The 57,671-nt window shown below is 45.3% G+C and carries 33 protein-coding genes and 1 pseudogene (1 of these 34 running past the window's edge); 20 read left to right on the plus strand and 14 right to left on the minus strand.

Going from position 1 to position 57,671, the window contains the following annotated elements; all coding sequences use genetic code 11:
* A partial coding sequence (locus AC1DV1_RS17610) for a transposase (protein WP_477361537.1) occupies window positions 1-236 on the plus strand: 236 nt, incomplete at its 5' end.
* Between the two features lie 103 nt (window positions 237-339).
* Here AC1DV1_RS17610 and AC1DV1_RS17615 read toward each other — a convergent pair.
* From AC1DV1_RS17615 to AC1DV1_RS17660, 10 genes are all read right to left on the minus strand, one after another.
* On the minus strand, window positions 340-522 hold the full coding sequence (locus AC1DV1_RS17615; RefSeq protein ID WP_477361539.1) for a hypothetical protein: 183 nt from the start codon (window positions 520-522) through the stop codon (window positions 340-342).
* A gap of 66 nt (window positions 523-588) precedes the next feature.
* On the minus strand, window positions 589-1,986 hold the full coding sequence (locus tag AC1DV1_RS17620; RefSeq protein ID WP_477361541.1) for a serine hydrolase: 1,398 nt from the start codon (window positions 1,984-1,986) through the stop codon (window positions 589-591).
* 92 nt (window positions 1,987-2,078) lie between these two features.
* Complete coding sequence (locus AC1DV1_RS17625; protein ID WP_477361543.1) at window positions 2,079-3,290, minus strand: hypothetical protein; 1,212 nt, start codon at window positions 3,288-3,290, stop codon at window positions 2,079-2,081.
* Window positions 3,291-3,344: 54 nt separating this feature from the next.
* A complete protein-coding gene (locus AC1DV1_RS17630) occupies window positions 3,345-5,216 on the minus strand; it encodes a M3 family metallopeptidase (protein WP_477361545.1) in 1,872 nt (623 codons plus the stop codon).
* A 65-nt stretch (window positions 5,217-5,281) separates the two neighbouring features.
* Window positions 5,282-6,064 (minus strand): helix-turn-helix domain-containing protein, encoded by a 783-nt coding sequence (locus AC1DV1_RS17635; RefSeq protein ID WP_477361547.1) that lies wholly within the window; start codon window positions 6,062-6,064, stop codon window positions 5,282-5,284.
* Between the two features lie 3 nt (window positions 6,065-6,067).
* Window positions 6,068-6,538, minus strand: coding sequence for a DUF2000 family protein (locus tag AC1DV1_RS17640; protein WP_477361549.1), 471 nt, complete (start codon window positions 6,536-6,538; stop codon window positions 6,068-6,070).
* Window positions 6,539-7,052: 514 nt separating this feature from the next.
* Window positions 7,053-7,718 carry a hypothetical protein gene (locus AC1DV1_RS17645; protein ID WP_477361551.1) on the minus strand — a complete coding sequence of 222 codons (666 nt, stop codon included), beginning with the start codon at window positions 7,716-7,718 and terminating at the stop codon, window positions 7,053-7,055.
* A gap of 91 nt (window positions 7,719-7,809) precedes the next feature.
* Window positions 7,810-7,947 carry a hypothetical protein gene (locus tag AC1DV1_RS17650; protein WP_477361553.1) on the minus strand — a complete coding sequence of 46 codons (138 nt, stop codon included), beginning with the start codon at window positions 7,945-7,947 and terminating at the stop codon, window positions 7,810-7,812.
* Window positions 7,935-8,333, minus strand: a complete 399-nt coding sequence (locus tag AC1DV1_RS17655) for a hypothetical protein (RefSeq protein WP_477361556.1) — start codon at window positions 8,331-8,333, stop codon at window positions 7,935-7,937. The genes AC1DV1_RS17650 and AC1DV1_RS17655 overlap by 13 nt, the downstream gene beginning before the upstream one ends.
* Before the next feature lie 309 nt (window positions 8,334-8,642).
* A complete protein-coding gene (locus AC1DV1_RS17660) occupies window positions 8,643-12,272 on the minus strand; it encodes an ABC transporter permease (protein WP_477361558.1) in 3,630 nt (1,209 codons plus the stop codon).
* Between the two features lie 292 nt (window positions 12,273-12,564).
* On the opposite strand from AC1DV1_RS17660, the gene AC1DV1_RS17665 reads away from it, so the two are divergent.
* The 5 genes from AC1DV1_RS17665 to AC1DV1_RS17685 all read left to right on the plus strand — a co-directional run bounded on the left by AC1DV1_RS17665 (window position 12,565) and on the right by AC1DV1_RS17685 (window position 21,275).
* Window positions 12,565-13,182, plus strand: coding sequence for an RNA polymerase sigma factor (locus AC1DV1_RS17665; protein WP_477361560.1), 618 nt, complete (start codon window positions 12,565-12,567; stop codon window positions 13,180-13,182).
* Between the two features lie 64 nt (window positions 13,183-13,246).
* Window positions 13,247-14,428 (plus strand): FecR family protein, encoded by a 1,182-nt coding sequence (locus AC1DV1_RS17670; RefSeq protein WP_477361562.1) that lies wholly within the window; start codon window positions 13,247-13,249, stop codon window positions 14,426-14,428.
* 198 nt (window positions 14,429-14,626) lie between these two features.
* Window positions 14,627-18,091 carry a TonB-dependent receptor gene (locus AC1DV1_RS17675; RefSeq protein WP_477361564.1) on the plus strand — a complete coding sequence of 1,155 codons (3,465 nt, stop codon included), beginning with the start codon at window positions 14,627-14,629 and terminating at the stop codon, window positions 18,089-18,091.
* A 10-nt stretch (window positions 18,092-18,101) separates the two neighbouring features.
* A complete protein-coding gene (locus tag AC1DV1_RS17680; RefSeq protein WP_477361566.1) occupies window positions 18,102-19,847 on the plus strand; it encodes a RagB/SusD family nutrient uptake outer membrane protein in 1,746 nt (581 codons plus the stop codon).
* Between the two features lie 78 nt (window positions 19,848-19,925).
* Window positions 19,926-21,275 (plus strand): DUF3863 domain-containing protein, encoded by a 1,350-nt coding sequence (locus AC1DV1_RS17685; protein WP_477361568.1) that lies wholly within the window; start codon window positions 19,926-19,928, stop codon window positions 21,273-21,275.
* 242 nt (window positions 21,276-21,517) lie between these two features.
* Here AC1DV1_RS17685 and AC1DV1_RS17690 read toward each other — a convergent pair whose 3' ends face one another.
* Window positions 21,518-21,781 carry a hypothetical protein gene (locus AC1DV1_RS17690; RefSeq protein ID WP_477361570.1) on the minus strand — a complete coding sequence of 88 codons (264 nt, stop codon included), beginning with the start codon at window positions 21,779-21,781 and terminating at the stop codon, window positions 21,518-21,520.
* A 367-nt stretch (window positions 21,782-22,148) separates the two neighbouring features.
* Here AC1DV1_RS17690 and AC1DV1_RS17695 point away from each other — a divergent pair, with 367 nt between their 5' ends.
* The 12 genes and pseudogenes from AC1DV1_RS17695 to AC1DV1_RS17750 all read left to right on the plus strand — a co-directional run bounded on the left by AC1DV1_RS17695 (window position 22,149) and on the right by AC1DV1_RS17750 (window position 50,343).
* The gene (locus AC1DV1_RS17695; protein ID WP_477361572.1) at window positions 22,149-22,511 is read left to right on the plus strand and encodes a hypothetical protein; all 363 of its coding nucleotides are present in this window, start codon (window positions 22,149-22,151) and stop codon (window positions 22,509-22,511) included.
* Window positions 22,512-22,546: 35 nt separating this feature from the next.
* Window positions 22,547-26,473 carry a hypothetical protein gene (locus tag AC1DV1_RS17700; RefSeq protein WP_477361573.1) on the plus strand — a complete coding sequence of 1,309 codons (3,927 nt, stop codon included), beginning with the start codon at window positions 22,547-22,549 and terminating at the stop codon, window positions 26,471-26,473.
* Window positions 26,473-30,198 (plus strand): DUF6443 domain-containing protein, encoded by a 3,726-nt coding sequence (locus tag AC1DV1_RS17705; protein WP_477361575.1) that lies wholly within the window; start codon window positions 26,473-26,475, stop codon window positions 30,196-30,198. The genes AC1DV1_RS17700 and AC1DV1_RS17705 overlap by 1 nt, the downstream gene beginning before the upstream one ends.
* 12 nt (window positions 30,199-30,210) lie before the next feature.
* Complete coding sequence (locus AC1DV1_RS17710) at window positions 30,211-30,939, plus strand: hypothetical protein (protein ID WP_477361577.1); 729 nt, start codon at window positions 30,211-30,213, stop codon at window positions 30,937-30,939.
* A 354-nt stretch (window positions 30,940-31,293) separates the two neighbouring features.
* Window positions 31,294-31,437, plus strand: a pseudogene (locus AC1DV1_RS17715) (NUMOD4 domain-containing protein); the annotation flags it as partial.
* A gap of 210 nt (window positions 31,438-31,647) precedes the next feature.
* Window positions 31,648-32,859 carry an NUMOD1 domain-containing DNA-binding protein gene (locus tag AC1DV1_RS17720; protein ID WP_477361667.1) on the plus strand — a complete coding sequence of 404 codons (1,212 nt, stop codon included), beginning with the start codon at window positions 31,648-31,650 and terminating at the stop codon, window positions 32,857-32,859.
* 418 nt (window positions 32,860-33,277) lie between these two features.
* The gene (locus AC1DV1_RS17725; protein WP_477361579.1) at window positions 33,278-33,784 is read left to right on the plus strand and encodes a tyrosine-type recombinase/integrase; all 507 of its coding nucleotides are present in this window, start codon (window positions 33,278-33,280) and stop codon (window positions 33,782-33,784) included.
* Window positions 33,785-34,101: 317 nt separating this feature from the next.
* Window positions 34,102-38,262 carry a hypothetical protein gene (locus AC1DV1_RS17730; RefSeq protein ID WP_477361581.1) on the plus strand — a complete coding sequence of 1,387 codons (4,161 nt, stop codon included), beginning with the start codon at window positions 34,102-34,104 and terminating at the stop codon, window positions 38,260-38,262.
* Between the two features lie 753 nt (window positions 38,263-39,015).
* Window positions 39,016-42,630, plus strand: a complete 3,615-nt coding sequence (locus tag AC1DV1_RS17735; protein ID WP_477361583.1) for a DUF6443 domain-containing protein — start codon at window positions 39,016-39,018, stop codon at window positions 42,628-42,630.
* Window positions 42,599-43,309: a hypothetical protein gene (locus AC1DV1_RS17740; RefSeq protein ID WP_477361585.1), complete on the plus strand. Its 711-nt coding sequence runs from the start codon at window positions 42,599-42,601 to the stop codon at window positions 43,307-43,309. Before AC1DV1_RS17735 ends, AC1DV1_RS17740 begins: the two co-directional genes overlap by 32 nt.
* A gap of 858 nt (window positions 43,310-44,167) precedes the next feature.
* Complete coding sequence (locus AC1DV1_RS17745) at window positions 44,168-49,498, plus strand: DUF7379 domain-containing protein (RefSeq protein WP_477361587.1); 5,331 nt, start codon at window positions 44,168-44,170, stop codon at window positions 49,496-49,498.
* Window positions 49,499-49,509: 11 nt separating this feature from the next.
* A complete protein-coding gene (locus tag AC1DV1_RS17750; protein WP_477361589.1) occupies window positions 49,510-50,343 on the plus strand; it encodes a DUF4062 domain-containing protein in 834 nt (277 codons plus the stop codon).
* A gap of 172 nt (window positions 50,344-50,515) precedes the next feature.
* Here AC1DV1_RS17750 and AC1DV1_RS17755 read toward each other — a convergent pair whose 3' ends face one another.
* The 3 genes from AC1DV1_RS17755 to AC1DV1_RS17765 form a co-directional block, all read right to left on the minus strand.
* Window positions 50,516-52,060: an argonaute/piwi family protein gene (locus AC1DV1_RS17755; protein ID WP_477361591.1), complete on the minus strand. Its 1,545-nt coding sequence runs from the start codon at window positions 52,058-52,060 to the stop codon at window positions 50,516-50,518.
* On the minus strand, window positions 52,057-53,361 hold the full coding sequence (locus AC1DV1_RS17760) for a toll/interleukin-1 receptor domain-containing protein (protein WP_477361593.1): 1,305 nt from the start codon (window positions 53,359-53,361) through the stop codon (window positions 52,057-52,059). Before AC1DV1_RS17760 ends, AC1DV1_RS17755 begins: the two co-directional genes overlap by 4 nt.
* A 172-nt stretch (window positions 53,362-53,533) precedes the next feature.
* Window positions 53,534-56,941 carry a leucine-rich repeat domain-containing protein gene (locus tag AC1DV1_RS17765; protein ID WP_477361595.1) on the minus strand — a complete coding sequence of 1,136 codons (3,408 nt, stop codon included), beginning with the start codon at window positions 56,939-56,941 and terminating at the stop codon, window positions 53,534-53,536.
* A gap of 279 nt (window positions 56,942-57,220) precedes the next feature.
* On the opposite strand from AC1DV1_RS17765, the gene AC1DV1_RS17770 reads away from it, so the two are divergent.
* The gene (locus AC1DV1_RS17770; protein WP_477361597.1) at window positions 57,221-57,553 is read left to right on the plus strand and encodes a hypothetical protein; all 333 of its coding nucleotides are present in this window, start codon (window positions 57,221-57,223) and stop codon (window positions 57,551-57,553) included.
* Window positions 57,554-57,565: 12 nt separating this feature from the next.
* On the plus strand, window positions 57,566-57,671 hold the 5' end (the start) of the coding sequence (locus AC1DV1_RS17775) for a hypothetical protein (RefSeq protein ID WP_477361599.1). Its footprint extends 197 nt past the window's final position; 106 of the gene's 303 nt are visible here — the first part of the coding sequence; it begins with the start codon at window positions 57,566-57,568; its stop codon lies beyond the right edge, outside the window.

A 57,671-nucleotide genomic window follows, 5' to 3' on the forward strand; every position in this document is an offset into this window, starting at 1 on the left:
GCGCACATTGGGGGATAGAAAATCAGTTGCACTGGCAACTGGATGTTGGTTTTGGCGAAGACTACAATACCACACGCAACAGGCAGGCCGCTCAAAACCTGGCAGTCGTCAGAAAAATAGCCTTAAATATTCTGAAAGCTGATAAAACCAGCAAGGCCAGCCTGAAGGCCAAACGAAAAATGGCTGGTTGGAACCATAAATTTCTGTTAACGCTTATCGCTAATAAAAATTTCTAATGCGTCAGCCCTGCCTTTTCAGGCAAATTAGTGGCTTAGAATAACTTTGCCGCTATATTGCGCCGGCGGATCTCCTCTTCCGTTTTCAGGATAAAATGTGTTTTTACGTTTTTTCGGCGATCACCAACTTGCCTTTTTGGGCGACAGCAAAACTGCCACTGGTTTGATTTATTCGGGCCAGCACGTTAAAAAAACTATCCAGCTTGGCCGTATTTATCGTTTGCGCGCAAACGAAGCCGCCTTTGAATAAAACCACGGAAAATAGCAGCAATTGTTTTAGGTTCATGGTACAATATCAAAGAAAATCCCAGCTCGGCATTTTTTGCCCGTCGTCGGAGACCAAGTTCCAAACTCAATGCTTGCCGATCTGCTGTAGCATCCCGGCAGCGTTCTTATTATTCGGATCTAAGGTCAGCGCCTGTTGATAATTGGTTTTTGCCTTGGCTTTATCCCCTTTTTTGAGATAGGCTTCACCGATTAACTCGTAACCATAGGCGATATCTGCCGGTTTAGCTTTCAGCGCGACCGCCGTTTGAAACACTTCAATGGCATCGTCAAATTTATTGCGGCGGAGCAGGTATTTGCCCGTGCTGATCAGGTCGCCTATCTCAAAACTAAAGTCGTAGCTATCCTGGTGGTTCGCTTTTAAGTCGCGGTAATAAGCCAGTCCCTGGCCGACATCCGCCAGCGTTTTTTCCCGGATTTCCAGGTAGAAGGATTTTTTAGGCACCGTTACCGGTTTACCGGACAGTGCAGCAAACAGGGCGTTCTTGATGCCGTCTACTTTCATCTGCTGGTTATTGGTCATCATGACAACCGTCAAGCCGTTCTTCAGATCACTGTAAAGCAAGGCTTCATAATTACTGTTCGAGCCCTGGTGGCGGTGCCAGCTGAGCGTATCGCCCGAAAAGCCGACGGTGCCAACGCTGCTTTCCCCATTCGGAAAATTCACTGCCAGTTCGGCGAAAGAAGCTTTATCCAGGATCTTGTACCCGTGCAAACATTCCGACCATTTATACAGATCTTTTACGGTCAGCCTTACCCAGCCGCTCATCCCCTGAAAATAGGGAGAGTTGTGAAAATCCTGGTCAAATGCTTTGGCCATGACAGGGCTGCTGACCGGCAGGTCAATTGCCGCGTCTTTCATCCCGCAGGGTTTGAAAATATTTTTGCTCAGGAAGTCTGCGTAAGAATGACCGCTCACTTTTTCAATGATCCGCATTTGCAGGTAAACATTGTAGTGGTTATAAATGTACGCGGTGCCGGGTTCAAAACTCAGTGCCTTCACTTGTTTTAGATTAGACAAGATCAGGCTATCCCCTTCAAAAGGTGTCGCGGCAAATGTCGGGATGCCGCTGGTATAGGTGATCAGGTGGCGGACTTTAATCTTCGCGGCCCATTCAGGCAGTTCCGGCAGGAACTTGCTGATCGGGTCATCCAGGCTGAGCTGCCCGCGCTGTTTTAATAACAAGATCGCCGCACCGTTAAACTCTTTACTGACCGAGCCGATATCGAATTTATAAGCGGATGTTAACGGCTTGGTTTTGCTTCCATCTGCATATCCAAGTGACTGTTCGTAAATGACCTTGCCTTTCTGCGCGACAAGTACGTTCCCGTTAAATATACCATGGGCAAATGCCAGCTGCATAATGGAGTCGAGGCGCTTTTGCTGTACAGTCGTCTGGGCAAAAAGGCTGCAAGTGATCAGCATTAAACAATTGAGTAAAAAAAAGCTCTTTTTAGGATTCATATAGTAGAAAAGTAAGGATCGATGATACATTTAATCGTAAAGACACGCGTCTTCGGGAATGGTTACCCTAATTTTTAAATAAACACTACCACCTAACGTGTTTTGTTTGCATACACCATGGCCTCGTCTATGCCTTTTGCATAGTTTTTTACTGAGTAATTAATATTTTCATCCGGCATCAGCGGCCCGTCTTGCCCTTTCCAGTTTTCCCAATAATGGGTGGAATAACCGATCACAATTTTAGTATGTGGCAGCCTGAAGCCCCTGACCTCCCCATAATGGTTAACCGTACCGCTGGTCGCTTCCCCCAATAAGATCGCATTGGTGTTCCGTTTAAATTCGACCGCGTTCATCAAAGCCGAAGAAAAAGTCTGCTTGCCGATCAGGACAAACAGCTTTCCTTTACTATTGAGATAACTGTTTTTGATACTGTCGATAAACGGCGTCAGGACACCCGAATTACCACCGCTGTTATCGCGCAGGTCGATCACCAGGCGTTTTGGTTTTTCCTGACCGATCAATGCAAAGAGCGCATCGTTAAAAGCCGCGAACGGATGCGCATCCTCTTCCCGGCAGTTGTTTAAATTAAAATATAATGTGCCCGTCCGGGCATCATAGCTATCCCAGTAATTCCCCTTTCCCTGTTGCGAAAGCAGCTTTTTATTCGCTGTCACCAGCCGCAGGCCTCCTGCATCTGCACCGGCAACAGATTTAATAACGCGCCTGATCGTTTTACCATTTGGCGCAGTCAGATCAAATGCGGTTTCATCCGTGCTGCCGGTTAACTGCAAGCCTTTCAACAGGACCGGGTTATTGACCAGGTGCAGGAAGCGCGCATCAAAAAAAGAAGGGTTCCCGCTTTGGATGATCGTTTTAAAACGGCTGATGACCTCCCCAATCGGGTGCCCGTTGATCCCGTCCAGCCTATACAGTAGTATATCCGCATTAGCCGAATCCCCAGCGGTAACGAAGATCCCTTCGGAGAACTTGTCAAAACGAATAGGGGCCACTTTGGTGAAAACGGGTTCGATATGGGTGTGCTCGTCGCCAATGGCGACCGGCAGTTTAAAAAGCTCAACGGTAAAGGTTTCCATATCAGGATTTGTCAGCCGCGATGCCATGGCAGCGATGGTCTGCTCAAAGTCCGCTTTGCTGATCTTCGCAAAGAGGTTGATATGCCTTTTGGGCAGGGTGTCTTTTAAGTATTGCAGGTCCGCCAGGTAATCGGCTTTCGATAATTGCTGGCTAAAAACAACACCGCTCTGAAACAGGATAAAGCAGAGGCTAATTATTTTTTTCATCATATATAGCGAAAACACGATAAGGATGTATCAAATGTTGCAGCATTTAATAAGTCCTTAATCTTTTTCCTGATTAAGTTTTTGGTATAACATGGCCAGTTCTTTGGTGCGTCGTTCCATCAGCTCCAGCGCGCTCCTGAGGAGGGCCTGGTTATCCAGCCCAAAACCCATAAACTTCCGGATCAGTTCGTCTGCGGGCGCATCAAAACCGTTCCGCAGTAAGGCCGCATAACGCCGCCCGAAGTCAGCGGGATCACGGTGCGCATGCTCATAAAGGCGGCAGGTCAGCAACATCGCATACAGGTAATTGACATTGTACAAAGGATCGTCAAATACCAGGCGTTTATTGATCCACTCGCTTTTACGTTCAGGTTCTGACGGGAAAAACTGGTCATAGTGCCCCATGATACCCGCATACAAACTGTCCACATCCCTGCGGTCATGTATGCGCCCGGCAGCCACGCCGTCATAAAGGCCCTGCTCGAAACTGCCCTCTTCAGCAGCGGTAAATATTTCCAGGGAAAGCTTATCCAGGAAAGCTTTGGTATAAAATGCTTTGGCTTGGGCAGTGGTGGCCTGTTGCTGCAATTCATCCAGTAACAATAACTCGTTGAGCATGGCATAGGCTTCAAAAAGGAAACCCGGCCCGGCAGCGTAGGAAGGAATGATACCGGCCTCACTCATCAGTTGCATGTGAATGGCGTGGCCACCCTCATGGGAAAGCCTTAAAACTTCGCCAAGGCTCCCGCCATAACTTTTCATATATAAAGAGACCGGGACACCGGGGTAGCCTACTGACGTATTTTCATTGACCCTGTCCGGACCGGCAGCGATATCCAGCGCCCCGTTTGCCGGGTCCAGCAGCCAGCCAAATAAATGCTGGTAGGGCTTGCCTAAAGGCCGGAATGCCCGGAGCGTTAACGCTTTCACCTGTCCGAAGGGTAGTGGTTGAAAGCTGTAGCCCGAAGGTAGGCTCATATCCCAGCTATGAACGGTATCCAGCCCGGTAGTCAATTTAACCTGCGCGGCCTGCACCCGCTGGTAGTTTTGCAGCACTTCCGCGAGGCTCGTCATTTGCCTGAGCATGACCCTGACGCTGTCTTCCGGCAGTTGCAGGCGGCGGGCATAGGTGGCCTCCGGGGCGCTTTTAAAGCCCCTTAACTGCGCCAGCGCGTTTTTTGCCGCAGTGATTTCGATCAGCGTACCCGCCAGCAGCTCCGCATGGGCGCTATAGGCATGATAATAAGTCTTCGTGCCGCGGGCACGAACCGCCGCATCCGGGTATTGTAAGATCTTATTACGACCCGTGACCGGATTGAGTGTTTTCCCGTCGGGCAGCAGCAGGTCGGGCGCCCGGATATCATCCATCAGGTTATCATACCTGTCCGTCAGCCTTTGGATCAGTGGATCGCTGAGCCTGGCAGCGATAGCCGCCGGGACAGGGTCCAGCTCATGCAGTGCGTCCGAACGCGATTTTTGCAGTAAATATTGATAGCGGTAGGCCTTATCCCCGGCCTGTGCCGAAAGGAGCGGCCTGCGCACTTGCCCCGCCGTATACCTGTCCAGGCTGTCGGTCAGCTGGTCCAGCTGATCTTTGGCGTTCCTTGCCAATGTATCCCGTTTGTCCCGGTAGGCCAGCAGCTGAAAATAATCGTAGTGCCTGTTGAGGGAAACCAGCAGCTTTTCGTAAAGCGCCAGTTTATCGTCCAACAGGACAGGCGTCCAGGGTCCACTCTTGGTGAAAATAGCTGTGCTATCCAGTAAGCGCCCCCGCGCTTCCAGCTCTTTGGCCGGGCTGCTGAAATAGCGCTCCGGTCGCGCCCGGAATGCAGCTGCCTGCCCGTCAAAGGGATCAAATGACTGTGCTGCGGCCGGCGCACCATATACGCCAATCAGCAAAGCCAGCAAATAAAAACGTATCCGTAACATCGGTTGTAAATTAGCCCGCAAGGTAAAGTGAAAGGCTCACTTAAAATAGAACAGGATTAACCCGCTTAAATTTTTCGAAATTGTTTGGGCAGGTAACCGGTGACCGCTTTGAAGGTGCGGGTAAAATGGGCATGGTCCGCAAAGCCGCATTGATAAGCGATGTCGGTCAGCGACAGCTTTTCATCGCCGAGCAGCGGCAATGCCCGCTCGATCTTCAGTTTACGCATGTATTCACCCAAAGTGGAGGAAAAATAGACCGGGAAGTAACGGGAGATCGTCACCGGGTGTACTCCTAACTTTTGGGACAGTTCCCCGAGCTCGTGGCCGGTAGACCATTCATCCTGCAATAATTCAGTCAGTTTCATTACCCAGGCAGGTGTACTGCCTGCTCTTTTACCCTCCGGGTGCAGCAAAGCAGTCAGCAGCAGCTGTGCCGAAGCCTGCGTATAAACCGCCTGCTCCTCCAGAGCATGGTAAAGCTGAAGCAGCAGGAATTTGGCATCAGGTTTGGTGCTGAGCAGGTTCTCCAGCCGGTCTTCCGTAATTCCCGTCAATAAACCAGGCCGGAACGAAAGATTGATCTTCAGTGTTCCCGGCTGGTAGCGGTCACAACGATGCACCTCTCCGGCGGGAATGAATTTCAGATCACCGGGTTGCCGCTTGTGATATTTACCGTAAAGATATTCGTCGTGCCCGCCTCTGACCAGCAGGCTGATACTGGCCTGTTCATGGCTGTGCCATTCCTCCAGTTCCTTGTCTGCTGAATAAAGGGTCGGCATCACGCCGCAGCCATCGACCATCTTTACCGACCGCACCTGGCCAAGGAATGTACCACTGCTTTGTTTCATAAGCTAAATATAGGATTTTACAGGCATACCATCGGTACCTGGCGCGCCTATTTGCTGTTGCTTAAGCATGAAATTTTTGAGCTTGTCAACCGCTTTGCCAACCTGTTTATTTTCTCCGTAGATAATAATCCCGGCCAAATCCAATTCATCATCTTTGTGGCTAGCGACTTCTATCAAATTTTCATCCTCGTTTTTCGTGGCAAACAGACCTTTGGTGTAAATACCTATATGGAGACGTCTTTCCGTCGCCCTGTTAAATGCCCTTTTGAGCTGCTCATCCGTTCCAGCCCCATAAATTAATATCGGATGTTTTAAAAAAGGTAAATACGTTTTACCTGAGGCAGTAACCAGGGGTCTGCCATGCGTTTCGGCATGAGCTATAGCTACCGAACCTGCCAGGAAAGCAGTTACATTTAACTTTTGCCATTGGGCCAAACTACTTAATATGACTACCGCTATTTTATTTTCATACATGTCGAATAGAATTATATCAGTGCAATTAATTTTTTTAAACATCCAAAAACGGATAATCGATATAACCTTGTCCCCCGCCGCCAAACATGGTTGCCCGGTCGGGTTGATTGAGACTGGGCTAGTGGGATCTGCTAATGACTTCGCCGCTCCTCAATGGAAGTGGTATAACCGGCTTCTATTACGAACATTTATTGTTTACGCGGCCATAATGCCGGCTTTTCGGTAGTAGATTGAGATTGCGCAGGAAAGATATGAACTGAATAACGAGCAATTCCGGTTCGGCAAAATCACCGTAACAGATTTGAATATTTCGCTTTCGGAAAAAGACCTGGCTAAACGGGCCTATGTCACCGCGCTTCGGACCTTTTGGGAGTCATACTATCAGTTAAGGGTTTTAACACTGGCAAATTTGAATGGATAAGTTTACCGGGCTTTTTATCGGCTGAGGACAATTCGGCGTACCCTATACTTACCTGCGGGCGAAAGCTTACCTATTAACGGGATTAGTTACTGTTCACTTTTCAAAGGAAAGATAATAGATATAAAAATGTTGGATACCCAGGACCTGATACCAGCGTTCTACCTGAATAAGTTCCCCGTTTATCAGGCAGAACTCTGAAGCGCCTTTAGTTTTAGCATGCGCCTGGTTTACCGCAGAAGTATAAGCGATCAGCGGGTATTTTTCGAAAGGAACAATTTTATGGGTGTAATCTTTGATATCATAGACCTGCTTCCATGTATAACTAAGCCCTTTTTGTTTGACGAGTTTTTTATTGTACTCCAGTTCACCAACATGCGTATTAACCTTTACAAGCGTATCCTGGTATTCCTGCGTGTAAAATGCGATTGGAAATTGGCTCTTCTCCAGATTGTTGCCTACTTTGATTACCCATTCGTTAATTTTGCCAATTTCATTCCGGCTGTTGAATGTGCTTACCAGCTTGCCTTTTTGATATTCCTCTACAATCAGGTTACAATAATAGTCTTTGAATTTTGATGATATGGCATATTTTCGGATATCCATTCCCAACAGATTCATCATGCGATACATATCCTGGGTATTAACGCTGTCCACATTTTGAATATCGGATATTTTAATGTCCTGAGCCTTTATTCGTTGGACAGCCAGGAGGAGCACAAAAGGAAATACATATTTCAACTGTTTAAAAGTATTAGCCATACTTTAAAGTTAAAAAAATATGCTAAATAATTTCAGGTATTTAGCTTTTCACTAACCTGCTTCGTAATGAGCAATTCCACCTGCCAGCGCGTCACACAGGCTGTTGTATTCGCTTTTTTGAGATCTTCCGCAGGGCAAAACCCGTTACCCCGCTTTTCTCTACCGCCAAAGCCAGCCGTTGCGAGTCGGCAAAACCCAGGTCCCTGGTTTCGCAGATCACCGCAGCCACACGTCCACGAAAATAACGCGGTCCGGATCAACCCCAAACAGCTTTAAAGCCGGCGGATAAATGCGCCGCGTATAACTGACCCAAAGACAGGCACCGCCACGGCCCAATAGTTTCTGCACCAGCCCCGCGATAAACCCGCCACAGGCCGCGGCCGCCTCCGGCCCGCTGCTGATAAACGCATGGATGGCCCCGGCCGGAAAAAAACCGCCCGGGAAAGCCTCCGCCACCGCGCCAAGCCCCAGGTCGCTGTTCGAACCCGGCAGGGGAGGGCGGAAGCCCTCCCAGCCGATCATGTCCCCGCGGAGCTTACTATTGATCGCCTCTTTTGTTGCCTGCTGCCGCGCATCGCTTCCGGATTGTAAATGAAATGGTACCCTGCCTGTCAAATTTAAAGACCATAAAGTTGTGCTAGTATTTTCAGCGTTATTCCATTGTCTTTACATTTTTTTCTCCAATTTGTTCTCCTGAGCAGCAAACTGTCCGAAGAAAAGCCAAAAACGGCCAAAATAAGCGAAGAAAATGGGTGCCCGACAAAGGCGGCGGCCATCGCCTCTGAGATGTACTCCAGGAGGCCGCTATCGGCCGCATCTTATTCGATGCCGATGATCACCGGAGTGATATCGAAGGTAGTAGTGTGACGGGGCATCATTTTAACCAGGCTGCTTTAACCGGTTTTTAAGAAGGTGAAGGCAGGTTTATTCACTTCTTAAACTCTTTACCGGGTTGGCCAAAGCAGCTTTTATAGCATGAGCGCTAATAGTAAGCAATGCAATTATAAGCGCTGTGAGGCCTGAAATGACAAAAGCCCATGCGTTGATATTTATTCTGTAGCTAAATGCCATTAACCATTTATTCATCATATACCATGCAACGGGCGATGCGATCAAGATAGCTATCATGACCAGCTTCAAAAAGTCGCCTGTCAATAATTTGGTGATACCCGGCACACTTGCACCAAGCACTTTACGGATACCTATTTCTTTTGTTCGTTGTTCTGCAATAAATGCGGCTAATCCAAACAGCCCCAGGCATGCAACAAAAATAGCCAACAGCGAAAATACGGTTGCGATACCGGCTGTATGCTGTTCAGCTGTATACAGGTTTTGAATATGCGTATCCAAAAACTCATAGTCGAAACTGGAATTGGGCAGGTCGGTTTTAAATTTACCCTGTACTTGCTGTATAAGCCGCGACAAATCCCCTGTATGATACCTTACCAATAAGGTGCTTAGCGATTCAGGCGCTTTATTCATGGTGTAATAAACATAGCCGCCAACTTCATTTTTGAGCGACTGATAATTGAAATCTTTAACTACCCCCATAACGATGGATCTGTTAAGCATTTCGGTGTTGATATATTGACCAACGGCCTCCTGGGGTGTTTTAAACCCAAGATATTTCATTACGGCCTCATTGATTAATACATAACAATTGGTATCTCCGTGAGCAAGGGTTTGCGGCAATGAACTTCCTGCCAGGAGTTTTAACTGCATTGTTTTCACAATAGAGCCATCGGTATGACAGGTTTTTACAGGGTAACCTTCTTTGTCTGTTGACAATTTTCTAACACTTCTGCCGCTTTCACGATCTCCGGGAATGGATTGAACAGCCGAAACACTCTCCACCTGGTTCATGCTTCTTAAATCGTTTACTAAAGCAGCGAGCTGCTGCTTATTTTGAGCAGCTTTAATGGATATGGCAACAACTCCATTTGGATTATAGCCCAGGTCTTTATTCCTGATGTAATCTACCTGTTGAAGAATTACAATTACAGCAATGATCAGGATTATGGAAGACGCGAACTGGAAAACTACCAACGATCGGCGGATAAGATCGGCGACTGAATGTTTTAACTTAAGCTTGTTCATTAAAACAAGCGGAGAAACACGCGACATGGAAAAGGCCGGATAACTGCCGGCCATAATCGTTACCAAAAACCAGGTCAGCAACAAGCCTGCTAAAATAGGCATGGTATACAACGCTGACGGGCCTAAAAAAATACCGGTAATATTTTGAAAAAGTGGTTGCACAATAAAAGCAAGCGCATAACCGATAATGATTGCCATAAAGGATAGCACGGCCGTTTCGGTATAAAAAAGAACAAGTAACTGGCTCTTATTTGCACCTAATACCTTGTTTACACCTACCCCTTTCGACCGTTTTTGCGAACGCGCAGTAGCAAGGTTCATGTAATTAATACATGCAATAGCTAATACAAGCAGTGATAAGAATAATAATGCTTTTACAGTGCCAATATTCCCCATTTTGGTAGAATAACCTTCTCTTATAGCAGCGGAATAGAGGTGAATAGCGGTTAAGGGCTGAAACACGAAGCTGGTAAAGTACTTATCCTCCTTTTTTACATGCTCATCAATAAGCGCCGTGGCTTGCTTTTGTATCTGGTCCATATTGGCACCGGGTTGTAGCTGGCAATAAGTTTCATAGCTTGCATTACTCCAGTAAACATTTTTGCCCATCCAGGAATCCATAATATTATAGATCATGTCGCAATCAATAGTACTGTTTGCAGGCAGATCTTTATAAACACCCGAAACGTGCAGGGTATCGTGGTTGTTTACAAAAATGATCTTCCCGAAAGCCGGTGCTTTGCCATACAGCCTTTCTTTTGCCGATTGAGAAAGAACGATGGATTTAGGCTGCGTAAAAGCCGAGCGGGCATTGCCTTCTGTAAAGCTGATATCAAACATTTTAAAAACGGATGAATCGGCCATATACAATCTCTTTTCAGTGAAATTTTTTTCCTCTGTTTTCAACGACACGCTTGCACCAAAGTCATGTTTGATCAGCCTCGTCATAGCCATTACCTGTGGGATACGCTGTAAAACTGCAGGCCCTACCGCATTGGGTAACTCGGACCAAACCTGGTCATTGAATTGCGCAGTAGTTTGCATATTCACACGATAGATGTTTTTTGAGTTTTTATACATCCGGTCAAAACTCAGTTCATACGAAATGCAGGCAAATAAGGTAATGCAAACACACATACCAATGGCCAGCCCTGCAATGTTAAGCGAGGTGAAAAGTTTATTGGCGACAATGTTGCGCCAGGCTATTTTTAAATTATTCTTAAACATATAATTCCGGTTTAATTTGTCAGTGGGCCAGCTTGCAGTGGCTTCCTGGTACGAAATTATCGCGGAGGAACGGGAATATGGTCTCAAATGATAAGTTGGGCCACCTTTTTTTAGATCGCTTTTATATGCTGCGGGGCTTTTTCCGGTAATTTCACGGAAAGTGCGGTTAAAGGTAGATTTAGCGTTAAAACCGGAATCAAAAGCTATACCCAGTACCGTTAACCGGTCAAAACCAGGATCCTGCATTTTTTGCGTCACTTCCAGGATCCGGTATTCATTAACAAAGTCATTGAAGTTTTTCCCGAAGGTACCATTGATAATCCTGGATAATTCGTGGGGATGTATGTTCAGCTTTTCAGCCAGTGTGCCCAGGCTCAGGTCCGGTTCCTGGTAAAACCGGCCATTTTCCATCGCTTTTCTCAGCCATCTTCCTTTTTCTTTTAGCGCTGCAGACGCTATTGGCTTTGGCAACAAGGTTAACTCAACAGGAGCCGTGCTTTCCGGTTTTAAAAAAGCGGTAGCCGCTATCCGGATCATCGCAACGGTGACAAGCAGGTATAGCGGATAATAGGCGTATATCCCAGACGCGTTATGGTAATCATAGTAATTGATGGCTGTAAAAGGTATCCATAAAAACCATAACCCCCCGAAAACTTTCAATGAGCGATGAAGCCAACGCAAGCCCAACCTGTTCCGGTCGCCCAGGTCATTGAACCTCAATCCCTGGTAGTAACTTTCGATCAGCCTGAAAGACAGGTACAAATAAATGATCACTGAAATAAATGCTGCCAGTTGCAATACCGGATTCATTTGCTGATAGCTTAAGGTATCATAAGTGGGCTTACCTGTCCTTATGCTTTCCTTTATCTCCCATATCAATATAAGTTGTTCTGGCAATATGGGGCAGAAATGCAGTACATCCTTCCACCTGAAATCATAGTTCCGCCTGGTGACTTTGAGCACATAAAAGTATATGAAAGGGCCAAGAGCAAGAGAAAATTGCAGCGGAAGCCAGTTAAAGTGTGGAAAATAATTATCAAGCCGGATATCTAAACACAACATCCTTACCATCCACAAAACTATGGTTATCAAAGCCAGGCCGAGAAAGCGGTTAGCGGACCGGTTAACTCCTTTGCTGAACCATAGTAACAGCGAAAAATTCAACCCGATAAATATCGCTCCAATGGAGGCGAGGTCATAAAGATTGATATGAAATGTATAAGGGCTCAAGTAAATTTTCTATTTCAATTATCCCAAATCTAAATCTTATTTTTATATAGCGTACCACGCTAATTTAAAAAATGATTGTTTCAAACCTCACGTCATCCAATTGGTTTTTAATTAGTCATAACCCGGTGTTATTTTAAGATGTAGCTGATTAATAGACTGGCTAATTTCGTATCAGACAGTAAAGGACAGTGCCCAATAATTATTTACCTACTTTGGTTAGTTAATAAGTTATCCAGGGACAGTATAGCGTAGGTTTCCCTTCATGACTTTAGCCACTGTGCACCAATTATAAATGACCCTGCAAGTAATACATTCCGATCATGAAAAAACGCAGCTGATGAAGCTGAAGGATGGCGACGAAAAAGCGTTTGATTACTTTTATAACATTTACAGTTTGCCTATTTACCGTAAGTTATTGAAAATGACCAAGGTGGAGTTTGTGGCGGAGGAAATTTTACAAACGGTATTTATTAAGGTATGGGATAAACGCGGTTTAATTGATCCCGAAAAAGGGTTGAAAGCTTATTTGTACCAGATTGCCCAAAACCTGGTATATGATTTTTACAGAAATATGGCCCGTGAAGAAAAGCTACAGGCAGAAGTAAAATACATTACGAGCGAACTTGCTGCCGGTGCAGAGGAGACTATATTATTTAAAGAAACCAGCGAACTGCTGGAACTGGCCATTGAGCAATTGCCTGAACAGCAAAAAATGGTTTTCAGGCTTTGTAAGCAGGAAGGCAAAAGCTATGGCGAAGTAAGCGAACTGCTGGGTATCTCTACATCAACCATAAACGGGCACATTGTAAAAGCCACCAAAAACGTAAAACTGTTTATGTTTAAAACCCATAACATGTCTTTTACCTTAATATTGCCGGCTGTAATTCACTTTATTGAAAAAAATATTTAATTTTTTTCTGCCGGGATAGATGGCCGGTACTTTTCAAGCGTATTAGCAGAAAATACCGATTACAGTGAAAGACCAGTACCTGCTTTTATACCAGAAATTTCTTGACAATCTTTGCACCGACCAGGAACTTAAACTGCTTTTTCAATATTTTGAAACTGCCGATGAAGGTGAGTTAAAACGGCTGATTAACCTCGAGCTGCAGTCAAATTTCGTTGATTCCGCAGCTACAGCACAGGAAGCCGAGCGCTTAGCCGTGGTCCATCGGTTGGTAAGGGCGCAGATGAACCGGCCCAAGTTTAATATCAGGACACTGGTGTACCGTCTTTCGGCAGCGGCGGCAATTATTGTTGCGCTTGCATTCACCGTCAAACTTTTCTGGCATCCCAACCAGTCTCAACCTGTTAATCAACAGCAACAGGCAGTGGTAATTACGCCGGGTCGTCACCAGGCCACACTCACGCTGGCCAATGGTAAAAAAATAGTATTAAACTCCTCCCTGAGCGGCACATTAGCCCGTTTAGGAAATATATCTGTACAGATCAGCCAAAGCAAAGGTGTTTCTTACACGCTAAAAAATGCGGATCATGCTACAAAGAGTGCATACAATACCCTTACTACTTCGCGTGGCGAGCAGTCGCCCTATCCGCTAATTTTGGCCGATGGCTCAAAAGTATGGCTCAATGCGGCATCGTCTATTACCTTCCCATCCGAATTTACAGGGAAGGAAAGGGTGGTTAAAATATCCGGCGAAGCGTACTTTGAGGTAGCACATAACAAAGCTTTACCTTTTAAAGTAATTACCGAAAACCAGGAGATCAGGGTGTTGGGTACACATTTTAATGTTAAAAGCTATGCCGATGATGCCAGCATCAGTACCACCCTGCTGGAAGGCAGCGTGAAAATAAATGATTTGTCGTCCGGGGCATCGGGTATGTTATTACCGGGCCAGCAAGCAAGGCTAAATAAAGGAAGCCGGCAAATCGCGATAGCCGCCGCTAACATGGATGAAGTTATTGCCTGGAAAAATGGCTTCTTTATGTTTGATAACCAAAAAATTACCGGCATTATGAAATCTATCAGCCGCTGGTATGATGTTGAGGTGGAATACAAAAATTTAAATAACAATGAGCGGTTCGGGGGCACGTTTTCGCGTTCATCAAACCTTGCAGATATACTGAACAGCCTGCAAAGCCTGGGTAAAGTTCATTTCACGGTAAACAAGCGAAAAATTGTTGTCGGCAACTGATCCGGCCAGTTACCGGTACCATTAAAATTTGATGACATTAAAAAGAGGAGGAAAATATAGAAAAAACACAAACTCAAACAAAAAAGCGATTACCAAAACCAGGAACGTTCGAACCGTCCCTGGCTGGTCGGCCAATGAGCCGAAATCAGGTAATTAATTATTGAAGCTATCCAATAAACCCAATAACCTAACATTCAAATGTATAAAAAATTTACTGAATTACTTTTCAGGAGGGATTCCTACGTAATTGCCAATCTGATATTAAAAATGAAGCTAACCTGCATTTTTTTATTTTTCGCCTTAGTGCAGATCCAGGCCAAAACCCTGGCTCAGCAGGTTACCCTGTCTTTAAAAAATGCCACGCTATCAACAGTAATATCCCAGATAAAACAACAAACCGATTTTGATTTTCTTTACAATAACTCCACCGTTGAAGGTTCAAAGCCGATTACGGTGAGCGCCAAAAATCTCGATCTTAAAACCGTGCTCGACAGGTGTTTTAAAGGACAGCCTTTTGGTTACCGCATTGTAAACAAGGTCATACTGCTAACCCCCAAAGAACAACCTCCGGCCGGGACGGAATTGGTAACGCAAGCCATCGTACAGGCGCAGAAAGTCTCCGGCGTTATCCGGGACTCCGTAACCGGTGAAACCTTACCTGGCGTAACTATAGGTGTTGAAGGGACGGTGATAGGTACCAATACCGATAACAATGGTGCTTTTTCTATAACGGTACCCGCGGCAACATCCGTGCTAACGCTATCTTATATTGGATATCAAAGTCAAAAGGTGCCTGTAAATGGCCAAAGCAACCTGGAGATAAAACTGGTTAAGGTAGATACTAAATTGAGCGAAGTGGTGGTGGTGGGATACGGAACAAGGGCCAAGGGGGCAATCACCGGTGCTATATCTACCGTGAGGAGCGAAGTGTTTGAGCAGCGCCCGCTTAACAACAGCTTTGACGCTTTACAGGGTACCATCCCGGGTATGACCATTACCCGTGCAAGCGGCCAGCCGGGTAACAATGGTAAATATAACCTGCAGGTACGCGGTTATTCGTCCCTTAATGGCAATCAGCCATTGGTATTGGTTGACGGGATACCCGGCGACCTGAATACGATTAACCCGAATGATATTACCGAGATCTCGGTTTTAAAGGATGCTGCTGCCGCTATTTACGGGGCAAGGGCTGCCGACGGGGTAATTATTGTTACCACCAAAAAGGGCAAAAAGGGTGCACCAGAAGTGGCCTATGATATGAACGTAGGCGTGAAAACACCGGATTACCTGCGTAAAATTCAAAATACACTGCATTATGCAGAGTTCCAGGACGAGGGCTTAAAAAATGTAGGCATAGCAGGTTTTCCTCAATCGGTATTTGATAACATTAAAGCAGGTGCGGCACCGGATTTAACCAAAGGCTGGAATTATGGCATCACCAGCTATCCGGGGTTTTATGGTTATACCGACTGGAATAAAGCTATTTATAAAAACGCAACCCAGCAGGTACACAATGTATCGGTATCGGGCGGGGGTGAAAACAACAACTACCTGGTATCGCTTGGCTATAACCGCGATAACGGAACCATCAGGTATGGCGATAACCATGCCGACCGCTACAACCTGCGCTTAAACTACGATTTTAAAGTAGCTAAAAACTTTAACCTGCAAACCCGCACCAGTTTTGAAAACGCGGTGACCAAAGAGCCAACCATGCTGGGCAATGCCTTAACCAACGTAACGCGCCAGTTTCCGTACCAGCCGGTTTTTAACCCGCAGGGACAGTTTTATGGCTACCAGGGATATGAAAACCCTGCGCAGTCATTGGAAGAAGCCGGCGGTCGTTCTGTAAACCTATCGCGGTTTAATACAAACTTTAAAGCCGATTACAAAGTAATAGCCGGTTTAACCTTAACAGGCCAGGCCGCAGTAAAGCTTGATTATTTAAACGATAACGGCATCAGCCGCACCTTTACGCGGTATAACTATGTGGGCGCCGTACAGGATATCCGCAATACCCCAAACTCGGCCTACTACACCAACCAAAAAACTTTGTACAAGCTTTACCAGGTATATGCCGATTATGATCAAAAGTTTGGTGCCGATCATCACATCGATCTTACCGTAGGTACATCGCTGGAACAAACCAGCAATGAAGGGCAAACCACGACCGGCTATAACTTTCCGAGCAATGATATTTTCACCCTTAACCTGGCCGACCGTACCAGCGTGGCCTACGCCAACTTTACCGGTTTGTTAAACAACCAGGCCTTAAACTCCTACTTCGGCCGTTTTAGCTATTCCTTCAAAAATAAGCTGGTGCTTGACATTACCGCACGCGCCGATGGCAGCTCGAAGTTTGCCCCAAGCAAGCGTTGGAGCGCCGTGTTCCCCTCTGCCGCCCTGGCTTACAACCTGTCCGAAGAGCAGTTTATGAAAGACCTCCATATTTTTGATCAGTTGAAAGTTCGTGCGTCATGGGGTAAAATGGGCAACCAGGAAATAAGCGGCCTGGGCCTGTATGATTATATTCCCCTGGTTTCTATAGGCGGTAATTATCCGCTCGGGTCGCCAAACGCCGGTGTACCTGGCGCGGTATCAAACCCGGCCTCAACAGACAGGACCTGGGAAACCATCGAGAACAAAAATATCGGGATCGATTTGCAGGTAATGCAATCAAGGCTAACCTTCGCTTTTGATTACTACAATAAAACCAATAACGATATGCTGGTGAGCGTAGCCGTCCCTGCTACTTATGGTGGCAACCCGCCATCATCGAACCAGGGTAAACTGGTTACCAAAGGTTTTGAAACTACCCTGAACTGGAAGGACAGGATTGGCGATTTCAGGTACAGCATTGCTTTGCAGTTAAGCGATAGCAGGAACAAACTTGTAGAGCTTAAAAACACAGATAGTTATGGCGAAGGCTTAAATAAAAACAGGCAGGGCTATCCGATTTACTCCTACTTTGGGTATGTGTACGATGGTATTATCCAAAACCAGGCACAACTGGATAACTATAAAAAACTGCAGGGCGTGCCTACCCGCATAGCCATCGGGGATGCCATGTATAAGGATGTAGACGGCGATGGCAAATTAACCAGCTTCGGCGATAAATCAAAGGGCCTGGCCGGCGATATGGTGTACCTGGGTAACGTTATACCGCGATATACCTATTCATCAACCATTAACCTGGGTTACCAGCAATTTGACCTGAGCGTATTTTTGCAGGGCGTGGGTAAACGTAACGTACAATATGAAGGCGCTATATCAACACCCAACACGTTTTACTGGCCATCGCTGGAATACTATTATGGCAAAACCTGGACTCCGGAAAGAACTGATGCCAAATACCCGCGGTACATTCCCGGCGCGGTAGGTTTTGACGATATCAAGGGCTACAACTACCATACATCAACCCTTACCGTACAAAACGTGTCGTATTTAAGGTTTAAGGTCATCACGCTGGCCTACAACCTGCCTGCATCCGCAGCCGCAAAAATCCTGATGAAATCTGCCAAAATCTACTTTAGCGGGCAGGACCTGTTCACGATATCAAAGGGTACGCTGGGCGGCAACTTTGATCCGGAAGACGGTTACCGTAACGAGGGGACATATCCGTTCAACAAGGTTTACTCCCTGGGTTTAAATGTTAAATTTTAATTATAAGGTCATGAAATTTAAAAAATATTCCATATATAACTTATCCGGCGCAATGATGCCGCGCGGTAATGCGTTGGCTTTGTATGCCAGGTATACGCTTTTATTCATCACCGTATTCGTTTGGACGGGATGTAAAAAACAACTTGCCCTGGTATCGCAGGATTCCATTACCGATGCTACCTTTTACAAAACACCGCACGATTTTAAGTTAGCCGCCAACCAGCTTTATAACGGCTTGGACAGGTTTGGCTTTGAGGATACGGAATCGGATATCGCCTTCAGCTTTCCAAACAGTGTAAGTAACGGCAGTTTACAGTTAGCTGATGTTACCGGTCAATGGAACGGTGATGGTAACAGCTATGTTTATATCAGGAACTGTAATAATATGTTAGCAAAAGGTGCCGCATCAACCGATGCGGAGGTGAAAATTTATTTAGCCGAAGCTAAATTTTTCCGTGCCTGGTATTATTGGAAGTTGTTTAGGATATATGGCGGGGTGCCCTTAATTACGAAAGTGCTCACTACCGGTGATCCGGCATTATTCACGCCGCGATCAACCCGCCAGGAAACAGCAGACCTGATCCTGAAAGACCTGGACGATGCCCAAAAGGACCTGCCGGTAACATCCGACCTTTCAACGCCTGATATCGGTAGGATCACCAAAGGTGCGGCGCTTGCCTTAAGCTCAAGGGTAGCTTTATTTGAAGGCACCTGGGAAAAATCAAGGGGCGATGCCGGTGCTGCTAAATACCTGGATATCGCGGTAGCATCGGCAAACGCCGTTATGGCCAGTGGCAAGTATGCCTTGTATAACGGCAGCGGTGCCCAAAGCTACCGGTATTTATTTATAGAAGCGGGCGATGATTCGCAGGAGTCGATACTGGATCGCAGGTATGCCCGTAATATATTGGGGCACGATATGCCTTACCAGTACGATGGTAACGGTTACAACCCGACCCGCAAGCTGGCTGATATGTACCTGGACAAAAACGGTGTGCCTATAACCGGAGCCGGTACGGTTTTCCAGGGATATGCTACCTTAACTTCCGAATTTCAGAACCGCGACCCACGTATGACCATGACCATGATCATTCCCGGCACATTAACCAACCGCGTGTTTTTCCCGGTTACCAAAGTGGCTAATTACCCGGATAAGCCGCAGCGCAACTTTAATACCGGCTATATCCTTTACAAGTACATGTCCGAAGATCCGGTTGCTAACAACTCAGGCCAAAATGGCGACCAAAGTATGTTTGATTACGACAGGCACCTGATCCGTTATGCCGAAGTGTTGCTGAATTATGCGGAAGCCGTATTTGAAAAAAACGGGAGTATCAGCGATGCCGACCTGAATAATACCATCAACCTGATCAGGGACCGCGCCGGTATGCCGCATTTAACAACCGCCTTTGCTGCCGCACACGGATTAGATATGCGTACCGAGATCCGCCGGGAACGTACGGTTGAGCTGGCGTTGGAAGGTTTCAGGTATGACGATATCAGGCGATGGAAAACTGCCGAAACCGAACTGGCGCAGGATGTAAAAGGGATTAAAATAAAGGGAACCGACTGGCAAAATTACCCTTTATACAGCGACCCCGCTTACCAAAGTAAAACCGATGCCAACGGATTTTTGATAGCTGAGACCAACCGCAAATTTGATCCGGCTAAAAATTACCTGCAGCCCCTGCCAACAAAAGAGGTAGCCTTTTACCAGGCCAGCGGCCATAAACTGGAACAAAATCCGGGCTGGTAATTAATTAACAAGTAAACAGGCGGGCCATACGCCGGCCTGTTTTACTTTACATACAGCTAAAAACAATCAAACAAACGCATGATGAAATTTAAAACAGCATTAGCACTGCTCTTTCTGCTTACGGCCTTCCCCGCTGCATACGGACAGGAGACTGCGTCAAAAAAAACAGCCGGGTTAATGGGCAACCGCTTTCTTACGTTTAACGCGGTTATTAGGGTAAACCAGATAGAGGTATCGAGGAACAGGAATGTAGGCGAAGACGAAAGGGCCCTGCACACACCCGAAAGGGTTACAGCCTTCAGGAAAGCAGTGGAAGACGGATTTCCCGGGGCAAAAATGACCTGGGCGTTGAGCTGGCTTGCTTTGCAGGATACCACTGCCAGTTATAAGGAGATCCGGAAGCTGGTTGTGGAATACCATTATACATACGGCGATGAGGTAACCTTTATACCGGGGGCGTATTTTGCCAACGCTTACAACACAACCGAACAGGTTAACCTTGATATACATGACGCTTTGAAGTTAATAGGTCATATGGTTGGAAAAAATTACAGGCCGCAAAGTATCGTAGCCGGCTTCCTGTCGGCAAAAAACCAGCAGTACCTTGCCGAAAAAGAAGGTATCCACGTGTGCCAGGGCAACATCTGGAGCCAGTTCAGCATTGATAACCAGGATGGCGACGGATCGGTTTGTTACCCGTTTTATCCCTCTAAAGAACATTTTTGCAAACCCGCACAAAGTAAAAGTGATTTTATTGACTGTGTTAACCTTGACGGGTGGACAGTTGATTTCCTGGCGGGCCGGCGTAAGGGCTTTGAAGGCGGTTTTAACAGCAGGATGGGAGTAGGGCCGATAGAAACCGTGGGCAGGTACGGCAGGGAAGTCGGGTTAACAGAAATGATGCATACCACCGCTATACATTTTGATAAGGGGTATGATTTAAATGGTTTTGGCTGGGTTACCAATTGCTGGGAAGTTTCGCTGCCGATAGCTGTAAGTTCGCTGAAAGATTGGCTGGCTGCGGTAAAAAAACGCTGGCCTGGTGTTAAACTGATCACCCAGGGAGAATTCGGACTGCTTTGGCGTGCCCATTATAAAAGTAATAGCTTTAATTATCGATTTACGGAGCGTGGCTCAGGCATAGGCGGCTCTGATGCAGATAACCAGATCAGTTGGTTTATGAACAAAGACTTCCGCCTGGCATTACTAAAAGACTGGAAAAAGGATAGCCCCGAAAAGGTTATAGATTTTACCAGGTATGATATACCGGCACAGGAACCCGCGGAAATGACCCGTAAATGGAGCTTACTGGGCCAGATAAATCAAAAACAATCGCGACAACAAGATAAGCCCGTACTGCTTGACTCACTCAGGACAAAATCAAAATTAATTATTGCGGCACATTACAACTATCTGTTTAACAAATAGGAGAAAAATTTACCGAATTTCCAACCTGATCATTAAAATATAGACTCGCTACGATGTCCTACTCGTTTTCATAGATGTATGAATATCAACAGCAAATGTTTATTTGTAAAACGATCTGGTTTTTAAATCGAGCAGAATTTTATTGAAGGGCTTCGGTTTTTACCTACCTCATTAACAGGAAAACGGTCAAGGGCCGCGGTGATAGCCACGTTTATGATACCCTTGACTGTTTTCCTGTGTCCCTAAATTTGTGGTTGCGGTGTGGCAAGAAATACCCCGGCCGGGAAAGCCTCCGCCACCGGGCCAAGCCCCAGGTCATGGTTCGTACCGGGCAGTGGAGGGCGAAAGCCTTCCCAGTGGATCATGTCCCAGCGGAGCCTGCTGATGATCTCCTCTTTTGTCGCCTGCAGCCGCGCATCGCTTCCGGGTTGTAAATGAAATGGTACCATGCCTGGATTAACCACACATGTTTGACCACAGTTGGCCAATTTTAAAATGACCACCATTAGTGCTTAAGTTCAGGGCCTTAATCGAGGATAGTAAATTGGCGGAGTAGGGTCAACGGAATTGGTTTTTCCAGCTTTGGAGATGGTCAGTTGGCTGAGACATTAAAACCAATGTATAATGAAACATAGACGCGCAGTGCCTTTGTCGTGAAGCGCGATGATGCCATGCACTGATGTATAAATTGATTTTACAAGCCTAACAATAATGAATTCGGTATTCGATGACGTATCAATGTGGTGAAAACACCTACCAATGTCACGTAGTTTTACGTATGAAAATTCAGTGTAAACACCTATTGTGAATTCGATTCAAGGTAACGAAATTGCTACAATTAGCTATTGACAACGATTGCCCAAATCACAATTAATGAAAAGACCAATACTTATCACTGTTGTATCCATTGCCTGTATTATAACCTGTCTTTCCGCCACCCTGCCCGATCTCTCTGGCAGATGGGCTGGTAGCCTTTACCAGGCCAACAGCACCGCCTATCCTTTAACTTATAACTTTACACTCATCGGTGATTCTGTTGCCGGTACGGCCAAAAGCCCGCTGGGCGAATTTCCGATTGACCAGGGCAAGCTGGATACCGCCGGGCTGCACTTTAAAGTTACCGTGAACGGGCTTGATGTGTACCACAACGGAACGGTGTACGCCGATTCCATCGGTATGAATATCAGCCTGAACGGCTCGGTGGTGCATTGCACGCTTAACCGGGCGAATAACTAATATTAAAATTCCTCCAAGCTTTATCATAAATAACTATGTTTTCGACAAGCCCCCTAACACTGCGTGTTCTTTGCTTTGTACTTTTGTTTTCGTTTTTTACAAAGACAAACGCGCAAACCACCAACCCGTCATCTCAATTTTCATTAAGGACCGACCTGATCCCCCCGTCGCCCAATGCCGCCTCATTGGGGAAATACGGCATCGTCCCGGTCAGTCTGCAAACAGGGATCCCGAACATCAGCATCCCGCTTACCGAGGCGGCGGGCAAACAGCTCAAAATCCCCATAACGTTGAATTATCACAACAATGGCTTAAAGCCCTTTGAGGAAGCAAGCTGGGTAGGTGCCGGCTGGTCGCTGGATGCCGGAGGCGTAATTACTCGAATCATCAAAGACAAGGTGGACGAGGACCAGCACGTAACCAATAAGTACCAGGACGTTGACTGGCGCTTTCACCAGCCCGATTCTATAACACAAAGCTTTATGGAGCAGGCCATGTACGGCCTGTCTGTCGATCTGGAGCCTGATATATACGCGTTTAACTTTGCGGGGCATTCGGGCAAATTCGTTGTTTACAAAGGCAAGGTTTACCAGTACCCGTATCAGCAGTTGACCATAATAAGGGAAACCGCCGTCGACGGCTTTACCATTATCACGCCAGAGGGCACAACCTACCGATTCTGGACGACGGAATTGACCAACTCCAAGATCACACAGATCATTGACGCCTACCGGCCGTTTTATAACCCTCCGGTCAGCTATACCTCAAGCTGGTACCTGCAAACCGTCACCTCGGCTGATACAAAGGATCAGATTTTATTTACTTATGACACCCCGGAGGTAGTGGCACAGGCCGGCCCACTTAGCCAAACGCTGAACGTTGACGTAACCAATTCCCTGCCAGGCTACACTTTTTCACAACTTGGCAATGAATTCCCGCTAAAGGTTGGCACCATCCGGCTTTCGAGGATCACTACTTCAAAAATGAGGATTGATTTTAATCCTACCCCCTCCAAGCGGCAGGATATGACCTCCAGCGGGTTGGACAATATCCAGGTGTATAATTACCTGGGAGAGCTGATCAATAAATTTCAATTCAAGACCGATTATTTCAATGTCAGCGGTACCGCTGATACCAAGAGGCTTAAGCTTACCGGCATCGAGGAGGGCCTAAATCCGGCTACGCTGAAAAAGCACTTTTTCTTTTACAACAGCGATGTTGCGTATTCAAAGACAAGCACCGGGGTTGATCACTGGGGCTATGCCAACGGATCCTCAAACGGCCCCATCATCATACCCAAACCGTATTATCCTTATGGAGTGAGCAGGGAACCCGATATCAGCTATTCAAACAGGGGCATCTTAAGTAAAATTGTTTACCCTACGGGAGGATCAACCTTATTCGAATACGAGCAAAACCTAACGAACAACGGGCTCAATTATATCTATAACACTTTGGGGCCGAGCGATTTTATATCCAGGCCGGACACCAATACGGTCAATGTAATAACCTCAACACCATTGTCCTTCCAGGTTGTTACTGCCCAATACGTCAAAGTGAACTGGCAGCGTACGCCAAAAGACGTGGCCGGCTATCCGAACGGCAGGCTGCCTACCGACCCGACCAAAAACTTTACGCCCGACGTTATCATTACGGGATCGCAAACCTATAATTTTTCAATCATCTATAACCAGGACAATGCGGGAAAAACCGATTCCGTTTTATTGCAGCCTGGTACCTATACCATGACCGTCAAATGCGATGAGAAGGAAAATTACGTGGCTGGCTCCGTTAGTTATAAGGAGCGGACGAACCAGGTAATTGAAGGGAAGGCGGGACCGGGAATCCGCATCAAGAGGGTAGCAAATTATACCGACTTTTTAGCCACCGGCACTCCCTCTTCGGTGAAGGAATATATCTACAAGGACAGCATTGGCATGTCTACCGGTGTTTTGCTGAATATTCCGACCTATGGGGGAAAGGATTACTGGGAAGGGCCGCATACCATAGGTGGAGTTACCCAGCCAACTCCGGTAATACATTATCTGGCGTACACCTCGGCCAACAGCAACGGATTGAGCGCATCTCAACCAATGTATTACAAAACCGTTTATGAAAAGCAGGTAAACGGCAGCGACTACCTGCTCAGCAGGAGCGACTACAATTATTACAATTCGGCCTTGGCCGGGGCAGACGTAATGCTGGTCAGGAAAACAGACTTTAAGAAGACAGGGAGCGTTTATAACAAGGTACTGAAAAAAGAATACAATTATTCAGTAGTAGGTGACAGCAGCTTTTTTGCCATAAAGCCATTCGTACAAAAACGCTGGGTAACCGGCGAACCCACAGAGCGGGTATATACCTATGATTTTTACTCGCTGGATTTGATATGGACAAAGCTTGACTCGGAAAGGGAGGTAAAATACTACAATACCAGCGATACCCTGGTAACTACCAAAACCTACGTATATGATGCCAAGCCGCGTAACCAGGTTTTGATAACCACCAACGATTCAAAGGGTACTACGATTGTCGAGAAGAACAAGTATCCTGAAAATTATGCACCGGCAGTATCGGGCGCATTGACGGCGCGGTACGTGTACGCGCCTGTTTTAGAGAAGCAATTGTGGCTGAAGCGGTCGGCAACCGACTCGGTACTGACCCACGCCATGGTGACCTCCTATGATGGCAGCCTGATAAAACCCGCCGTATTGTACGGATATAACAGCCTGGCCCCGGTTGCCAGTATGAACCAGGAAGCTAAAAACGGCAGCGGGCAATACCTCAACTTGCTAAGCAGCAGCACCGGGTTTGAGCAGCGCATTTTAAATACTTACGATTATACCAGCGGCAACCTAATATCGCAGGACATGACGGGCAGCGACGGCAATTCGCAGGTAAGCTACCTGTGGGGCTACCACAACAATTACCCCATAGCGCAGGTTAAAAACACCACGATATCATCAGTAGCCTATACCAGTTTTGAGGACGATGATACCAGTTGGCCTTATACGGCGGCAAGCGTGGTTACCACGGATGCCCGTACCGGCGTGAAATGCTATAACGGTACCATGACCAAATCGGGCCTGCCGTCAGGAAATTATACTGTAAGCTTATGGGCCAAGGGCAGCGGTACGGTAACAGTTGGAGGCGTGGCCAAAACCATAACCGCCAGCTGGCAGGTGTACGACTGGGCGCTTACCGGAGTTACATCCGTAACGGTAAATAGCAACGGGAACCTAATTGATGAAGTGCGTTTAGTGCCTGCCAATGCCATGATGAACACCTACACGTATAAACCGGAAGTAGGCGTACTTAGTATAACCGATACGAAAGGACTGACCCAGTTTTACGAATACGACGACATGAAGCGCTTGCTGAACATCCGCGACCAGGATGGCAATATCCTCAAAAACTTTAATTACAATTATGCCATACCGCAACCCAGCTGGGTTAATACGGGCTTGAAGCAATGCGTGCAGGGTGTAAGCGGCAATACCGGGGAACAGCTGATTCAGCAAAGGGATAATAACACGTTAAGCCCTACGTATAACCAATACCAGTGGATTAGTGGCGGCACCAATGGGGTCGATTGCCCGATACCGGTAACCATTTACGTGGAGATGTTTTGGGGAACAAGTACTACTACCAACGGCAATACCTACCGGCCATTTATTTTTAAGGCTTTCTCTGATGCGAACGGAAATGTGCCGATTAACGTGCCGGTAAACCTGGTAGTGAATTACCAGCAAACCACGGTGTACACGTATTACGACGGGCGGCCTAATTCTACCTCGACGGGTAATGGTTCGGTGACTATCGCGGCCGGTACAAACCAGGTATCAACCTCATCGGTAGAAACTTCAGGCTGCCAGGGCGTGGGTACCAAGCAAATCTGCCTTACCAACAGCCTGAGCCTGCAGCCCGGCGATGGGTACCAAACTATTGTTATCGATCCGTGATGAAAAGGAGCCGTTTTAAACCCAACCAACTCACAATAAACGATTATAACGCCATGCGATCAACATATAATTTCAGCAAAGCCTTAGCGGTAGCAGCCGGGCTTTTATTTCATGTCCTTGTCACCCAAGCGCAAACCACGTCGCAGAACTATGTGCGCACGCGGGTTCCGCGATTAAAGATACCCACGGTAACCAAGCTCGATGCACTGACGCCGACAAAAGATTCGGTACAGACGACCATAGCTTACGTTGACGGTTTGGGCAGGCCGCAGCAAACCGTAATGCAGAAGGCCTCCCCCGCGGGAAACGACATCGTTCAGGCCTATTCCTACGACGGGTATGACCGCGAGGACAAGAAATACCTGCCTTACAGCAGCGCCTCCACCGCATACGGCTCTTACCGTGCCGATGCCTTAAGCGCCAACGCAGGTGTGTTTTCGTTTTATAATCCGTCAGGAAATGCAACAGTGGACAGTAAGCAGACCAATGCGATTGTGCTTACACCTAACCCCTACGGACAGACCGGGTTTGAGGCATCGCCCATCGGGCGCACTGTAGAGCAGGGCTCGCCGGGGGTGTCATGGAAAATAACTGGAACGCTGGGCGAAGCAAGCAGCAACCATTCTCAACGCGTACTTTATACTACCAACAATCAAACAGTTTTTACCACTACCAATATAACCGCCAATGACGGCAGCAGGCAGGTTGCGTTATACACCGCGAGGATAAATGCCAACGGAAGCCGGTCGCTATTGAGGACCGCAAATACGGCCATGTACGGCAGCGGGCAACTTGACGTAACGATAGGCAGAGATGAAAACTGGATGCCAGCGGATAAATGCTTTGGCAGTACCGAGACCTATAATGACAAACAGGGCAACGTTGTGCTTAAACGCACCTACAACATTAAAGGAAGCACGGCCCAGATGCTGAGCACCTATTACGTTTACGATGAACGCAACCTACTGAGCTTTGTAATGCCTCCCGGGGCAAGTCCCGATACTGTGGGCGTGGCTATAAGCCAAACGGTATTGGATACCAAATGTTACCAGTACCGTTATGACGGCCGCGGGCGACTAACGCAAAAGAAAGTGCCGGGCAAGGGCTGGGAATTCATGATATATAACAAGCTGGACCAGCTGATTGCTACGCAGGACTCGTTACAGCGGATGAAGGCAAGCCAGGAGTGGACGATCACCAAGTATGATACCTTTGGCAGGGCAGTGATCTCGGGCATCTGGCAAAACGGAAGTTCGGGCACGGACAATCATGTTGCTGTGCAGGCCCTTGCCGACGCGGTATCCACCTATTGGGAAGTGCCGGTAACCACGGGAAGCACGGGCTACAGCGGTAACGCCTGGCCGACTACTTATACTACAACGTTAAGCGCAACCTATTACGACAATTATAATACGGCTAATATTCCCGGTTTTCCTACGACGTATGTTACTACGGGCAACAGTACCCATACCACCGGGCTGGTCACTGCCTCAAAGGTGTTGGTACTAAATACCACCGGAGATTACTTGTGGTCGGTGAATTACTATGACGGGGAAGGAAAAATGGTGCGGACGTTTGTGCAGCATTATCTAAGCGGCTCATCGGCGCTCAGTCAGTACAATTACGATGATCTAACCACCACCTACAATTTTGTACAGCAGCCGCTTGCCGTAACCCGGAAGCATTATAATTCCAACGCGGGAACATCGGCGGTAATAAAGCTAACCTCGGCCGATGCATATACTTACGATCATATGGGCAGAAAGCTGAAACTGACCAATACGCTGACTGACGGCACAGGTGCGGCGCAAACACCGACAGTGGTCTACCAGAATGCTTATAACGAGATAGGCCAGCTTAAACAAAAAGGGCTTCATTCAATAAACGGAACCAATTTTTTACAGAACGTAAACTACCGGTACAACGCCCGGGGCTGGCTCAGCAATATAAACAACGGCGGACTTACCAATGACACATATACCAGCACCGACCTGAACGATCAGTTTGGCATGGACATCAAGTACGACGATGCCGCTGCGCCGCAGTACAACGGCAATATCGGCAGCATCAAATCGCTTACCGGGATCATATCCGGCAATAGCTACCCGGCGCTAACCTACAATTATGCCTATGACAAGATCAACCGGCTTACCGACGCGATAAGCACCACCTCTGCGACTAACGACGGCTTTTACAGCGAGAACCTCACCTATGACCCCATGGGCAACATTCTGACGTTGAAACGGTATGAAAAGAGCGGAACGACAGCGCTTGCCATCGACAACCTCAACTACGTCTACACTGCGGCAGGCGGTAATAAGGTAGACCGAATAGACGACTCGGGGACCACGGCCGGCTTTAGCAACGCCGTAAGCCAGGCGGCCGAGTATACCTACGATGCCAACGGCAACCAGCTGATTGACCTAAACAAGGGGCTCACCCAGCAATACAACATGCTGAACCTGCCGCAAACGGCGGTCAAGGGCGGCACTTCGGTAGCTTACATCTACGATGCCACCGGACGAAAACTTCGCAAGCTGTCCACTACGGCGGGTATTACCAATGTTATCGAATACATAGGCGGCATCCAATATGAGTATTCGGGCAGCTCGCCCGCTATCGCTTTTATCCAGACGGAAGAAGGCCGGGCGAGGAAAAGCAGCACAGTATATAAATACGAGTATGACCTGAAAGACCATCTTGGCAATACCAGGGTGACGACTACGTGGAACGGAACAGACGCCACCCAGATGACGCCTTACAACGTACAGAAGAACGATTATTACGCTTCCGGGTACGTGATACAATCCACCGCCTATTCCATTTTTCCGAAAAATGAGTACCTTTATAACCATAAGGAGTTGCAGGAGGAGACGGGATTATACGATTATGGAGCCCGACAGTACGACCCGATAATAGGCAGGTGGACAAGTGTGGATCCGTTGGCAGAGAAAATGCGGAGGTTTAGCCCTTATAACTACGGGGATGACAATCCGATTAGGAATATCGACCCAGATGGGATGGAAACTGTCACATTTTCCGGAGCGGTGAGTATTTCCGGGGGAGTAGTTTCGGGTAGCACGGACTTTTCACATCATCAGGATAATCAGGATGGAAAAAAGGGAGGGGCGAATCCTCCGGAGGCAAAAAGCGACGGCGGTCAAGCTAGTAAAGGGACTAATCCTGCGCCAGCAAGTCAAACGGCCAAACAAGTAAAGTATCCGGTTGGATTACTTCAGGCGGTTGCAATAGCGTATGCTGAAAGTGCAGGTGATTTTGATATAGTAGGGGTTCAGGGAATTGCAAGTTCTATCAAAAATAGAATAAATGCATCAGGTACAAGTTTGGATGATCCAAATTGGGCATTACATACCAGCTATGGAGGAAATGACGCGATTTCTGGCGGAAGTGTGGTGGGCAATTATAACGTTGTCTCAGGGAAGGGCCCTGGCGGCAAAGAGTATATGAAGGTTATGAATTTTAAGGGAGGCATGGCCGGTATAGCCAAGGGGCATAATAAGGCCCTTCATGCCGCGATAGACGCCTTTTCTAAAGAATACTGGAGTAAAGATTATTCTAATCCCCAGCATTTTGCCGATGGTGGGCGATACTACTACTGGATTGCCACGGGCAGTTTAAATTCGGCAGCCTCACAGTATGACAAAGCTACAATGGTGATAACTCTTGAGGTAAATGGGACAACATTTTTTAGACCAAAAAATTAATACAACTTGGACATGAAAAAACAAAAATTGCTGCCAATGCTTATTATTATCGTTTGTGGCATTTGGAACAGCGCTAAAGCACAAACTTATTCAATCAAATCCCTTGAAGGCCAAACGGTTAAAATTAAATTGGCGGAAAATTTAGCGGGCAAATCGCGGTATCTTGCAAAAGTATCTTGTTTGACCGACAGCCTGTTTTTGGTAGATTACAATGGTGTTGAGGAAGTTCGCGTAGTGGGTAATGCGTTTCTTGAAATAGTTTATGATACAAGAGGCGGCTCCGGCTATCAAGCGAGAAATACTGCGATATTGTCTGTCAAGAAGCATAAAATCAACGTTTCGATGCTTTCCGATTCTTTTGGGAAGGCTTTCGGGGGCGATATCGACGGGAGCCTCTATGTGGTCAAGTTTAGCATAACTGGAAATAGGCAAAGTAATTTCAAGTTATTAGCTCATATTTATGACAGACATAAGTCGCGATCTTCTCCACAAAAAAATTATATAAGAAATGAGAACGCAATCTTAAATTTCGATTCGGTGCGAAATATTTTTTATGGAACCAACCAAAGAATAACTCAGTCATTTACTATCAATGATCCTAAGACACAGCAATCAAACGAGCAACAAATAAGCGGTTCACTACCTACAGTTGCCTTAGGGGGAAGCTACTACTATTACATAAAAGGCGAATGGTACAAGCGTGGCGATAACAAAAGTCTCTTTAAGGAATATTATAGATAACCCCCTCAGCTACCGCAAGCTCCAGCCTTGTGGCCCGCACTAATGTGTAAAACCCCATGCTAAGCAATGAATATGCAACACCCAGATGTTTAATTTCATCCAGGTGTTTTTGTTTATCCGCAGCTCATAGTAGAGAAAAGATGGAAAAATATGCAATACTGCCCCTGTTGGTTATTTGGGTTTGACCACAATTGGTCTTTAAAATCAATTAACATTCAAATAAAATCGGCAAAGAGTTGTGAACCAAAATATTTTTTTTCACTTTATTGCAAAAGTTTTGAGCTGTATTGTTTTTCTTTTTACATAGAAAGCACAATTTCATACGTTTATTAACAGTTGAGCAATTGTCGTCAGATGTCTAAAAGTCGTTCAAAAATCAATATTCCACATTACCAGAATAAGCAACTGGGTAATGTCGACGGCGAAATATGGAAAGATATTCCGGGATTGGAAGAATATGGCATGATATCTAATTTGGGGCGGGTCAAAAGACTGGCCTTTGAATCCGTTAATGAATTGGGGCGGGTAACCCTCTTAGAAGAGCGGATACAGACCCAAAAGATCCAACGGAATTTTAATATCTTCAAACAGGATGACAAAGTGCACCTTCAAACAAGGATCCAGGTGGACAAAGTATCCCATTCCATCTCCGTGGGGCGGATAGTTTATTATTGTTTCGTAGAGAAATTTGATCTTTCCGATCGGTCCATGTACGTATCTTACAAAGATGGAAACGGCCTTAATGTGTTACCTGACAATCTTTTCCTGACAGACCTCTCTGGCCTTCAGCAACATATTATGAAGGCAGGCCGGAAAGATCTCCACTTCGGGCACAGCGAGGAAAACCAAAAAGCGTTTACTCTATTGGGCCGGGAGGTCAACATTAAACAGGTAAGCCAGTATGATATGAGTGGGAAGTTTGTAGCTACCTATGAAAGTATGGCAACAGCGGCAAATACTATGGGTATTACTATCTCCGCCATCAGCTCTGTGGTTCACAGAAACCAAGGTTTGCTTACAGCCGGGGGATTTATATGGCGCCTCGGCAACAGCAAAAAAACGATCCCGGTAAAAAGGATAAACCAGGCGATCAGGGCTACAAAAGGAACGCCCGTGAGCCAGTACGACCTCGATGGTAAGAAAGTAAAGACTTATTACAATATTACACGGGCGGCAAAGGCTGTTTCCATGGATCGAAAAGCAATCAGCGATGCCATCAATGGCCATATCCTGGTGACGGCAGGATCGGTCTGGCGGAAAGGGGAAGCAGAGCAGATCGATGTAGATAAAGAACGTACCTCTCTTTCTTTACGAAAGGGATATACGATTAGCCGTTACGATAAGGATGGAGCAAAACAGGCTACCTATACCAGCAGCAAAGAAGCCGGTGCTTCCATAAGGGTAGCGGTAGAAAGGGTCAACGCGATGGCCATACGGGATGACCTGTTGCTGGATGGTTCAATATGGCGGTATGGCGATGCGCCTCATCTGCCACAGGCAGAAGTGGACAGAATAAGGGAAAATCTAAAGAAAGAAAGTGCCAAAGATGTTACCCAATATGATTTAAAGGGGCAACGGGTTGGTTGTTTTGCCTCTCCGGCAGAGGCTTCCAGGTTGACAAAAATCGCTTTAGGTGCCATTACTGGCTGCACTAATGGATTTAAGGCAACCGGAGGGGGATATCTCTGGAGGAGAGGCGTAGGAGATGAGCGGTTGGTGTTGCCCGATACGCCCCGCCCCTTAGGCAGTAAACTAAGAAAAGAAATAAGTCAATTTGATAAAGACGGTAAACTGATCAGTCACTTTAAAAGCATTAAGGAGGCTTCCCGAAGCCTGAGTATCCATCAAACGAATATCTCAGCAGTATTAAGAGGGGATACTATAACAGCAGGCGGCTTTATATGGAAGATAAAACGGTGAGCTTGAATACTCACAAAAGGCTATTTCTTAACCGGTAGCCCGGGGAATATACGCGCAACAAACTGAAGCCGTGCGCAAGCCTGGCAATGCGTAAATCTAAAACCGATGCCGGAATGCTGATTTGAAAGCTGCCATTATCGCTAATCAACTTGTGGTGCTGACAATGACAAACTAAGACATAAGTAGTCTAAAATTTCGCCTTTACTGGCTGATGTATAAATGCATGTGACCGGTAAAATGTCCCGTCATCCCACCGGCGTAGATATTAAAATAAACCTTTCTTTTATCGAAAATAGTGGTATTTTTGGAAAAACCAATTCCGTTGACCTCACTTCGCCAATTTACTTTCCTCGACTAAGGCCCTGAACTTAAGAACTAATGGTGGTCATTTTATAATTGGCCAACCGGGGTCAATTATGTGTGGTTAATCCAACCTCGGCCCAATTACGACGACTTTCGCCGTCTTAAGAATGACGAGATCAACAAGATTTATTCGTCTGTCGTTAGATCCTCAAACGGCGCGCTTATGATCCGGCGCGATACCGTCATGGTGAGCATCCTGCTGTTTTGCGGGCTGCGCAAGGGTGAACTTATTTCGCTGCAACTAAAAGATATTGACCTTATAAAAAACGAGCTGACCATTCTGGGCGAAACATCGAAGTTCAAAAAGACCTGTGTATTGAAAATGCACCCGACACTCGTGCTGCATATGAAGGACTATATGAAAGACCGGCGGCACCTCAAAACTGAGCATTTGATAGTTTCCGTCAAAGGCGACACAGGCCTTACCAGGCACGGGCTGAAGCATTGGGTGCAGAGCCTCATCATCCGCTCAGGTGTCAAATTCCACCTCCACCAGTTCCGACATACTTTCGCCTCAAGCTCTGCGAGGCAAACGTCAATGTGTTCAAAGTGCAAAAGATGATGGGGCACATTGATATCTCAATGACTATGCGATACGCCCGCTCAATGAAAACGGAAGACATGCTTGATGACATTAGCAAGATTTCTGTTGATAGTTGAGGGGAGGTCACATTAAATTGAATGCAGACAAAGTTGATTGTCAATATTTAAATGGTTGATTTTCAAATAATTAATATATCTGAAGGCAATCCTCTTATTAATTTACTTTCATATCGAATATTTTTAATATTTTTAGTGGAAATAATTCGATATTTAATATCTCTTTATTTTGTTTTACTGAACACCCCAAAGTTTATAACCTAATAATTATCACGATTCATGAAATCATTAAGGATCTCTATCTTCTCGGCAATTCTTATTTTAGTAAGTAGTGTAATAGCTTCTGCACAATGGAAATCTATAAGCGCAACAGTCCCCACACCAAATGCCGCAAGCCTTGGTCTTTATGGCGAAATACCAGTATCCTACTTTACGGGTGTCCCTAATATTTCTGTTCCGATCTATGAATTTAAAGGAAGTAAGATCGGCCTTTCAATACAGCTTAATTACAACGCATCGGGACTGCGCCCTGAAATGCATCCGGGTTGGGTAGGCAATGGCTGGAGCTTGTCAGCAGGAGGCGTGATTACAAGGAAGGCGAACGGCAATATTGATGAATATAGTAAGCCTTTTGCACCTACGCAGGGCTATTATTTCAGTCACAATAACTTGAACAACTCCACTTGGGCAACTACAGCCACGACCAATAACTCACAGGTATTTCCGCCGGCGGGCACTACTGTGAACACCTCCTTAGAAGACGCAGACACAGAGCCAGATGAGTTTAATTTCAATTTTATGGGATATTCGGGTAAGTTCTTTCTCGACCAGACCGGCACTTGGCAGGTGCAATGCGACAAGAATTTGAAGGTGGTTTTTAATGCAAGCGACTTTATAACGCCATTTATTGCCTCAACAACCTATAGCTCCGGCAACGTCGATATCGCCGATGTTTCTAAAACCTTCGGCAAATTTACGATCATTGACGAACAGGGAAATCAGTATATTTTCGGGAGTACACATCCTGCGACGGACCCAGAAAACAGTGGTATTGAATACAGTGATGTCATGGTACCCGCCTCAGGGCAGAAAGGCCTTTCATTCACAGCGACATCCTGGTATTTGACACAAGTAGTATCGGCAGATGGACTGGAAAGTATCAATCTGAACTACGAACGTGGCCCGTTTACTAGCTATATAGGCTTTTCCATGAGCAAGAGTTATACAGATACAAGTATCCCCGGTGCGAACTTTTTAGAGGCACATAGGTGTACAGAGACGCATGCAGATCAGTACGGCTTTAACGGCACAATCCTTTCTCCGGTCTACCTAACATCTATCACAATGCCCAGCCAATCCCTGCAAATAGATTTTAACAAATCAGCCAGCAATGAATTGAGCTATCCATTGGGGCCTGTAACCTTACTTGACGGCATTGTCAACGGCGCCTATACCCGTGTCTTAAACGATGCAGGAATTAGCACTAGCCCGGCACCGTCTGACTATCCCAGCTTTTACCTACAGAGCTTCACATCGCCAAACCTCATTCCGTATTTTCTCAATCATCCCGCACCGGCACCTGGCTCATACCTGTATGCCAACCGCCTGATCTGGCTGAAATTGGACAATATCAGCATCAAGAACACCGATCTGAATTTCGTAGAAAGGACAATCAGCTTTTCTTATAATAATAATCCACAAAAGCGGCTAACACTGAATTCGTTGACGGTCAATGACAAATCAGGGCTGGCGATCCAATCATACGGCTTTTATTATAATCCGACGCCATTGCCCAACTATCTAACTACGATAACAGATCATTGGGGTTATAACAATAATAAAAGCATATCTGGAACCTCACCTAATTTCGACCTGCTCCGCGCTCCTGACCCTACTGGCGTGCAGACCCAAGCAGAAATACTGACAAGCATCAAATGGCCTACGGGCGGAACGACGCAATTTACATATCAGCCAAATCGCTATGGTGCTGCGATCTACAGAAATAGCGGCAACACGCCGGTTAGCGAATCCGGCATTGCCGGAGGATTGCGCATAAAGCAGATTCAGAGCAGCGACAACAACGGCACGACACTTAGCAAGAACTATTATTACGTTAACGGCTTTACGGCGAGCGCCGACCCAAGCTCATTACCTTCAAGCGGCGTTTTGGACAGCAAACCTGTTTACTCGTTTGTGATCAGCGGCACAGACCTGACAAATGTGCCTTATACTTTTACCGCGTTTTCCTCAAATCCGGTAATTCCTCTAACCATAAACAGCACTGGTACGCACATTGGGTACTCCAATGTGGTAGAGCAGTCAACTGATGGAAGTTATTCGGTATATCAGTTTACAAACCATGATAACGGTTACGGCGATCAGTCGCCCGTAAGTACATTTAATCGCACATCGCTTAATTTTACGCCCTGCAACTCGCTTGCCTTTGAAAGGGGCAAGCTGTTCCATCAAATCAATTATAGCGCCCTGGGAGCGAAGGTTTCAGAAAATACGGTGACTTTTTCTAATACCGTATCATCCTATACCTCAATTGTTCCAACATTCGCAGCCAACGCAGTGTACGCGGATGTAATACCGATTTGTGATATCAATAATAGGGGGGCCGYTTCCCGTACCGCATATCTTTTAAATTATGCGCCATTTTTACCTGTTAAAACAGTTAATACTATCTATGACTTAAACGGGGCTAACACAACCAGAACGATTACGACTAATACTACGTACGACCAATATAAGAATATCCTAGCGCAGGATGTGACCAACAGTGACGGCACTATAGAAAAAGCGACTTACAGATATGCCTATTCCTTCGTTTCGAGCAATGTCAATAACCCGTACAACGCGATGCGGGACTTAAATATGAATGATGTAGTTGAAAAAGTTAACAGTTTTGTTGTGAATAACAATGAATATGTTAAAGGAGGGGAAATTAGGGAATATCAGCTTTATGGAAATCATCAGTTGTTTCCAAGCAGGGCTTTCCTTTTGGAAACCGCATCGCCAATTCCTAGTGGCACTTTTACTAATAGTAGTTATAAGGGCATCGCCAATTACGGGCAATTAAACATGGATGCTCATTATGTTATGCGGACAGCATTGGCATATGATAACAACGCAAACCTGACTACTATGACGGAAAAAAACGGCAGAGTATCGTCCTTTATATATGACTATAATAAAGCCAAGGTGGTCGCCAAGGTTTTAAACGCCAACAATGTATACCAGGTAACACCAACGGGAAGCAATATTCCTTCAACGAATACCTTTAACATGTTTATTCCTGGAGCTTTTGGCAATGCCATTAAAGAAACCATAACGGTGCAAAGAACGGGGCCGGTTACGGTTTCTTATGCCTATAATAACCCGTACATCAGTGGCAACAATTATTCCACTCTAAGTTACCAGCTGACCGGTAACAATCAATATCAAAGCGGGAGCCTGTGCGCAGCCACTAACGGAGCGACAAGTTCCTGCGGAGCGACAGCTAGTACGGCAACTATAAATAATGTAGCACCCGGGACCTATGTCATTTACCTAACATTAAACAGCATGGTAGGGTTTCAAAATTATTATGGTTTTACATCAGCTATCCAATACCCTACTTATCAGTATTATGCAGATGTTCCGAGGAATGAAATAGCGTACACTTCTTTTGAATACAACTTAGCGGCATCCCTTGGCTTTGGGACTGGGAATTGGAGCGGGCTTCTCTTCAACAAAATAGTAATCGGTTCTGGCGGTGCCACCGGAAGCAATTATTATACATTAACCTCGTCTACACTGACTACTCCAATATTGACTTCAACCCAGAAATATTACATTAGCTACTGGAGTAAAAACGGAGTTTACAYGGTAACAGGATCCCTGTCCTATATTCAGGGCGTAACGCTTCCTTCAGGCTGGACCTATTTTAGGCACCTGGTTTCTGGTGTTACCTCTTCAAGTGTTACTGGCACTGGGTATATTGATGAACTCCGCCTGTATCCGATTGGAGCTCAAATGACTACCTACTCCTATGAACCTTTAGTTGGTCTTAAAACTGTTGCTGATCTTAAATCACAGCTGTATTACTACACCTACGATAACTTCCAGCGGCTTTCCAACATTCTTGACCAGAGCGGAAATATTATGAAGCATTATGATTATAACTATGCAGTTACAGTAACCAAGCCTGTGATAAATAGCCTGATCCCAACTGGGCTTTCTGTGTATGTTGACTTTACACCAGTGAGTGGGTGCACGGGTGCCATGATCACCTATACAGATTTGAACACCTCCCAAACGTCGGGTTCAACAGGATCATGCTCTTCAAATGCRGTTACAGTACCCAGTCTTGGTCATACCTACCAATTTAAGGTTACCTGCTATTCCGCCCTTAACCCCGGCGGAACCACCTCTGTTCCAGTAAATATCACACTTTAACTCACGCTATCAAACCTAAGCCAAAAGATGAAATCCTTTAAAATTTTAATATGCGGGTTACTGTTCCCAAGCCTTCTATTGTATTGCTTTGATAGTCAGGCGCAATGTTTTACTCATTACAGCTTAACACCCAATGGTAATGTTTGCGGAGCCTCGGCTACTGTCACACTGGCCGGTTCTCAATCCGGGGTTACGTACAAGTTAATGATCAACGGTAGTTATGTCGGCTCTCCGGTAATCGGAAACGGATCAGCACTAAACCTGGGGACAGTAAACAATACTCAAACAGGCACCTATTTAGCATTTGCTTCGCAAACAGGCACAAGTTGTAATGGACCGGAGGTTGTTGCCAGCAATCAAGTCACATTCGTCCCAAGCCCAAGTGGCACAGTCTCGGCTAGCAATTCCGTAATTTGTGGAGGCAATGCAGTAACGCTGACATATAATCCAAATGTCCCCGGCGTTTATAATTACCAATGGTTCTTAAACGGCTCTACTGCTATTTCTGGTGCTAATTCGCAAACCTACGCCGCGACCTCTGCAGGTTCCTATACGGTATTGGTCAATAATCCTTGTGGAGGTTTTATGTCATCTGCGATCGTACTTACTTCTTCCCCAGCTATGGGCATCTTAAGTCCCATCAGCGGAAACCCAGTCGTAGCAGCAGGCGTAGCCACCTCAACCTATACGGCATCAGCCACCAATGCTTCAAGTTATGTCTGGTCCCTGAGTACGCCATCCGCGGGGACAATTATGGGTTCGGCAGGGACCGCAACAGTTAATTGGGATACCAGTTTCAGCGGAGTGGTAACTGTAAGCGTAACGGCTTATGGATGTTCAGGAACCGGCGTTACGAATGCCTTTGCTGTTGCTTATAACAGCAACAACAGCAATTATAATTTTATTACCGAAACCAATTTAAGGGTTCCCGGTATTACCTCAGCGGCTGCAATAAGTGGCGTCCCCAGTGATCAAAAAAATATTAATTATACCTATTTCGATGGCTTAGGTAGGCCTGTTCAGAAAGTAATGCAGAATGCGTCGCCAACTTCGAAGGATATCATTCAGCCTATCGCTTATGACAATTTAGGTCGGGAGTCAATGAAATATCTGCCGTATTCAACAGGTGCGGGAACGTCCGGATCGTACCGGTTCAGCGCATTGAAGGGCAATGCCGGCTATACAAGTAGCGATCAATACTTGTTCTACCAACAGTCAAACCAGGGGTACAATACGACTACCGCACCTTATACAAAAACGGTCTACGAACAATCGCCGCTGGCGCGACCGATTGAGGAGGGACTGGCCGGCACCGCCTGGCAGCCAGGTACCGGACACACCACAAGACTTGATTACTTATTCAATAACAACCTTATCTGGGCCAACGATCCGCTGAACAGCAGGCAGGCCGCACTGTATACCGCCACCATTAACAGCGATGGCAGCCGGACACTGTCAAGATTAAACAACACTGCAACCTACAACGACAACGAATTGCAAATTTCGGTCGTCAAAGATCCCAACTGGACATCTGGGAGGGCTGGCACAACGGAACAATACCAGGACAAATTCGGCAGAACTGTCCTGAAACGGTCGTATTTCCTTTCAGGCACTACATTAAAAGCATTATCAACGTATTATGTTTATGATGCCAACGGAGACCTGGCATTCGTGCTTCCGCCGGGTGCAAGTCCAGATCTCAATGTGCTGATAACTCCCGACGTATTGAATAATTACTGCTATCAGTACCAGTTTGACGAAAGGAACCGCATTACTGGAAAAAAACTTCCTGGTAGCGATATAATTTACCTCGTATATAACCAATCGGACCAATTGGTTGCCTCACAGGATGGTAACCAGCGGACTAGAGCCGAATGGCAAATCGTCAAGTATGACGCCGCTGGACGGGTAATCATAACGGGACTCTGGAACAATAGCGGCGTGACTATTTCCCCCACCGACTTAAAGTCCAATATTGAAAGTGCCCCACAATGGGATGTCAGGGATGCCACAAGTACTTTAACTGGATATGCAATAAGCAGCTATCCCCAAGCCTTGAATACCCTTTTGTCAATCAAATACTATGATGATTACGCTATTCCCAATATTCCAGGTTATTCAGCAACCCAAACAAGTAAAATGACAGAGGGGCTACTAACAGCAACAAGAACAGCGGTTATAAAACCGGATAACACGATGCTGGAAATGCTGTGGACCGTAAACTATTACGATGATTTGGGCCGCGTAAAAGTAGCCTTCAAGCAGCACTACCTTAAAGGCATCGTTAATGTCAACAATTACGACCAGGTTGTAAATACCTATAATTTTAATAGTGCCGTGACGACAGTTACCCGGAAGCACTACATTAATTCGACAACCAACACGTTGGTGCTTAACCTGACGGTGGCCAATAGGATCATCTACGACCAAGCCGGTAGAAAAATAAAGAATTGGGAGCAATTGACAAATGGTAGTAATAGCATCGATACGCGGGTGCTGATTTCCAAAATCGACTATAACGAGATCAATCAACAGTTAGCAAAACACCTCCATTCGGTTGACAGTGCCCATTTCTACCAGGATATTAACTATGCGTATAATGAACAAGGATGGCTTACCCGAAGTACCGCTCCGCTGTTTACGATGCAGTTAAAATATAATGATGGCACCACACCACGCTATAACGGAGACATCGCCGATCAGGTTTGGACCGGGCCCGCAGGCGGTACGCACACCTATACCTACACCTATGATGAGGTCAACCGGTTGACTTCCGGGGTTTCGGACGCGGGGTATTCGGAAACCGGCCCTGGGGGCAAGATCGATTACGACTTAATGGGGAATGTCGCACACCTAACAAGGGCAAATCCGAATACTGGAACCGTCTCTTATACGCTCAACTACACGGGGAACTTATTAAATTCAGTAACTAATTTGACGGGAACCGACACCTATCAGTATGACAGCAATGGGAACACCAAGCATAACGCGCGTGATGGCTCGGGTACCGTTTATAATATCTTGAATCTACCGGAGGTCGTTACCGTGACCAATGGTACTGTAAAATACACTTATGATGCCAGTGGGCGAAAACTAAGCAAGTTATCAACTATCAATAGCATGCCGAATTTGACCGAATATATTGATGGTATCGAATATGACCAGGGAACGCTGCGGTTTATCATTACCGAAGAGGGCCGGGCAATTGCATCCGGCGCGACGAATAACTATGAATATCACATGGAGGACCACCTGGGGAACGTAAGGGTGGCCTTTGATACCCACCTGACAACACCAACTACAGTTCAGCAGAATGACTACTACCCCTTTGGCATTGCAATCAATATCGGATCCACGCCCAGTCAGAAAAATGAGTACCTCTTCAACCATAAAGAACTTCAGGAGGAAACCGGCCTATACGATTACGGTGCCCGTTCTTATGACCCTATAGTCGCGCGCTGGCTAACCGCCGACCCATTGACCGAGAAGTTCTCATCCGTGTCGCCTTACAACTACTGCCTTAACAACCCTATCACAACGACGGATGAAGACGGGATGGCTGCCAAATGGAACGGCATGTATGGAGATAAGTCAGGCTACTATGATGATAAGACGGGGCAGACGGTGGGGTGGGACGATGTGCAGAAAGAAAACAGTATTGGTGATTACGCAAATAATTTAACGGTTATGCTTTTTCCGAGCGACTTCGCTTACGCGAACGGCATGGAAGATTTTGGTCATGCATTGAATACGGCATTGCAGTCAGCAAAAGGCATATCGTCATCAAACATCAGGATATTGCAGGTGAATAATATGCAAGATGCTGTGGATCAGGTTCGGCAAATTGGGGCATTAATCAACAGATTGTTTATATTTAGCCATGGTTACGGTAAAGACATCAGCGAGGCCCGTTTTAATATTGGATTATCCAGGGTAACTGTCGATAACGTGAATAGCGGTAGCGTAGGGCAAGGACTTAATGAACTGGCTGCCGCATTGGCACCAAATGCGGAGATCATTATCATGTCATGCCATGCGGGCGCAAATCATAACGGCGGCGTCAGGTTGCTTAGTTTGCTTGCCAAGAAAATGAACGCTACGGTATTTGGCAACAAAAGCTGGACAATGATGACTAACGGCATGTTCGAAGATTTGTTCAATGACGGATTCTTTTCCGGGTACTCGGGCATGTATTACCCCAAAGCCGACGGAGTGCCTGAAGCCCACAAAAAAGAAGCGGCTGAATACACAAAAGCAGTTGCCAATGAGGGCAAGTGGACAAAAGTGAGCCCCGATGGTACGAGGGTAACTATTATTAACGTATATTTCGATTCTCATGCACAGATACACTATGACATTGCTCAATAGTTTTTTGCTGTCAGTTGCTTTCATTGGCGCTGTCGGTTGTAGTTCGACAGGCGGCACCAAAAGCAGCGCTGTTGATAATGCTAGCATCGGTTATTCAGATATAGATATTTATCATCTGAAAGGAATCGGGCCAATTAAAGAGCGTAGATTTCCCCAAATTTATATCGCCGACTCGGGGGTTACGACAAAAAACGTTTCTTTTTGCTACGACGAAAAGCATCTCAGACGATACCGGTTTACATATGAGAATCAAAAATGGGCGTCCGAAAATGAGACGACCGATGAGGGCGAGCCGGTTATTTTGTTGACCTGGATTTATCCAGACAAAGTGCTATGGCTGACTTATACCAGCAGGAACGGCCACCCGGATTCCTTAAAGTCAGTATCAAAGCTTCAAAAGAACGTAGAAACACGATATGTATTTAAAACCATGCTTAAGGTTGATCCAGACAAAATGAGTGATGATCTTATTTCGAAACTCCCATTGATGGGCTTATCGGTAAATACTTACGTGCAGAAGGGCCGTTTTTTACACGTTGTAAATTCGATAGATAACTACTCAGTTGATTATCACGACAAAAACCAGGGATGCTATGACGTCGGGGTACATTCGGCAATCTGGTGGATAATGTTTAGAAACTATATTGATTTGAAAACTATAAGGAAGGATTGTAAATAAAATTTAGGGCGAAGACATCCCGATTGGGATAAACTTTTAATTATAACCTGACTACTTAAAATCAAATCTAAAGCAAAAAGAAATCGAGTTTTATTTTTAGAGTTATAACATCCTTGAATAACAAAAGGGCCTATATCTATTATTGCTCGAAGAGTTACGAACCACCACAATATCCCTCACACGAGGCTGTATCATAAATCAAAATTGAAATTCGATGTCGGAATTAAATTTTGTGAAGATATAGATCGGCTACAAAGATTCATCAAAAAGGGCAATTTTCGATTTTGAAAACTACCCTTTTTGATGAATAATAGACCAGGATTGAAATTTTATTTGGCGCTCATTGACCAAAAATGATTTATGATTGGACATTCCGGGGCCATTGATCACCTCGTTCCGAAATAGCAAACAGTTCATTCCGGAACACTTTGACCATTTTAATTTGTTGATTATTAATTGCGATTTTCTTAATTGCCTACACAACTCGATGATCCAAACCGCACGGAATAGTCTGGTCAAGCCTCTCGGAATATCCACCCATATCCCTGTAAAGCTTAGAAAAAGGGCGTTTGTGCAGATCTTCTAAAGTTGCGTAGTTCGGGAGATTACTTATCAATCTCCAAATTGTGCCCAAATAAGTGGTTGCATAAAAAGAGATCAATAAAATAGAACAGGAGCTTGCAGTGCCTGGAAAGAAAGCAAATTTGAGTCACTCATTTTAAATCGCCGATAAAGAGTCAATAAAAGCTCCCTTTCAAAATCTGAAATTCAATATTATTAAAGTGTGTGCTATTTGAAAAAATATCAATAAATTTAAATTGTAATAAATCAAGGTATATCACTTTTAAAATCTAAGCCATGCCTGTTAATCAAATTGTTATAGACGGACGAAAGAACGTTCAAGCGCCAATATCATCGCAATCAACAGATATTATATCGCTGCGCGAATCCTACACTTTAGAAAATGCTACCCGCGGCATCAGCCAAAGTCATATTGTTAATCTTAACGGAACTGACGTAGTTGAATTGATATTTGATGACGGTAGCGTTTGGCTGTGCAATTCTGACACCCTTACAGATGTATTTCCCGAAGCGGCTACGCAGGGCCGATCTGTTGATAGCGCCTTCGTTATACCCCAGGTATTAAAAAACAATCAGGATGACAGGAGCGTCTTAGGTAATATATTATTAAAGGCGATAAATGTTTTTGCCAAAAAAGAAGTTGACCATACAATTGCCACATTAGCGGCCAAACTCGAAAAAAAACAGCTTGATGAACAAAGCGGCTTGTATAGCTTAAGCAAGGACTTTAAACTCGAATTATACCAAGCCAAAGAAACAGTAAGCACTACATTGTTGTTTTTACATGGTACAGCGTCTTCAACGCTTGGCTCATTTGGTAATTTGGCAAATACCGATGTGTGGAGTAATATGTGCCTTACCTACAAAAATAATATACTTGCCTTTCAGCACGAATCGTTAACAAAAAGCCCCTTAGAGAACGTTTTACTATTGGTAAAACAACTGCCTGCTAATATTGAGTTACATTTGGTAAGTCATTCGCGCGGGGGCCTTATCGGGGATATATTAGCTCGTTTTGCTACAGCCGACGAAAGTAATTTTGGCTTTGATGAAAATGAAAAAGCATACTTAAAAAAGACTAATCGCACCGAAGATCTTCGTTTTATAGCGGACATAACTGGAACTCTTAAAAATAAAAAAATAACGATAAGTAAGTTTGTGCGTGTGGCCTGCCCGGCGGCGGGCACAATTCTGGCTTCAAACAGGCTTGATAATTTCTTTAATATTTTATTTAATCTTATCGGGTACGGTACCGGGGCATCGGCCAATCCGGCGTACTCGTTGTTTAAAGATTTGATTGCCGAAGTACTTAATTCAAAAAATGACATTAACGTATTGCCGGGCCTGGAAGCGATGAACCCACAATCGCCTTTCATAAAAATATTAAATAACCCGCAATCAAAAGTCTTAACCACTAACCGCGTATTTGTGGTAGCAGGTAATTCTAACACACGTTTTAACTTAAAAGCGCTGCTAATTTTAGCAAGCAAACTTTTTTATCAGGAAGATAATGACCTTGTTGTAAATACCCGCTCCATGTACCTGGGCTCCAGGCGGTATGATGACGGGTTATACTATTTTGATAATACTACCGAAACCGACCACTTTCATTATTTCACAAACAACGCCACCAGGTCGGCCATTAATAAAGCGCTTGCCGCTTTAGATAACGAGATACCTACTGGGTTTAAACCAATTATACTAAACCAGCAGGGCGAACTTCAGCGCAATGCGTTATTAAACCTGGAAGGCGGACAGGTATTTACTAACAAGGTTACCGGTAATAAACCTATTTTGGTGTTGTTGCCGGGCATTATGGGGTCGAACCTGACTTATGATGATGGACTGTTATGGATCAATTACCTTAAATTTTTAACCGGCGGATTAACTGAACTTGATACTCAAAATGACGGTCATATAAAAGCCCCGTCGTTAATAAAAACATCATACCAAAAATTTGTAGATTATTTTTCAAGCAAATATGATGTTGTTACTTTTCCTTTTGATTGGCGGTTACAGCTTAACGATTCGGCTAAATTATTCGAGAATAAAATAAAAGAATTGCTGGCGTATGATCAACCTATTAAAATTGTAGGACACTCAATGGGTGGCGTGCTGGTGCGCGATTTTATTGTGACTTGTAATGATACCTGGCAAAAACTAAATAAAACGCCCGGCTTCAGGCTGATATTTTTAGGAGCGCCGCTTGGTGGTTCATTTAGGATACCGGCGGTATTATTTGGCCAGGATGCTATTATCAAAAAGCTTAGTAAAATAGATATCTTCCACACCCCGGAGGAACTTATTACTGTTTTTGCAAAATTTTCGGGTATCCTCAATTTGCTGCCTTTAACTAAAAGTGCCAACTACGATTTTTCCGACGCCTCTGTTTGGCGCAAAATGGCTGGTGCTACCAGTACACAGGAATGGCCGGTACCGGCAGCAGCCGATTTGGCTTTGTTTGCTGCGTATCGCGATCAAAACGTTAGCAGCGCTGCTGATATCGATTACAGCAACATGGTGTATATTGCCGGCCAGGATAAGGCTACTCCTTGCGATTATGAAATAACTGCCGCCGGCGAGCTGGTGTTTTTAAACACGGCAGAAGGAGATGCAAGCGTAACCTGGAAAAGTGGGATACCGCAAAAAATAATTGTAAATAATAGTGTTTACTATGTAAACGTTACCCACGGATCGCTGGCAAATGAACCCTCGATATTTAAAGGTATTGAAGAATTATTAGACAAGGGAACTACTAATCTGCTAAGTAAAAACCGCCCCGAAGTTCGGTCTGCACAAAAGTTATTCAGGATGCCGGTGATAGATGATTTTGATGTTTCACAGTTAGGCCTTCAAAACACTTTGCTGGGGCTATCAGATAATAGAGAAAGTGAAGCAGCCCAAAAGCCAATAAAAGCATTTGTAAGTAATGGGCACCTCAGTTATGCCAATTACCCCCTTTTAGCCGGACATTTTAATAAAGACGGCATTTTGCAGGCAGAGCGCATTATTGATAAAATGTTGGGCGGTGCTTTATCAAACCGGCATCGCCTATCTATATATCCCGGCGAAATTGGAAGCAGCGAATTTATTGAATCGAGCACTTCAGGTAATCAAGGGGCCATTATTGTAGGGCTTGGAGACTACGGTTCCCTAACCGGGTTTCAATTAACTAAAACAGTTGAACAAGCCATAGCACGGTACTTGCTTAATCTATCAAATTCATCGGCAGGGACTGGTTTAAAAGGCAAATCGTTAACCGGGATTGGCATATCATCGCTTATAATTGGTTGCGATTATGGCGGCCTGTCTGTAGAGGGTTCGGTAAGGGCAATTATACAGGGTTTGCGCAATGCTAATAATAAATTGATGAATTTACTTGACAGTAATGCCTTGGTTGTTGAAACTATTGAGTTTGTAGAGTTATATCAAGACAAGGCAATGAGCTGTTTTTACTCACTGAAAAAGATAGCCGCCGAACAACCAAAAGACAATAATATAATTCTGGTAAAAAATGAAGTAAAAAAGCTTTTTGGCGCAAATTCACGGATCGTTGAAAATAATTCAGGCTCGTGGTGGACCAGGATCACTGTATGTGAAGAAGCGGTTATGGAACACCAGCAAACGGCAATGGTGAATTATCTGGAGTTTAGTCTATCAACCGGTGGCGCCCGTGAAGAAACGCAGCAACTATCTACAAACAAGTTGATTATCTACAAATTTGTTGAAGAAATATCTATTAACCAAAAATGGACGCCTGAATTAAGCACCACCTTGTTTGAATTGATTATCCCCAATAGTTTTAAAAATCAATTAAAAAAGCAAAACAATATAAATTGGATATTGGATAAACAAACAGCCTGGTTACCCTGGGAGTTATTGCACGATAAATCGAATGATGTAAAACCGATTTGCATTAACTCCGGTATGATAAGGCAATTAAAAACGGATGCAGCCCGGGAGAAAATAAATGCGGTGATACAAGATACCGCCTTGGTTATTGCCGACCCTAATCTTAATGGATTTGTGACGCAGTTAGCCGGAGCGCGTAAAGAAGGGGAAATGGTGTCTGTTATTTTAGATAACGAGGATTTTACAACCACCAAACTAATTTACGAATCACCATTTAATATCATTCAGTCGCTATTTAACAACGATTATAAAATTATACACCTATCGGGACATGGCGCTTTCAATGAAAAAAACCCTCAAAATTCGGGTATGCTAATTGGCGACAATGTGTTTCTCTCAACCCGGGAAATATGCCAGATGAGTACAGTCCCCGAGTTTGTATTTGTTAATTGCTGCCATTTGGGTAAGATTGACGGTGTTGCTGAAGAATTGTATAAAAATAGGTACAAGCTGGCGGCCAACATAGGTACCCAACTGATAGAAAATGGGGTGAAAGCTGTAATTGTAGCCGGTTGGCAGGTTGATGACGCGGCTGCTTTACTTTTTGCCGAAAAATTTTACGCAGCAATGTTTGCTAACGAAATTTTTGGCGAAGCCGTGCGGAAAGCCCGGGGAACGGTTTACGACCAGTATAAAGAGCAGAATAATACCTGGGGCGCTTACCAATGTTATGGCGATCCATTTTACAAGTTTCGTAATACAAACGACGATAATAAAGTTGTCAGCTTATCCTTTTCTATTGCAGAAGAAGCCGAAATACAGCTTTCTAATCTAAAAAACGAGCTGGAAACATCTAAATACACAGCCGACGAATATTTGGAAAGATTACATTCGATATCAAAAGCTGTAGAGGTTGCCGATGTAAGAAACGCCCTTATAACAGAATATGAAGCGCTTATTTACGCCGAACTTGGTGATTACGAGACCGCGCTTTTTATTTTTGACAAACTACTTAAAATAGAAAAGGCTGAGTTTGCGGTATCATCTCTCGAAAAATACCTGAACATCAAAGCAAAACATTTAGCCTACACATTTATTGCGGATAATACCAAACGTACCAGCCTTTTAAAAGAAATAAACGGGGTAATAACAAGCCTTAAAAACTTATTGATATTTGGAGAAACGGCCGAGCGATACGCCATATTAGGCAGCGCCTATAAGCGCAAGGCCTTGCTTTCAACTGGTAAAGACAAAACAATAGCTTATGAAGCTGCCGCTAAAAATTATAGGGAAGCATATAAGCTGAACCGGGATCAATATTCGGCATACGCGCTTAATAACTGGCTTGAAATAGTTAGCATGCTGATTATTGCAGGAGCGGCAAAATGGGGCGGACCGCTTGGCACCGAAAATTTACCTACCAGCAATTCTGCCAAAAAAATACTTAAAGATAAGCTTAGCGAAGCCCGGAATGCATACGCGGATATGGATTTTTGGAATGAGATATCATTTGCCGGCGTTAATTTATGTCTGCTTATAGTAGATGGTGATTTCGATTTTAAAATCGATAAATGGGATAAGTTGCATGATATGTTTAAAGATGTTTGGATGAAAGGGGGGTCTAAAGCAAAAAAGATAGCCGAACTGGAACATATAGAAATTTTGCTAGACGGACTGGGAATAAGCCCCAATGCGCCCAAGATCACTGCCGAACTTGAAAAAATGAAAAAAGCGCTTAAGGGCGTGGTGATATAATTAAAAACAGGATGAGCGCCAAACCATTATTAACAATATATCTTTCATCAAAGTTTGCCGATATGACTGCTTATCGGAAAGCGATTGAGGGTGTTTTAAAAATTGGTGAATATGCAGATACAATAAAGCTTTTATATGCTGAAAACGCCATAAACGAGGATATCTCGGGATGGAAAAAAGTTGCAATTGATGTTATAAGCTGCGATCATTATTTTTTGCTGATGAGCGAAAGGTATGGCTCAATTTGTAAAGACCCGCAAGTTAATCCGAACGGAATATCATTTACCGAACATGAATTTATTACGGCGAAAAATAACAATAAGCCAATAAGGGTATTTGCCGGAACAGATCCCGATTTAATGAATTTTAAAGATGTATTAGAAGACGGGACAGACATTGATAAGAAGAGGAAATTAGAAAATTTTAAGGCTGTATTAGCACTCGAAGACAGATATGGGCCGAAACCCTTCGCTACCCTTAATGAGTTATTAAAACAAATTCAGGCGGTGGTATTTTCACTGTTTATAAGGCGCCTGCCGCCCGGCAACGAAAATTACATATACACATTTTGTAACCGCCTTTATCAAACCACTGTATTTAACAATAACCAGTTAACCACGGGCGGTTTTAAAGCTTTTATTGTGCGCGGCGAAGATGCTGACCTTGGTAATGAATTGATAAAACGATTTTGTTTGCGTAAACTGCTTGTAACTGACCACAAATTTTGGAAACAGGAGCTGGTTTTAACAGAAAAGACTAATGAAGGGAACGCAAAAAGCCTGCTTAATTGGAAAAAACAATTACGTTGCCCCCTCTTCGCCAATTTACCTTGTGGCTATAATTAACTGTATTTCAGCCTTTAAAGTGATCAAATCTAAATTGGCAACTGGGGTCAATTAGGTGCGGTTTATCCAGGCTGAATGAAAACCTGCTAAAAGCCGAAACACACATTTTTTCTCATACCAAGTCCGATCATCAATTGGACAATGTGCTCAACTGGCAACTTTAGCCGGGCAATTAAATATAGTAAATGAATTTGCGCTGGCTAGTGCGGATATTGTCCGCAGCGGTTAAGATATCACCGATCATATCCGAGAATTTTAAAGTTACGGGCAGCCCATCGCCATAGATACAGGCATTATAGTTCAGTTTGGTCAGTGCCATAATATCTTTTAACACCGTTTCGATTTCGCCGTTGCCCCGGTTGATACGAACATGTATTGGATTAGGGATCTCCATACTTAAGCTCGTTTTTAAACGGGGAACATATCCTTTGGTAAATAAATAAGCCTCGTGCGGCGAAACGATTAATGTCAGGCCTCGCAGGACGCCGTAACGACTGGTCCCGGAGATTGCATCCCGGAAGAATTTCAGGTCACGTGAATATTTGATCGTAATTCCAACCAAATTTGTAGCAGCATCCCGTGCGGTAAGCGCGGACATAAAACCGTTCCATTCCTGGTCCGTAAAATTAGCTTTGCCATGAATAAACATTTCTACGGGGTAGCGCGCCCATTTGCTGTAATAATCGTCCAGCGCCATACCGAGCAGTTCTTCGGCGCTCTTTCCATCCAGATGATATTCTTTATTGGCCGCTTTCCAGAGGCCGATATTTCCCCGGAATACAGTGCCGTCGCCGTCTTTCAAAAACATCTGCGCCGCGCTGCAGGCGTACTCATTGCGTTTGTCTTCCGAGAGCTGTTTAAAAACCAGCCCGATATAGCAAACACCATCGCGGATATCGTTTAGTTTCCAGGGTAATTTACCCAGCTTATAATAAAGCGTAGTAGATTGCGTCCAGGCGATATGCGCTTTCATGTTTTTTTCAAAAGCTACGTTGGTCATCTTATCGCGGAATTCCAGCGTTGACTCCAACATGATCTGCACCGGTGTCTGTATTTTTTCAGCAATGAGCCGTGCCTTAAGCAAATGATGAAAGTTTGAGCTGGAACCCATCAGCTTTTCAAGTTCACCGGCATAAGCCTCGTCACCAAATAAAGAGCTCTGACCACCTTTGGCCATGTCCAGAAATGATTGGGTTCCCTTGCTGATATCCTTACCTTTACTCAGTGGGCGACAAAGCTTCCATATATTGACCGGTATGATGATAAACCAAATATCTAATTGCTCCTGTTCTTCGTTTACAAACTCAACCAGTTTTTTCAGATAAAGGTCAACCAGTGTGGAAGAGCGCTTCTTCTTGTGTTTTTCCTTATGCAGGATTTCCCGGATACGTTTTTCAGGCACCGTTAACCGCACTTCCGGTTTGGCCGGCCATTTGACATTAAACACGCTCTCAAATCCCGGAAAACTGGGGCGTTGAACTTCATCTGTTTTGAGTTTGCCGTAAATTTTCTTGCTGGAGAAAAGCGGTGAATTTAGCTCATCTACAAAAGTACCATAAAGCACTTCAGCTTTTTCAGTCCCGATCACGCCGGCACGCAGTGTATGCTGGTTAAAACTTTCATGCGGCCCATAGAGGATCAGCCCGTCCCGCGGGTCCTTAGCCTCCTGGTTATAGCCAAATGTCAGCGAAGGCTCTTCGATATAGGTGATCCTCATGCTTCATCCTCCTCTTTTACGGGCTCCTGGTAGCCTACTTCAGATTCAAAACTCAATGGCACGGTATCTATAACGATCTCCGTTTGCCCGTGACAGGGGATGCGGATCTTGAAATCTGTTGCAAAGTTTGAAAACCGGTATAAAAAGGCCACAATCGTTTCGAACCATTTTTCATTGTACCAGTCTACGGTACTGGATTTACGGAGTTTTTGCAAAGTCTTTGTGTCATATAGCGCTTCTGTCTGCGTATCCGTGTAAAGCACGTGATAATTAACCCGGTAGGCAGTCAGTGGATGAAGGATTGCTTCGAAACTTAAACCGAAGTGCCACATACTTCCTTTGGTTTTCCCCACTATAGTCCGGCGTTTTTTACCAATATGTTCCAGAGAGATCTGTTTAATATTCTCCGGGCCGGAAGAATAGAAATAACAAAAACGGTCACTGGCCATTTCATGCTTACGCGACCTGGTTTGCGGGGCATATTTAATCAGGCTGGTATTCATGAGCTTTATCAGCTTTTTACGCGCGTCCTGTATCTGGAATTCATGCAGGTCAACCGTTTGCCTTTTGAACTCATCAGTTTTAAACAACCAGCATTTTAAAACCGGGACTTGATATTCCTGCATGGCAGTCTCATCAAAAAAGCCAATCACATAACAGGATTCTACAATAAAAGCATAGGGGAACCGTGCCGTAAGCATAGCTGGGTCACATTTATAAACATAAATGTCGTCCGGCAGGGTAACCGGCAGCCAGTTGGAATAATAACGTTCCACTTTAGCCAGCGGCTGCGGGCCGACCGCCAAAAAATCATACCAGCGGCCCAGTATATTAAAAGCCGGGGCGGCAACCGGCAACTCCAACGATTTTAAATGCGCCACCAGTTTTGAGAGTCCGTCGCCCCAGTTCCTTGAAAAGTCGATTAGATCGCGGTCCACGATCCCTACCGGGAAGTCATTATTAGATAAAGTTTGATCCATTAGAATCGGAACAATAAAACCGGCTGTGTTTTGTTGTTTACCTACAATACGGGCCAGCGACAATTCGTTGGCCACGCCGGTATCTGGCTGACCGGATTTATGTAAATAAGCTGCGGTCAGGATAGGCAGAAATAACACAGCCTCATTGCGCAGACCCTGTTCATAAAGCTGGTTAAAATACTCGCCTGGCGCAATAGATTCGGCATCCACCCAGGTCGCATAGCCCATGAGCTGCAATTTGCTGGATAGCCACAAAGCAAAATAATTGTCTGCCGGGTTGGCATGACTAATAAAGAGTTTTGTTTTAACTGAAGCGGGCATATCCAGGTTTTAATGCAAGGTTCTAATTTATGGATTACCTAAAATAAAAACTGAGGTTGTGGATAAAAGTCAAAATGTGGATTAATTTTCCAGGGTTATCTAAAAATCAGGAAGGTATTCTTGATTGCAATGCCCTGAAATGCGCAGTGCTGTTTCTTATATCAGGAAGCACCTAAGCCAGGTCGCGGATACTTTGGGCCACCCTCCGAAAAGCCGCATCGATATTATCCTGCAGGTCGATCACCTGGCCGTATTCCACACCATTCTGGAACACGCTTAAGGGCGAATCCTCCCAAAGACAGCTCCGGATAATCACCGGAACAATCCGGAATTTTTGATCAGCTTTCTGGCGTTCCAGAGCATTTTTGATCTCGACGTCCCAGATATAATTGGAGGCCAAGAAATCGTCGCTCACCAGGAAGATGACGATATCCGATTCGGCCATTTCCTTTTTGATCCGGCTGTCCCAGTCATCGCCGGCCTGCAGTTCCCGGCAGGTCCAGGTACTGACCGTGCCGTTCCGCTTCAGCAAACTCAAATGGTTTTCCATTTTTTTGAGATAGGCAGTGTCCTCCTTTGAAAAAGAGATAAATATCTTTTTCAGCTTAGGCTCCTTCGTTAGGTAAGCTTTAAAGTCCGCCAGTTTATAATTAACGTCCTCGTACTGGAATAACCAGCTCTCGTTCTTTTCACAGCTATGAATAAAGGACAGCGGTATAAAATGCACACCATCCACCGTCACTTGCGGCGTAATCTTGCCCTCATCATTAATTTCACCGATATGCCGGACAATATCATCCAGCAAAACTTTCCCCTTTGCTTCGTTCATACAGTAAAGATCAATGTGCGGCTTTTCCAGGCTGGCGCCATCGCGGACAAAGCGGACCATCACGATTTCCCCGGTCGCATGATCTTTTAATACCAGGCCTTCCCGCCAATAATAAAAATAATCAGTACCCTGATCCTGCATGGTTTGCTGCGCGTAAGACTGGAAAAAATCAAGGATTACATTCTGGTGGATATAACCCTCAAAAATGAAACGGTAAACCGGCTTCTGAAAAGCGCTCAGGAACAATTTAACCCCGTTTACCGGTACCTTGGGCAGGTATAAAGGGGCGATGAATCGGTCGGTTGTCCCCGGTTTTTGCACAATGATTTTAAATTGCATCATCAATTCCACCAGTGTCTGGCAAGCCCCGTCGAACTGTGCTTTCTCCAGCGCCTCAGCAATATGGGTTTTAGTGAATTCTCCCGCGTCATGTTTAACCTTTAAAAGGATATCGTAAATATGTTGCAACACTTCGTCCAGGTTGAGAAATACCCGGGTTTGGAGATGCCTGTTCTCCGGATAATATAAAATCAGGCCAATATCGTTCAGGTAACGTGCAAAACTTTTGACATCCCGGTCATCGAACAGCAGCGGTTTGAGCTGAACCTGTGTAAAGCCTGCYAGCTCGGGGCTGTTTTTGATCGCCTCATTGCAAAAGTTCCGGAACTTAAGGAAACTCATTTCGACTTTTTCCGCTTTAGACAGCGCTTCCAGCTGGCTTTTGGCGATACCCCAGGTGCCTGAAAATTCCTGGTCAACGATTTCGTTCGTTTCCAGTAGCTCTGCCAGCTGCTCCTTAAACTGCGTGAACCGCCGGCCCGTGGCCAGGGATAAGTTACCGAAATCAAAGATCTGAGGACAACCCTTTTGCAGCTCAGCCTGGTTAATAAAACCGATGTCCGTAATCCTGTCCGCTTTATTTTGCACAACCAGGATATTGCGCGGCTCCTGGAGCAATTCAGCCACCTCTTCATTGGTGTTGTTAACCGCGTCCAGTATTTTAGTCATATCCCCTGTGATCGCGGCAATTCGCTCATCGCGTTCATTTAGGATATTACGGATCTCCTGCTCACCGGTGGAGATCTTTCGCCGGCTGGTAAAAAACCTGATGGTATCCAGCCAAAAGGGCAGGGGATAACCCTGGACATTCACTTCGCGGATAACACCGTCCCTTTGCCTTTGCCGGATCGGGTTTTCTTTAAATTCATCGCTCGCCTTGTCCCATAACAGGATATATGCCGATTGATCGGTAAAAAACAAATAGTGTGTGTCATGATAATATTCCTGACCGCCGAAGTCAAAAATGGCGACATTATAAGTTTTTTTATTGAGCTCCAGGGGAAAACGCTTGACCTCCATCCAGTGCGTCGTAGACAGATTCAGGTTAACCTCACCGGTCTCCAGCCAATGCGCCAGGGTAGATTTACCGGCATTACTGTTACCGACCAGCAATAATTTGATCGCATCATTTTTAAATGACGGCACACTGGCCCGGCGTTCGATATCTATACGGTCGAAATAAGCCAGTACCTCATACTTCCCCTGGGCGACCAGTTGCGGCAGCGGGTGGCTTAACTTCGTCTTGGCCACGTTGATCGTATTTTTCTGCCATTTCGTATCCGAGATGCCGATTTTCCGGATCAGCTCGCGGATGTCCGCAAGGTCCCTGATCGGGTTCGCATGCAGGTCGATCGTTTCGATGCCGTGAAAAGTATTCAGGAAACGAATATCGCTCAGCCCGTTATTGCTGAGATAAACCTCTTTCAGGTCGAACAGCATGATGTCGTTCCGGATATGCTTGATCAGGTTGTTATTCAGGTGGAGCCGCTGCGATTTCTGCAGTTTGCCGATTGTTTGAAAAGACCCGATCTGGTTATTGCTGAGGTTTAAGTGCACCAGTTTCGACAATTTGGAAAAAGGCAAAAAATCTTTTAAACGCCAGCGCCGCTTAAAAGTGCCGTCTTTATCTTTCCAATCGCCCCCACAGATCAGTTCTTTAAGGTTTTTTAAGAATTTAATCCCCACAGGGACGTAATAGAGATTATTCGGTATTCCCTGGTTTGCACTAGTTAACCGCTGCCAGCGCCCATCTACCGCTTCAGCCCATTCGTTACTGAGTACCAGTCGTTCCAGGTGGGTACAGGTAAAGAGCTCCGGAAGTAAAGACAAATCGGTGATCCCGCAGTTCCCCAAGTCAAGGCTGCTTCGTTTATTTAACTTGCAAAACTGGATTTTTTCCTTGGCAGGCGACAGCAAGGCGTCAAACGATTCTACCACAATTTGGGGGAGGCGAAGGTCTAAATCAGATGAGGGATAGAGCACCGGATTGAAACTCGCATCGAAAAATGCCGGGCTTGAGCTTAGCTGATCATACAAAGGGCTTAAATCATAGATCTGGTTGCCGGAAACATCGATATAGCTCAGTTTTCGGAACTTTTTGAGCATCGTGATGTCTTCGATCAGGTTATTGCTGAGATCAAGATATACCAATTGAGTAGCGTCTTGTATAAAATGAAGCGATGAGATCTTATTATTAGACAGTGACAAATGCTGGATTTCCGTCATTCGCTTGAGCGGCGAGATGTTGCTAATCCCAAGCCCAACAAGCGATAGTTCAATCACTTTGCCGATAGCGTTCCGTTTAAAATAAGGCCCACTGATCATAGAGAGTTGTTTATCATCGGTATATTCATCGAGTTCAATACCGTAAAAAGCTTCCAGCTTTAGAATACTCTGAGGTTTAGGATTCATTTGATTATAAAAAATTAAGACAGCAAGCCCGACGGATTCGCAGTGCCAGAATAACAATAGTACAGCCTAAGGTTGATAATGATAGGGTCATCGGTAGCCAAATATATCTTATCGGGCGCAATAAACAAATTAACTTTTTGCATACCGCCCGGCGCTGAAAAAATAAAACTCCGTGGTCGCCGGCCTGGCCGCGGTGATCCGTGAATGTTACCCTAAACTGAAAGCGCAGCAGGTCAAAGACATCATTTTTAAATCGGTGGCCTTAACCCACACCCGCCTATGGCTTGGTCAGAAGACTCCGACAATTGCATCAGCGTTTATACCACATTGGTAGACCTTGAAAAGAATGATCAAAGCGTACATTTCGCCGACGCTGGCCCACTCAAAATGCAGGACCTCCAGTTTTTAAATACCACCAAGACGCCGGCACTGCAACTGAATGATGCTACTAGGCTCGCTAAAACGCTCAATAATATTTTCATCCGCACCTTCCAGGCGCCGTACCGGTCGGGATATGATGCCGACAAAGCCGTTGCCGCGATGATCACTTGTCCTGATCTCCGCCGAAAAGACCGTGATCAACCTGTCCGATACCATCGCCTTAGCTTATAAAATCGGTACCGCATGAAGAAACTTTATCTGATCGCCGCCCTCATAGTCAGCACTTGTCTTCCCTTCATCACGATGGGGCAGGGGCACGGCGTAGGCTCCCTCGGAAAGAAACTACTCG

This window comes from Mucilaginibacter sp. P4_D1, assembly GCF_056401935.1.

Excerpts from the sequence above, each read along its gene's own strand:
- AC1DV1_RS17615 (WP_477361539.1), bottom strand. The coding sequence starts at position 522 with ATGAACCTAAAACAATTGCTGCTATTTTCCGTGGTTTTATTCAAAGGC.
- AC1DV1_RS17620 (WP_477361541.1), bottom strand. The coding sequence starts at position 1,986 with ATGAATCCTAAAAAGAGCTTTTTTTTACTCAATTGTTTAATGCTGATC.
- AC1DV1_RS17625 (WP_477361543.1), bottom strand. The coding sequence starts at position 3,290 with ATGATGAAAAAAATAATTAGCCTCTGCTTTATCCTGTTTCAGAGCGGT.
- AC1DV1_RS17630 (WP_477361545.1), bottom strand. The coding sequence starts at position 5,216 with ATGTTACGGATACGTTTTTATTTGCTGGCTTTGCTGATTGGCGTATAT.
- AC1DV1_RS17635 (WP_477361547.1), bottom strand. The coding sequence starts at position 6,064 with ATGAAACAAAGCAGTGGTACATTCCTTGGCCAGGTGCGGTCGGTAAAG.
- AC1DV1_RS17640 (WP_477361549.1), bottom strand. The coding sequence starts at position 6,538 with ATGTATGAAAATAAAATAGCGGTAGTCATATTAAGTAGTTTGGCCCAA.
- AC1DV1_RS17645 (WP_477361551.1), bottom strand. The coding sequence starts at position 7,718 with ATGGCTAATACTTTTAAACAGTTGAAATATGTATTTCCTTTTGTGCTC.
- AC1DV1_RS17665 (WP_477361560.1), top strand. The coding sequence starts at position 12,565 with ATGACCCTGCAAGTAATACATTCCGATCATGAAAAAACGCAGCTGATG.
- AC1DV1_RS17675 (WP_477361564.1), top strand. The coding sequence starts at position 14,627 with ATGTATAAAAAATTTACTGAATTACTTTTCAGGAGGGATTCCTACGTA.
- AC1DV1_RS17680 (WP_477361566.1), top strand. The coding sequence starts at position 18,102 with ATGAAATTTAAAAAATATTCCATATATAACTTATCCGGCGCAATGATG.
- AC1DV1_RS17685 (WP_477361568.1), top strand. The coding sequence starts at position 19,926 with ATGATGAAATTTAAAACAGCATTAGCACTGCTCTTTCTGCTTACGGCC.
- AC1DV1_RS17690 (WP_477361570.1), bottom strand. The coding sequence starts at position 21,781 with ATGGTGGTCATTTTAAAATTGGCCAACTGTGGTCAAACATGTGTGGTT.
- AC1DV1_RS17695 (WP_477361572.1), top strand. The coding sequence starts at position 22,149 with ATGAAAAGACCAATACTTATCACTGTTGTATCCATTGCCTGTATTATA.
- AC1DV1_RS17700 (WP_477361573.1), top strand. The coding sequence starts at position 22,547 with ATGTTTTCGACAAGCCCCCTAACACTGCGTGTTCTTTGCTTTGTACTT.
- AC1DV1_RS17705 (WP_477361575.1), top strand. The coding sequence starts at position 26,473 with ATGAAAAGGAGCCGTTTTAAACCCAACCAACTCACAATAAACGATTAT.
- AC1DV1_RS17710 (WP_477361577.1), top strand. The coding sequence starts at position 30,211 with ATGAAAAAACAAAAATTGCTGCCAATGCTTATTATTATCGTTTGTGGC.
- AC1DV1_RS17720 (WP_477361667.1), top strand. The coding sequence starts at position 31,648 with ATGTACGTATCTTACAAAGATGGAAACGGCCTTAATGTGTTACCTGAC.
- AC1DV1_RS17735 (WP_477361583.1), top strand. The coding sequence starts at position 39,016 with ATGGGTTCGGCAGGGACCGCAACAGTTAATTGGGATACCAGTTTCAGC.
- AC1DV1_RS17740 (WP_477361585.1), top strand. The coding sequence starts at position 42,599 with ATGCACAGATACACTATGACATTGCTCAATAGTTTTTTGCTGTCAGTT.
- AC1DV1_RS17745 (WP_477361587.1), top strand. The coding sequence starts at position 44,168 with ATGCCTGTTAATCAAATTGTTATAGACGGACGAAAGAACGTTCAAGCG.
- AC1DV1_RS17750 (WP_477361589.1), top strand. The coding sequence starts at position 49,510 with ATGAGCGCCAAACCATTATTAACAATATATCTTTCATCAAAGTTTGCC.
- AC1DV1_RS17755 (WP_477361591.1), bottom strand. The coding sequence starts at position 52,060 with ATGAGGATCACCTATATCGAAGAGCCTTCGCTGACATTTGGCTATAAC.
- AC1DV1_RS17760 (WP_477361593.1), bottom strand. The coding sequence starts at position 53,361 with ATGCCCGCTTCAGTTAAAACAAAACTCTTTATTAGTCATGCCAACCCG.
- AC1DV1_RS17770 (WP_477361597.1), top strand. The coding sequence starts at position 57,221 with ATGGCTTGGTCAGAAGACTCCGACAATTGCATCAGCGTTTATACCACA.